We start from the raw sequence: 51,470 nt of genomic DNA, 5'->3' as shown, positions 1-51,470 counted from the left end.
AAGATTTACAAGTAGCCGACATGGTCAAGAATCATAAGTTAGCCAAGGCGATCAACGAAGTTTCCTGGTCCCAATTTCGCTCGATGCTGGAGTACAAAGCGAAGTGGTATGGTCGTATTGTTGTAGCAGTTGGCAAAACATTTGCAAGCAGTCAATTATGTTCCTGCTGTGGCTACAAAAACAAAGACGTTAAGGACTTAAAGTTGCGTGAATGGGATTGCCCTGAATGTGAAGCGCATCACGATAGAGATTTCAACGCAAGCCTAAACATACTTGCCGAAGGCAAAAGACTGCTTACCGTGTAAACGCTACACGAACTGTCGGGACGACAGGGTTAGCTTGGTAAATTTCTCTTCGGTAGAGGGGACTACCCAAGAATCTCGTGACTTCAGTCATGAGAGGTTCAAGGAGGGTAGTTAAAAGTGGGTTAGCAGCACTTTGAAGGGTCCATAGGCGTTAGCCTATGGAGACCGCTTCATAATGCCGCTTGGGGCAAGAGGAGCAAAAATCGTTCGATTCATCCGAAGCCAGATAGTAATAACAGCAGGTTTTACGAATACGAATGGGATGGTCTGAAGCACAGGTGACGACTTTAGGACTATCGAATTTGGCTAGAGGATTCTTCGTTACTCCGAATAGGTGAGCTGGAGCTTCCGAACGCAGGTAATCATAGTCGGCTTGCAGCCGTACCTTAAGCTCGGCGTCGGCTCCTTCCATGAATTTATTCTCGTACAACCAGTAAACGTAAATCGCCGTATTCTCCCATAGGACGGAAATTGAGACAGAAGCCGATTTGGACAGAGCGCGCCAGGCTTTGGACAAATTGTCGGCGAATACGTTGCGGATCACTTGATCTCGCCATTCGTTCCGGCCACCCTCCCCTGGCGCAGTGACTTGCCAATCGGTTAAGCGCACCTTCGGCAGCCAGGTTTGGCCTTGATGATGGGATTCGACATGACAATTCCCGATGGAGTAATCCAGGCTTTTGTCATATCGACTCATCGCATATAGGCTGGATGCAATAATCAAGAAGCTGTACCTCTTGGCGAAAAGCGAGGCATTCGCGACGTTGGACGCGGCTTCGAATATGCTCCCGACCTTATCCAGATAAGCCAGGCTTTTGTCTTGGTCCAGCAGAACGGTTGCAGGCATGGAATACCGTCTGTCCGCTGACGGCTCAAGCGCCAATCGGTGATCTTTTACTAACACGTCGATTTCTTCCGGTGTATATTCGATCAGCATCGCTTTTCCCTCGTTTGTTTAGATTGTCCTTCCCTTGCCGTGCGGTACGCACATCGGCGATCCGTACAGAGCGTCTTGGATGACGCTTGCCTTCATGCGGAAGACCCCTCAAATCATGCTCGATGTCACGACTTCTTCCGGCGAGCTTTCGATGTAAACTTGTTGATCTTGAATGGCTACGATATGATGCGCGTAACGGCATGCAAGATTGATATCGTGAAGCACCATGACGATCGTACGCCCCTTGCTGGCGTTAAGCGAATAAAGCAAATTGAGCACTTCGATCTGGTCCCTGTCGTCTCCAACGCTCGGCTTACGTGCTGTCGACAAATCGCGAGTTTCCAGAGCGTACAATCGGTTCATCTCCTATTTAACATCGATTTTATATAGACATCGCTACCATGTCAATGAAAATGATAATTATTATCAATTAGTGATAGATCGGGGGACTAATCGTCGTCCTCTCGGACACGGTTGCGCGAACGGCATTCTTGCCTTATTTAATCGAAACACCGAAGGTTACCTCAACGACTTAGAAAAATAGAAAAAAAAAGAAGCTACTCCTCAAGTCTTTTCAGACCTTTGGGTAGCTTCCATAATCGTCTTTTAAATTACTTCTCGCTCGTCATTGCCAGGCAACGGAGAGAACGTGGCGTGAGGTTCGGCTTGATACCAGAAAGCCGTCGAAGAGATATCGCTTTGCTGGGGCAAATATCGTCTTTCCGAGCGCCAGCCGAGATCTTGAATCGTGATCCTAAGGTCGCTCTCGAAGCGGATCGGATCCATCACGTGCCAACGGTACATTCCGAATCTTTGCTGGCTGCGATATAACCCGTCGGGCTTGATCAACTGGTGCATGCCGAGGTACGCCGTCGAATACGTGCTGTACTGCCCGATCGGCTGCTCCCAGTTCCATGCTCCGCCGAAGTAATCCTCGGTACCCGTTCCGCAGATGGTCGGGAATTCGCGGTCACCGTCCATGTAGAACTTGATTTCGCCTTCTCCCCACCAGCCGTTGTTATTCACCTGCCATGCCAGATAGCAGCCGACATAATGCCCTTGCCCTTTTACCCCGTCAAGAATCGTATGCACGTCTTTATACTGGACCGGATTGCTGCGACGCCACTGTGCATGGAAGTACGCCGCGTCATCCGGCACTTCCGTCAATGTATAGTCGATTTGATAGTAAATGACCGCTTTTTCCGATGACTTGTTCTCGACCGTCATGCGAGCGGATTTACGGAACGGCATAAGCCAATAGCTGTTCATCCCTCCGGCCGGATTGACGGCGATCGGAAGCGAATTGACATTGCATCTTTCCTGCCATCCGTTGCAGAAAAGGTCGCCCACCGGCACTTCGACCGATGGCTGCTCTACGTCGTCCCAGTGGAAACGGATAATCAAGTTGCGCCAGAACGTCGGGAAACAGGTTAACCAGATATGTTGTATAGCTCCCGGACCCTCAATATATCCCATAGTGAATGTAGCGCCCGGATCGATTTCGACCGAAGGAGACACCTTCCACCCGATGCCCAGATCGCGCGCGCAGTCCGCTCCCGTACCTTCCGTCGCCATGCCACCCTTTCCTTTTTCACCCTTGAAGTTTTCCGGGCTGATCGAACGCGTCTTCGCGTCCGATAATCTTGCCAAACTGCCTAGTCCCATATCTAATCCGTTAAAGTTGTTCATGTTTACCTCCCCTCATCTCCGAGATTGACGGTTGAGAGTCCATTGCCGTAATCTGCCGCGCATAATATAATTGAAATTGCTACAGTATGTTCCTGATTTTATTAATGGCAACGTTTACATTATTGATATTATCAAATACTATGCGGAATTTCTTTGTTGCTAATTGTTATTATTTATCCATTCTTGCTTAATGTTAGGGTGAGTGTTGAAATGAAAGGCGACCATAACAACAATTTGCTGATGCAATTCTCGCCGAATATCCGAAGGGCATGGAATCATCGAGTACCCGAAATGAAGATGAAGGCGCGCATCATTTTCGATTACGAGCTTCTTTATTTGGAAAAAGGGGAATTATCGATTCGTATCGACAATGAATTCCATACGATAGTCCCGGGGGACATCATTCTGTTCAAACCCGGCAAGGAGCATGAGTTTCTCGGTTCGGCGGGGGAAAGCTGGATGCCTCACATTCACTTCGACGTGTTGTATTATGAGGATTTCGAGGACGTTCCGATCAACCATAAAACATTGAAAGAATGCCCGAAGGAAGAGAGACGGTTAATCCGGCCGGACATTCTCGGTTCCGTTCTGGAGATCCCGGATATTATCCGGATCGGCAATCACATGGAAATCTACAACAACCTGCAGAAGCTGATCCATGCCTATGACAGAAGGGATCCCGATTTCACGATCCTGCAAAAATCAATCGTTCTGCGCATCCTGTATCAGTTGGTCAAAGGGCTGGAAGCGCAGCAAAACAACCGCCTCGCTCTTCATCAGAAGGTGCTCGATCAGACTGTGACGCACATTATGGACAACTACAGCCAGACCGTGAGTTTAGAGGATCTGTCCAGAATCGCCTGCTTAAGCGTATTTCACTTCTCCCGCTTGTTCAAAGAAAAGTACGGCTTGTCTCCCCATCAATTCCAAATTCGCCACCGGATCGAAAAAGCGAAGGAACTGATGATATACAGTCGTCTCTCCCTTACCTCGATTGCCGAGAAAATCGGGTACGGAAGCGTGTATGCATTCAGTAAGGCGTTCAAGCAAGCCGAGGGCGTTTCCCCCCGCCGGTTTGTCCGCACGTTTTCGGGGGAATGACCGAGTCGCTTGTTCTTACGACTTTTTACTTTTCTTAACCGCTATAGTAATCGTAAGAGCGAGTCCGCCCCATAACAAGATCGCCCCGAATAGAAACATCCAGATCGCCGCTGCGCTCATGCTCAGAATCCCTCCTGTGTTTTCCATTTAAATAGGTATGCAAGGGGGAACGCGATCAATAAAGTCGCGCCAACGATAATCCATCCGAATGTAAGCAGCGCATGAAACGGGTATCCTTCATATGCTTTCGTGAATTCCAACTGAAAATTTTTAAAAGTCATGAATAGCAATACGAGCGGAGTCACGCCGATAATCATGATATTCCACCAAGTACCTACACGGAAATCGGATACTAGATTGTTATCGTCCCGAATGCGAGTTATATTAGCGAACCAGCCGACAAGAATCACTTCAAACAGACCGGCAATGACGATGCCGAAGTTATTAATGAAATGGTCTACGATATCAAGCAGTACAATGCCGGCGCCGGTTGTATAAACGATACTCACGAACGCGCAAACCCCGACTACCCCATTCACGGCCGCCTTGCGGCTTAAGCGGAATTTGTCCATCAAAGATGCTATCAATACTTCAACGATTGAAATCAACGACGTATAACCGGCAATGACGAGCGCTAAGAAAAAGAGCGCTCCGAACGTACCGTTTAGCGTGGGAAAAGCGTTAATGATTTTCGGAAATACGACGAAAGCTAGACCGACTCCAGAGGCGGCCACGTCTTTCACTTCGCTGCCTGAGGATACAGCCATAAAGCCGATGGCTGCGAATACGCCGATGGCTGCAAGAAATTCGAAACCGCAGTTGCTGAAAGCCATGATAAAACCGCTGTTATTGACGTCCTGTTTCTTGTCGATATAACTGCTATAGGTGATCATAATAGCAAAGGCGATCGAAAGGCTGAAGAATATTTGCCCATATGCCGCTATCCATACGCTATACCATTCCGGATTTGTACCTCCGAGAAAGCCCGGCATAATTTTGCCGAAATCGGGTGTGAGCAGGTGATCTAATCCTACGCCCGCCCCCGGCAGCGTTACTGCACGAATGACAATCAAAATCATCATGACAAACAAGATCGGAATGAAAATTTTGCTTACTTTTTCAATGCCCTTCTTTATGCCTCGAATAAGTACATAATAGGTCCCTGCCCAAACCGCGATTAAAGGGAGCAGAATGTGCCACCGCAAGCCTCCTAAATTCCACCCCGAATCCGTTACGGCATCGCCGGGAACACCCAAATATGTACCGAACAGGAATGCTTTCGTATCTTCTCCCCAATTTAAGTTGAACGAGTAGAAAAAATAGCTTACAGCCCATGCAATAATCGAAACATAGTAGGTTGTGATGACGAAACAAATCAACACCTGCCACCAGCCGAGCCACTCGAACTTACGGGACAGTCTGCTTAACGATAAAGGGGAAGACCCTCTGCCTGTCCGTCCGATTCCGAACTCTAACAATAGGATCGGAATACCTGCCGTTAATAAAGCGAAGAAATAAGGGATTAGAAATGCCCCTCCGCCATTTTCGTATACGACATACGGAAACCTCCAAATATTGCCCAAACCAACCGCCGAACCTACTGCAGCCAAAATGAATCCTGCCCTGGTGCCCCACTGCTCACGTTGTTCCATTCATTAATGACCACCTTTTCCATATGTATAAGCATCTTATGAGATTTCTTATTATGACTGGGTATTTTAGATTTTATCAATGGTAATTAATAACATTAAGCGCTAACTCTCCATCTGCATATATATAACCGCATCCCAATCCGGCGAATCAACCACAACGTAGCGGTAATCGTCATAATTGTTCACTATCTCTTCCGTGCCGCCGTCGATTGTCAACGCTCTCAACAAAAAATATATCATTTTTTCTTGGAATAAAAAGCCATGAACTCCGTGAAATTTCCGAAGTTCATGTTTGTTTACGGTCCGCGGGCTACCCGTGTCAGCAGATTAACCTGCGATTTTGTTATGAATAAAGTATTCAGTCAACAATTTCCTAAAAACATTAGGCCACACGTAGCTTTCGAAATCCTCAGGACCAACCCACTTATAGGAGGTTCGTTCTTCTACGTACTGTTCTTCATGGGCTCTGGCTGCCAACACTCTGATATTCCAAACGAGATGCGTGAATATGTGCTGCGCATCCCCGACCGCGTGCTCAGTCGCCAGAATCCTAACTCCGTCTTCTGCCAATGCCGTCTCTAAATATTCCTTTCCCAAAGAAAGGGATTCCCATTCCATCGCATCCGGCACCTCGACATGGGGAAGCTCCCACATTCTTGCCAGCAAACCCGAATCCGGCCGTTGCCTCACCAGCACCTTGCCGGCGTTGGACCCCGTTCCTTCCACTAATGCCGCGAATCGGAATACGGGTCTTGGCTTCTTGGCCTTGGTTTTCACGGGGAGCTCGCGCTCGCGCCCATGCAATCGCCCTAAGCAACCTTCCCTTACAGGGCAATCCAGACAGGAAGGAGACTTCGGCGTGCACACCATAGCTCCGTGCTCCATCAAAGCCTGATTAAAGTCGGCGGCTTCTCCGCCAGGAATCAGTTCTTGGGCAAGTCCTTCGATGGAAATCCGAGTGGATGAACGAGCAATGTCATCCTCCAAGCAGAAGTAACGCGAAAGCACCCGCATCACGTTCCCGTCTACCGCAGGCTCGGATTGGTTATACGCAATACTGAGTATTGCGCCCGCCGTATAAGGTCCGACTCCTTTTAAGCTAGATACGTCCTTCTTATTGCTAGGGACCCGACCGCCGTAATGCTCTACGACTTCGCGTACCGCGGTTTGCAGGTTGCGAACCCTGGAGTAATACCCCAATCCCTCCCAGTGCTTAAGAACCTCTTCCTCCGGCGCTTCGGCTAACTCGCGTAGAGATGGAAACCGGTCTACGAAGCGATTGAAATACGGAATAACCGTCTCGACGCGAGTCTGCTGCAGCATAATTTCCGATACCCAGATGTGATAGGGATCACGGCTTCTTCGCCAGGGCAAGTCGCGACGCTCCCTCTGATACCATTGAAGCAATTCCTTGCTGAAATAACGTTTGTTCTCCTCGAGATCTAAGCCCGCGCTCACTTCCGATCATCCTCTTCCTCATGCGACTTCGCTCCTGTTGCGACAAATGATGTCGCCTGCTTGCGGTATCGGCTTGGCGTCAGTCCCGTATGGGCTTTGAACATCCTGGAGAAATAGTAAATTTGCATCCCTACCTTGCTGGCTACCGCGGACACATTGCATTCCGGTTGCAAGAGCAATGACTTGGCCATCTCCATGCGCCGCAAATTAACATACTGGATAGGCGAATAGCCTAAGATTCCTTTGAAAAAGACGATAAAATAATTCGGATGTAAAAAGACCTGTTTGGATAAGTTTTCCACCGTTATATTGTCCGCCAGATGTTCGTCGATATATCGAAGCACGATATCGATTTTCTGCATATCCTCGGTTGGCGTTCCATTACCGGCGATTGAAAGGTTGTCCAGAAATAAGCTGATCAGATTCAGCATTATCGCCTTGATCTTAAGCCTTGAGGTTAGGCGGTCCAGCGATAGTTGCTCGAACAGGCGCTTGAATAGAGCAGAAATCTCTTCCTGCTCATTCGTCACTTGAATATGGAAAGGAATTTGAAGCGTTCGATAGAGGTCTCGGTCCTCGTAACTGCTCCTGAAGTGGCACCATTGCAGCGTTAGCTTCTCCTCCGACTCTAAGGCGATCCGGTGCGGAATTCCCGATAACAGGATGCATAACTTCCCCTGTACGAGCTGAATTTCCTTATCATGGACAATCAACTTGCCTTGGCCTTCCTTGACGAAAAGGAACCGATTGCAATCGTAAGTATCCTCCCTGTCTTTAAGAGAAGAGGCATCCAGTATCGTTTCCGCAGCGGCTGCGACTTCGATATTCATGTGCTCGAAATGTTTCATCATGATAGTCAAATAATTCGTAGTTGTCATCATTGCGCTCCATTATCCGGATATTAAATCTCGTCCTCTAACCTAGTTCCCATTATACGTCAGGTAACCGGAAGCGTAAATTACCAGTTCATATCGTTAATCCCTAATAAATAACAGCCCAGTTGTAGATAACAACCGGACTGTAGTCGTTCTTACTGTTCGATTAACGCCGTAGCTGCCGCTAATGATCGTTCATGCGTAATCGCGATATGTAACTTTAGAGACCGATCTTCCCATCCTAACCGCTTCATTGACGCTTCGGACAGCATACACACAGGCTTCCCGCATTCATCGGGGAGCACTTCCATATCCTTGAAACCCACAATGGCTCCGATTCCGCAACCTAGCGCCTTGACCACGGCTTCTTTAACCGCAAATCTCCCGCTAATATATTCAAGCGCGCGGCGCGGCTGTAATTTCGCCCAAGCCTCGCTTTCCTTTACGGTAAGCACTCTGTTAACGAATCTATTCCTGCCCGGCCCCGAGAGCAATCTGTCCATCCGCGCAAGCTCGACGACGTCCAGTCCAATTCCGACGATCATCTCGTTCGGTTAAATCCCTGGAATTAACTGGCGCTTATGTTGCGTGCGCAAGTAATGCTTCTCGAGAATCTCCCGGGCTTTAGGATCGATTTCTTTGCCTTCCAGATAGGAGCTGTTATCCTCATACGTTACCCCTAGCTCATTCTCATCCGTCTGCCCTTGCCACAACCCTGCCGTCGGAGCCTTATCAATTACGCTCGCGGGAACGCCAAGACGTCTAGCCAGCTGGCGAACTTGACGTTTGTTCAAGCTGCTGAGCGGAGTGATATCTACTGCTCCGTCTCCCCACTTCGTGAAGAAGCCGGTCAACGCTTCCGAAGCATGGTCCGTACCGACGACCAACAAATTCAAGTCGAACGCTAACGCATACTGCACGACCATGCGCGTGCGTGCCTTCACGTTTCCTTTGCCTCCGCGGCTAATATGACGATGAATATCCAATGCCTTGAACGCGTACTCGGTTTCCAGAGCAATCTCATCCACGGCTTCGGCGATGTTCGTCTCGACTTTATGCTTCAAGCCGAATGCTTCGGCAACCTCGTAGCTATGATGAATGTCCTCCTGCTCTCCGTAAGGCTGGAAGACGCCAAGCGTCATGTACTCTTTGCCGGTTTCCTGAGATAGCTCGTCCGTCGCGCGCTTGCACAGCCCTGCGGCCACGGCGCTATCCACTCCTCCGCTAATCGCGATCAACAGTCCGGTAGTGCCCGACTGCTTCACGTAATCCTTAAGAAAGTCGACTCTGCGCTCGATCTCCTGGTCTACGTCAATCGTCGGACGTACACCCAGCTTCTCAATGACTTCTTGTTGCAGCGACATTTATCCATTCCTCCCATCAAGTAAAAAACAAAAATATCCCGTTGGCTTGGCCGTAATGGCTTAAGCCAACGGGATGAATGGGTTTACCTGCAATAACGGTCGAAGGCACCCGTAAGATCAGCGGCAATATCTCCGGCGCTGCGATTCTCGATTTGGTGTCTTTCAATGAAATGAACGAGTTCCCCGTCTTTAAACAGCGCAATGGATGGGGAAGATGGCGGATAAGGCAGGAAATATTCGCGGGCTTTCGCGGTTGCTTCCTTATCTTGTCCGGCAAACACCGTAAACAGATGGTCGGGCGTCACGTCATGTTGAAGGGCTTCTGCAACCCCTGGACGGCATTGCCCTGCCGCGCAACCGCAAACGGAGTTAATAACGACAAGTGCGGTACCTGAAGCAGTAGGAAGCTTCGCCTCTACTTCTTCGGGAGTTCTTAATTCTTGAATGCCGAGCCGAGTCAAATCGTCTCGCATCGGTTGAACCATATCCATCATATATCTTTCGAAAGACATCGACATAGGAGGCGCCTCGCTTTCCGGATCTAATAGTTGGCGGTTGATTATTCCGCTATACCTCATTATAACGCGCCGCCGCAAGCTCCGTCAAAAAAGTCAACCTCGCACGCCGCCAATTGGCCTCCGAAAGAAAAATCGGGCGATGACAACCGGAATGCGAATCGGCTATTCGCCTCGCACACGGCCGCATCGCCCTACAATTAAGGCTCATCCAACACTTCGGGAACAGGGAAGTATTCATCGTCATCCAGTTCTAACGGAATGGACGTCGAGTGAGTCGGATGCATGAACAGACCGGAAGAAGGAGCTATCCCTCTTTCGAATAAATCCTTGTTTTCCTTCGTGAGAAATCCTATGTCCTTATAGGGATGCACCCACTGCTCACCCGCCATGACGGACGGATCCGTATTTTTACTCCATTGCTCGAGCGGCGATTGCGCTGACGCATAATCGTGATCGCCGATCACGACTCCGTGGGCATTGACGAACGGCTCCCGCGGACCCCGGTTGTCGCGGAATTCCGCCCGAAATTCGATTTCGAACGGATCCAATTCCGAATCGTCGGCCCCCCCGGCAGGCTTCACGCCTGCGTAGGTCTCATTAAGCTTATCCGCGCAGATGTCGTTTAAGTGGACGGACGATTAGGGCCGTCTAATTTCTTGTCATATCCCGGGGATAACGGTGATTTTTCTTTTCTGACGCGATTGGTGTCGCTCCGTCCGGATTTAGACGGTCCTTGGCGGCTTGGCATGGAAGCATCCTCCTTGTCTGGATGTATCCCACGTAGTTTAACCGAATGAATGGCTCTTATCCGTACTTAACAAATATCACCAGCAATAACGGCCCGGTTTGCAGAAAGATACGATAAACGAGGTCCCTTGACCGACTGCGGACTCCACGTGGATCTTGCCGCTATGCCGTTCCACTATGCTAAGGCATAGCGCCAAGCCGAGCCCCGTCCCGTTCGTCTTCGTCGTGTAGAACGGCTCGAATAGCCTTTCCAGCTTCTCTTGGGGTATACCCACGCCGTTATCGACCACGCGGAGCTGAACGGTATCTTGGAGATTAAGCGTCTCTATGCGAAGAATTCCCTTGTCATTCATCGCTTCCATTCCATTGCGGGCCAGATTAAGGATGAGTTGCTTCATCTCTTTGCTGTTTACATGAAGGATATCCATACTCTCTGAGAGTCGCAAATCGATTATTTGTCCTCGCATGTTGGCATCTGCCCATATTAGAGGAAGCAGGTCGTTTAATAGATCGTTTAGATTAGACGGCTCCTTCTCGACAATCCTGTTCTGAGCCAAAGATAGGAAGTCGTTAATGATCGCGTTAGCGCGGTCTAACTCATCCAATACGATACGGAAATAAGATTGTTGGTCCTCAGGGCTTCGCTCGTTAAGAAGCTGAACGAATCCTCGGATTACGGCCATCGGATTGCGTATTTCATGCGTGATGCTCGCTGCCATCTGTCCAACGAGACTCAGCCGCTCCATCTTGTCAACCTCATCCTTGAGCCGCTGAAGTTCGGTTACGTCGTGACCGATGAACAATACGCCATCCGTCCCGTGTGACGGCATATCTTGAATAGAGCACGAAACCGTGTAAAACGTTCGCCCGTTCAGCCGAATGATTTCAATCAGCTTGTCTTCTCCGAGCAGGACTCTTTCCACGGGATCCGCTTCGAACTGCACGTCCACCTTTTTCAAAATATCGGAAAATTTTTGGCCCAGAATGTCATTGCGGCCAACCGAGCCGATAAACTTAATAGCCACGTCGTTCACATGGGTTATGAATCCCCGATTATTGCAGAAAACGACCAATAACGGAGAATTATCGATGAATTGCTGAAGCCTGCGCATTTCTTTGCGATATTTATTAGACACGTTGTGAAGTTGAATCTGCAATTCGATCCGATCGTAGCAAAGCTCTATAAAATGCGCGCACACTAAGGTTAAGCCCATTATGGATAGGCCAAATATTAGTCCTCCGAGGAGGTGCCCAGACACATCCGCGAACTTCAGGTTCGTAATGCCGGAAAGACCGACGGCAATTCGAAGGATGGCAATCAGGAGGCAGATGACCGCAACAACCTTAAGCCTCCCCTTTCGGGAGCTTGCGTCGAATATCGATATACGGGTATAAAGAACCGGTATGTATATAATAATGAACATAGCGAATAGGATATAATCCCATTGGTTAGTGAACTCGTTCAAGCGGGTGATAATATAGACGACCAAGAGAACCCCGGCAACGGGAATCCCTCCATATAGAGAACCGATAATCAACGGAATATAGCGAAAATCGAGGCAAACTCCATCCTCATTAACCATCGTATAATGCGCGTTCAACATCATCGCGATTCCGCAAGCGACGCCGAGGAAAATATGCGCTTGGCGGATCCGTTCCGGTTTAGAGTACCAAACCATAAACGAAAAAACGGGTAGAAAAGAAATTAGGACCTGAAGCAGCGTATCTTTCCACATTCTGGGAACCTCCCGCACGACGGACCGGCTTCATACACATTTTTCCACCTATATAATTAATTTGATTAAAGCACATCTCTCCATAGGTTACAATAAAAGGCATATAAATTGCACAAAATCCGATCGATTTTTGTAGAATAATACAAATAATATAAAAAATAATTCGACGACATTCATCCAAAAATTTTGCGATTGCTAAAGCGAATGTTAAACTCATCTTAAACCAAATGATCGGGAGTATTAGGATGAAATACGACGTTATCGTAATCGGCGGCGGCTCTGCGGGATTAATGGCCAGCATCGCGGCTAGCAAACATGGAGCCCGCGTTCTTCTATTGGACAAGGGGGAGAAACTGGGGCGCAAGCTAGGGATCTCCGGCGGCGGAAGATGCAACGTAACGAACAATAAAGATATCGACGAGTTGATCAAGCATATCCCCGGCAACGGAAGATTTCTGCATAGCTCTTTCGCCAACTTCAGCAATAAAGATATTATCTCGTTTTTTGAAAATCTTGGGATCCGCCTTAAGGAAGAAGATAACGGACGCATGTTTCCCGTAACGGACAAAGCCAAGACCGTAGTGGACACGCTTGTCGGACAAATTCGGAAACAAGGCGTCGAGATCAAGCTGAACTCCCCCGTAGACACGATCCTGTATGAAGACGATCGCGTCTTGGGCGTGAGGCTTAAATCCGGTGAGACATTAATTTGTCATGCGGTCATCGTAGCGTCAGGAGGTAAATCAGTGCCTCAAACGGGCTCTACGGGGGACGGGTACCATTGGGCGGAGAAAGCAGGCCATACCATTACCGAACTCTTTCCGACCGAGGTGCCGTTAACCTCGAATGAACCCTTCATCGCGAGCAAGGAACTTCAGGGGCTTTCCTTGAGAGATGTCGCTCTGTCGGTATGGAATCCGAAAGGAAAGAAGATTATCGAGCATACGGGAGATATGATCTTCACTCATTTCGGCCTATCGGGACCGATCGCTTTGCGTTGCAGTCAATTCGTCGTGAAGGCGTTGAAGCAGTTCAATGCAGGCAATATTGAAGTGGCCGTGGATTTATTTCCGGAGAAGAGCGTTGACGAAGTCTATTCCGAATCCTTGAAGCTTGCGGAGCTTGAGCCGAAAAAAGCGGTCAAGAACATTCTTAAAGCCATCATGCCGGAAAAGCTGATTCCCATTATGCTGCGGAAATCGGGCTTAACCGATACCCTAACCTTCGACAATATACCCAGGCAGGATTGGATGCGGCTGGCGAAGTTGATGAAACATTTTCCGATTCGGGTGTACGGCACGCTTTCTATTGAAGATGCTTTCGTAACCGGCGGGGGGATTAACCTTAAGGAGGTAGACCCGAGAACGATGGAATCTAAGCTCGTAAACGGATTGTATTTCTGCGGGGAAATTCTCGATATTCACGGCTATACGGGAGGCTATAATATTACCGCGGCATTCTCAACGGGTTATACCGCCGGTTTGAACGCCATTCTAAACCAACCCAGAAGTTATTAGCTTCTGGGTTTATTCTTGATAGGAGATCTATTTCGTGCCGGTAAAGGTAATCCCGCGAACGAAATACCGGTTAAAGAAAATATACAACAACATAGCGGGAATGGTGAACATCATGGATGCGGCCATTATCAGGTTCGTAAAGCTGATATACTCTCCCCTGAACGTGCTTAACCCTAGCGGCAAGGTGAACATTTCATTGGCCGACATGATGATTAGCGGCCTTAAGAAGTCATTCCAAGCGCCAAGGAAGATGAATATCGCTTGCGCCGCAAGCGCGGGTTTGGCAAGAGGCATAACCAGCTTGAAGAAGATGCCCCATCTTCCCATGCCGTCCATGAAAGCCGCTTCTTCCATCTCGGTAGGGAAGCCAAGAAAGAATTGCCTCATCATGAAGATGTACGTTGCGTTTACCATACCGGGTATGATTAGGCCTTCGTAAGTATTGAGCAAAGAAAACCATTTTAATAGTAAATAACTTGGAATCAGCGTAACTTGGAACGGAATCATGAGCACCGCAAGAATAAGGAAAAACCAAAACTTGCTTCCGAAAAAAGTAATCCGGGCTAAAGCGTACCCCGCCATGGAATTCAACAATAAATTCAGAAGCGTAACGGACGCGGCAATGAGAACGCTGTTCATTAACCACCTTGGAAACAACGGCTCTTGCGCGAAAACGGTCTTGTAGTTATCCAATGTAAAGCTTTTCGGTATGATGCTGAAGCCGCCCTGGACGATTTCAGCAAGAGGCTTGAACGAGGTGGAAATTGCCCAAAGAAACGGGACGAGAGTGATCAACGCATAGATGGACAATATGGCGTAAATGAAGCCTTTCGACCCTTTTTTCCCAAAATGATTCATTCTTCCTTCCTCCTTTCCTTCAGTTTTTCTCATCGCCGAACAGCTTGCGTTGAACGAGAGTAAAGAGCATGATCACAATGGCCAATAACAGCGCCAGGGCCGATGCATAGCCCATGTCTAGATTCTTGAACGCGTATTTATAGATAAGGAGCACGATGGTCAAGGTAGAGTTGTTAGGACCGCCGTCTCCTCGGGAAACGATATAGGCTTGGTCGAATACCTGGAAGGAGCCAATTACGCCTAATACGACGACGAAGAAAGTAACCGGCTTTAAGAGCGGTACGGTAATCTTCCAAAACTTCGTCCAAGCGTTGGCCCCGTCAATTTCCGCGGATTCATAAATGTTGTGGGATATATCCTGCATGGATGCCAGGTAAATGACCATGAATCCGGGAGCGGTGGAGTAGATGTTCATCAGCATGACGCCGAAGAGCGCCACGGCGGGTTCGGCTAACCAGTTATGCGTGGGAAAATGAAGCATTCCTAACAGTTCGTTCAGGAGACCGTTATTGTTGAGAATCCAAACGAAAATAAGCGTCAATACGGCGGACGAAGTGATCGTCGGCAGAAAATACACCGTTCGAAAAAAATTCCGTCCCCTCAACTTCGCGTTTAACGCCGCCGCGAGAATCAAAGCGAGCATCGTTTGGCAGGGCACAACAATGAGGACGTATTTAGCGGTGTTTTTTAAAGAGATCCATACCTTATCGTCGTCGATCATCCGATTGAAATTCTTCAAGCCTACAAAATCGTAATTTACGCCCCCCAATAAAGTGACTTTATTGAAAGACAAAAATAAAGCATATAGAATCGGTAAAATAACGAACGTTCCAATGATGACGATGGTAGGAAACATAAACGAATAGCCTGCGATATTCTCTTTGGCTCTGCGGTTTCCCAGTATTCCCTTCATGGCGAGACCTCCTATTCGATTGCAATCGGGCTGCGAAGACGACCTTTATTCCCATTCCGGCTTATCGGTATAACCGTCCTCTTCGCATCCCCATTCGTGATTATAACCCCGCGGGTAAGGCGACTTTCCCCGTCCTCGCCCGCGGGCACTTCTTATTATTTAGCTGCTTTGATTTCCTTGTTCGATGTTTCCTGAGCCGTTGCCATAGCGGCATCCAGCTTCTGATCGCCAAGGTATGCGCTTACAAATTGATTATTGAAGTTCGTACTAATAATAGGCAACGTCGGGCCCGCTTGCCAAGGAGTCGCATAGGAGGCTCCCGCAACGAGCGCTCCGCGAAGCGGATCCTTGTCGTATCCCAATTCCGCGGATACGGATTTGCGAGAAGGCAAGGCAAACCCTTTGCTGGTCCACGTCTTCATTCCTTCTTTGCCGGTCAAGTAGGAAATCAACTTCCAAGAAGCTTCCTTCTTCTCCGAAGCTTTGTTCATGACATAAGCAACCGTGAACGCCATCGTGCCTTTTTGACCATTTACCGTCGGGAGCTCTGCCGTTGCGTATTCCAATTCAGGGAAGTTTGCATTTAAGTAAGGAATAGCCCAATTCCCTTCAAAGACCATGGCTGCTTTGCCTTGACCGAACATTTCGCCTCCCCAGCCCGCTCCCGCATCGGATGGCTGCCCGGAGGTTTTGTCGACAACACGTTGGTCGATGACCAATTGCAAGCCTTGGATGGCTTCAGGGGTCGCGAATGCGGCATTGTAGTTCTCGTCGGTCAGTTTTCCGCCGAAAGCTTTAATCATGTACATTTGACGGGCAAGCTCGGGAGCTGCTCCGAATCCGTAAACCGTTTTGTCTTTGGTAAGTTTTTTGGCTGCATCCAGGAACTCTTCCCAAGTAGCCGGTGGAGCCGCAATACCGGCGTCGGCAAACATCTTTTTGTTATAGAACATCGCCAATGTGGAGAAGTCCTTCGGGAAACCGTACGACTTGCCGTCCGGAGATTTGAAAGCATTCACGAGAGGTTCTTCGAAATCGGCGATATCGAAATCATCGGTTACGTAAGAATCCAAAGGCTCGAGAACGCCGCTTTCTATCATCTTAGGCGCTTCGAACGCATCCATATAGAAGACGTCCGGGCCTTCGCCGCCGACAAGGCGAGTTTTAATGACATCCATGTATTGATCCGCGATAACCTCGTATTTCACTTTGACATCCGGGTTCTTCGCTTGGAACTCATCCAACGTTTGCTGCAATAACGCTTGCTCTTCCGGACTGGCTCCCCAACCGGAGAGCGTGATCTCTACGGGATCTTTCGGAGCTTCGGCTGACGGGGACGGGGACGCGCTCTCGGTCGCAGGCGCCGAACTGGACGCAGCAGGCGATTCGCTAGCCTTTTTACCCTTGTTACCGTTGTTTCCTCCGCAAGCGGTTAAAATGAGAGCAAATGCAAGTACCAATACGAGCGATAATGACAATCTCTTCTTCATTTTTCTTTTCCTCCCTTAATAAAGATAAATCTTATATTTAACAAAACAATGCGACGTCCATTGTTCTATTAACGCTGTAGCAGAACCGATTCTTTCACGACGACGCGGTAACCGGTCGTATTGCGCGATAAATTTACCCGATAGGCCTTTTCGCTTACGCGCAAGACATGTAAGTCTAAATGACCTTGGCCTATCGCAAGCCGTTCGACTTGGATGCTGTCCATTCCTTGCGGTAAAACCGGGTCGAGCGTAATTGTCTTAGCGATCGCGTCGGGAACGATTCCTAACATGACTTGGAGAAACACGATAGGCGTTCCTGCGGCCCAAGCTTGAGGAGAACATGCGACGGGATACGGTACGGGCGAACCTCTAGAGATGTCATAGCCGCAGAACAACTCCGGCAATCGGGAGTATTCGAAGCCCTTGGCCGCCTTCAGCATTCCGGACATGATGATGCTAGCTTCTTCTTTAAAGCCGAGCGCGCCTAAGCCCATGAGGCAAATTGAATTATCATGCGGCCATACGCTTCCATCATGGTAGCTCATCGGGTTGAATCCTGCGGATTCGCTGCTCATCGTGCGAATGCCGTATCCGCTGAACATATCCGAGCTAACCAATCTCTTGGCGACTTCCGCTGCTTTCGCTTCCTCGACGATTCCGGACATGAGCGCATGGCCGGGATTGGAGGTAACCGAACGAACCTGATTTTTTCGGCTGTCCAAGGCTATTGCGAAATATTTATGATCATCCATCCAAAAGGACTGGTTGAACTTCTTCTTTAACTCTTGCGCATCCTGATGGATCCGATCGGCAAGCTCATCCTTGCCAAGCAGGCGAAGAATCGGTGCCAGTTTTGTTTTCGCCTGATAAACGTACCCCTGCACTTCGACAAGCGCGATCGGAGCGTGCCCATAGTCGCCGTTCTCATGGATAATGGAGTCCCCCGAATCCTTCCAGCCTTGGTTGGCGATTCCTTTGGAAGATTCCTGGTGATACTCCACGAAACCGTCTTTATCGCGGTCGCCATACTCGTTAATCCACATTAACGCCTTCTCGGCTTGAGGGAACAGTTCTTTCACGAGTTCCAGATCTTCCGTCCAGTGGTAGTACTCGGCCAATAGAACCAAGAATAAAGGCGTGGAGTCGATCGTTCCGTAGTATGGATTAAACGGAATTTGATTGGTGTTGGCCAACTCCCCGGAACGCAGCTCGTGCATGATTTTCCCCGGCTGTTCGTCTCTCCACAAATCTACTTTCGTCCCTTGAAAGGCCGCCATTGTCTTCAGAGTCCCTTTTGCGATTTGAGGATTGGAAGGGAGCATCTGAAGCGCGGCGATCAGGCTGTCTCTGCCGAAGGGAACGGCGAACAGCGGAAGTCCGGCAACGGGAAACGAACCATAACCGATATCGGTCAGCAATACCCTTAAATCCTGCAGCCCGCGATCATATAGTTCGTCGTACAAAACCAAATCCGTCCTTATCCAAGTAGACTTCCGAAACCAGGTGCGATAGGAGTCGGTTAATAGCTTAACGGCCTGCTCTTTCTGGTGCTTTAACGGCAACGCTCCGTTCAGGGAAGGAGTAATCGTAAACGTTATTTCCCGGTTTTCGGCCGGAAGCAAGCTTAGTCGGAAAAAAACTTCGCCGCTCTCGTCGACTAGCTCATGCTCCAAGTCCCAATCGATTCGGGTTTCGCGCTGGATTCCGTCCGTTCCTCCATACCGGAAAATCATTAGATTATCGCGTATTTCCACCGGAAGAATAATCCCGTTCGTCGCATCGTTATAACCTCTGACGATAAACATATCCTTAAAGTCGGCGGCAAAAGCGGCTGAAAACTCGAAATTCAGCGGCTTTGGCGAAAAGTTGGAGAGCTTAACGGTCTCGTAAACGATATCGCCGAATATGAAGCGCACTCTTTGAATCTCTACCGATTCTCTCCAAAGCAGCAATTCCCCGTCTCGCTCCATGTGTTTGTTCGTCAAAAGAATGTTGGCCACATAGTTTTCCTCTGCGGAAGAAGTCAATAAGAGCGGCTTCTCTCCATTGATGAACAGCTCCATGCGGTTGAGAAATCGCGTATCCTTCATGTACAAACCTAACCCTGCGGAGTTTTCAGCCGGGATGTCCCCGCTTTTGTCCGTTGTCAGAAAAATATCGTTCTCCTTAATGACTCGATAATCTATTTTTCTCACCTCATACCTTGTCGCTAATACCTTGTTGAGCCGTTACCGGAAACGTTTCGGATACTTCAAAAAAAGAAATGCAGAATTGAATTGGATGTTATCCTCATCATTTTTCTGCATAAGTGCGATCCGAAACGTTTCCGTAAGCGCTTTAATTCGATTATAGGATCTGTTATTTATAAAGTCAACGCTTTCATAACAACAATATTTGCTGTATAATCTACCATTATGCTTCCGTAACGTTTCGGGGAGGGTCACAATGACGCCGACTATCAAAGATATCGCCAAGGCTGCCGAAGTATCGGTCACGACCGTTTCAAGAGCCTTAAATGGCTATACCGATGTCAATGAAGAAACAAAGAAGAAAATACTTCGAATCGCAGACGAGCTTAAATACAGTCCCAACATTGCCGCCCGAAGTCTAATCGTTAAAAAAACGAAGACGCTTGGGCTTTTGTTGTCCGGGATTACCCGTTCAAGCATTAAAGACAATATCGCATTCGAAATATTATGCGGAATGAACGACCGCTCCGGCGAGTTGGATTATGACCTTGTCTTATTTAACACGACTAGCCAGAAACAGAGGATGAAATCCTATAAATCCCTCTGTTTGGAGCGAGGCGTTGACGGCGTCATCATCATGGGGATACGTCTGGATGATCCTTACCTTCAGGAAATCGTTCAATCTTCCATCCCATGCGTGTTAATCGATATTCCATTGGCCGAGAAAAACGTCGGGTCCGTTAGCACCGATAACGTGAGCGGCGCTTATCAGGCTACGGAGCATCTTATCCGCGGTGGACACAAACATATAGGGTTTATCAACGGACATGCCCAGGCTTATGTCAGCATCAAGAGATTAGAGGGCTATCGCTTAGCATTGCTTGATCATGACATCGAATACCGTGAAGAATTTATTGCCGACGGCTCTTTTTCCGAGAATGGCGGTTATGAATCGGCCATCATGCTGGCAACGAAACACCCTGAGATTACGGCACTATTCTGCGCTAGCGATCTCATGGCGATCGGAGCCATTCAAGGTCTCAAAAATATAGGTAAAACCGTTCCCGAAAACGTTTCAATCGTCGGCTTTGATAACATCGCGATTTCTGGCTACTGTTCGCCAACGCTTACCACCATACATCAGAATAAATACGATATGGGGTATCGCGCGGCGCAAATGCTTGTCGATATGTTAGAAGGCCGTCAAGTACATCCCCATCTCACGCTGCCGGCGGAGTTGGTGGAACGACAATCCGTGCGTATTTTATCGTGACTCCTCCCCCATGGATGATCAGGTCGCGTCGAAGTGATCGTAAGAGCCGTCATCGGCGGCGGACATGCCTCGATCGGAGTTATGATTCTTACCGGGTTCGGATTCCGATAACTGGTAAGAATCCTCCCAGTCCTCATTCACGGTATGCGCGGGGATGGGGATGTCCCCCATTCCATAGGCGAACGAAGTTACGTCAACGACCTCCGCAGGCGCATGCTCCAGTAATTGCCCCGCATAACATTGCACGATCTCCAGCGCCGAGGTCAAATCCTCATCTTGCACGTGAATGTGCATACGCCCTCCTTCATGCAGCTGCGGCTCATACCCCAAATCATTAAGCGTCTCTCCGGCTAATCTGGCCTGAGACTCATCCGGGAATTGAAACATTAGAGCGGCATGATTCATAGATTTTCGTCCTCTCCAATCGCTAGGTGATTTATAGGTTCTGCATAGGATTCCCAGCTTCCGTGTTCCGATACATCCGCATATGGAATTCGCGCAAGCAAAAAAGCCTCCTCCGGTTACCGGCCGGGAGGAGGCTCTTGGGGAAAAGGGAGGCACCCTTAACCTATGTTTATTTTATTCCATAAAACTAGTTTCGGATAGCATACAGGGAGTGGTTAATTCCCGCGGTTTGGTTATAGGTTTGCTGATAGATGCGGAATAGTTGCTCGTATTGCACGCTAACCGCTTCATTCGGGCGATAAATCCTCGCATGCTTCACGAAAATTTCCCCGCAAGCATCCAAGCTGGGAAACCAACCGCTGCCGACCGCAGCTAACATGGCCGCTCCAAGACCCGGTCCCTGCTCGTTCTCCAAGGCTACGACGTCGGCACGGAAAATGTCCGCCTGCATTTGCAGCCATAACGGATTTTTCGCCCCGCCTCCGATCGATACGATCGTGTTGATCGTCTTGCCCGCGGCGCGGAAAATAGCGATGGACTCGTTCAAGGAGAACGTGATCCCTTCCATGACCGCGCGCGCAAAGTGAGCGCGGGTATGGCTGCCGTCAATTCCGATAAAGCTGCCGCGGATTTTCGAGTCTGGGTGAGGAGTCCGCTCACCGACGATATACGGGGTGAAGAGCAGTCCGTTGGAGCCTGCGGGGATGTCGCCGACCCCCTCAAGCATGGCATCGAAGGACTCGCCCTTTGCGAACGTATTACGGAACCAGCTCAAGGAATAACCCGCAGCTAACGTGACTCCCATCGCGTAGAAGGAGTTTGTTTTGCCGTGATTGAAAAAATGCACTTTGCCTTCGTAATCCGCGGACGCATCGGCCTCGTAGGTTAGTACGACGCCAGACGTCCCGATGCTGCATAAGGTGAGACCCGGAGATAGAATACCTGCGCCGATCGCGCCGCAAGCATTGTCCGCGCCACCGGCGAAAACCTTAGCAGATAACGATATGCCCGTCGATTCCGAAACATCGGGCGTTACGTTTCCTGCATAAGCGCCAGCCTCCACTAGCGGAGGACAGAACGATGCGGGAATTTCGAAGGCGGATAACACTTCGGAACTCCAGCTTGCCGCGGCTACATCCAGCATCAACGTTCCCGCCGCGTCGGAGAGGTCCATATGCTTTGCTCCCGTCAAACGCAAACGCAAGTAGTCTTTGGGTAACAAGAAGTGGCTAGCTTTGGCGAAAGTCTCCGGTTCATTTTGCTTAACCCATAGGATCTTAGGCAAAGTGAAGCCTTCAAGAGCTGGATTGCGGGTTACGGTCAAAAGCTTGTCGCCAAGCGTCCGCTCGATCTCCCTGCACTGTTTGGTCGTTCTTGTGTCGTTCCAAAGAATGGCTCTTCGGACGGGTTTATCGTTCTCGTCGAGAAGGACTAACCCATGCATTTGTCCCGAGAAGCTGATGCCTTCGATATCCGCGGAAGGAATGCCGGAATTAACGATGAGCTCCTTAAGGGCCTCCGTCGTCCCCGTTACCCAATCCTCGGGATCCTGCTCGCTCCAACCGGCTTTCTCATGGTACAGAGGATATTCGCGGGTGGCTTCCCCCTTCAGGTTGCCATCCTGTCCGATCAGCAGCGTCTTAACTGCGCTCGTGCCTAAATCGACTCCGATTACGTATTTCATACGCCGAAGATCACATCGTTCAACGTGGCTTTGATTTGCTCTAGGCGAGCGGATTCGTTACGGATCGGCTTAGCTTGAAGAACATAAGCCTCCAGCGATTTCAATGTCGCCTTGCCGGACACGATCTCCGCGCCGATTCCTTCGCTGAAGCTGCGGTAGCGGTTGTCGACGATATCGTCAAGTACGCGCCCTTCGATTAGCTTGGCCGCCGCTTTCAGTCCACGAGCGTAAGTGTCCATACCCGCGATGTGGGCGAAGAACAAATCCTCATCCTCGAACGACGAACGGCGTACTTTGGCATCGAAGTTAACGCCGCCGCGGCCGATTCCGCCTTCGTTCTTGAGGATCTCGAACATGGCGAGCGTCGTCGACACGAGATCCGTAGGGAATTCGTCGGTATCCCAACCGAGCAGCAAATCGCCTTGGTTCGCGTCGATGGAGCCCAACATGCCGTTAATGCGCGCGGTACGAAGCTCATGTTCGAACGTGTGGCCAGCCAGCGTTGCGTGGTTAGCTTCGATATTAAACTTAAAGTGATCCTTCAAGCCGTAATTCTGCAAGAACGCAGTGGCGGTCGCGACGTCGAAGTCGTATTGATGCTTGGAAGGCTCTTTCGGTTTCGGCTCGATCAGGAATTGAGCGTCGAAGCCGATTTCCTTGGCGTAATCTACGGCCATGTGAAGGAAACGTCCCAGGTTGTCCAGCTCCAGCTTCAAATCCGTGTTCAACAGCGACTCGTAACCTTCGCGGCCGCCCCAGAATACATAGTTCTCGGCGCCTAGCTCTTTGCCGACTTCCAGGCCTTTCTTCAATGTTGCCGCAGCATAAGCGAACACTTCCGCGTTGCTCGTCGTGCTTGCGCCATGAACGTAACGCGGGTTGGTGAACAAATTGACCGTGTTCCAGAGCAGCTTCTTGCCCGTGGACTTCTGGTAATCCTTAAGCATGGCAACGATGACATCGAGATTCTTGTTCGTCTCCGCAAGCGTTGCGCCTTCCGGCGCGATGTCCGCATCATGGAACGCATAGAAAGGTACGTTTAATTTCTCGAGCAATTCGAAGTTAGCCTCTACGCGAGCTTTCGCTTTATCGAGCGGGGATAAAGAATCCCAGCTGCGGACTGCCGTGCCGGCACCAAATGGATCAGCGCCGCTTGCGTTGAATGTATGCCAATAAGCTACCGCGAAACGGAGGTGCTCCTCCATCGTCTTGCCGAATACGATTTCCTGCGGATTGTAATGTTTGAATGCGAATGGATTTTTCGAAGCGCGTCCTTCGTACTGAATCTTAGGAACATTTGTAAATTTGCTCATTAAAATGTTGCCTCCTTGTAAGCGATATCAATATTTTTAACTGAGATCAGCATATCATGCAATGACTTAGTTTGTCTATCCAATAAACTAAGTTTAAAAATCCTTAATGTGGTATGATAAGATTAACTTTACAATAAGGAGTCGCTTTACCGATATGACGACACCCACGGGCGATCAGGCATTAATAAAAAGAATCAATACCGCTATAGTGCTTGAATTTATATTGCGGGGAGCGCCGCTCTCCCGGGCGCAAATCTCCGAGCAATCCGGGCTAAACAAAGCAACCGTATCTAGTCTTGTCCAGGACTTGATTGACGGATCTCTTGTCAAAGAAACCGGCACCGGACAATCCAGCGGCGGCCGCAAGCCTGTCATGCTTGAGTTTATCGCAACGTCCGGCTATGCCATAGGCATCGATCTTGGCGTAAATTACATTCGCGGAGCTTTAACGGATTTGCGGGGAGGTATCGTTGCGGAACGAACCTCCTCCCTTCGCCATCCGGAGCCGGAAGCTGCCGTTGAACAACTGTGCAATTGCATCGAAGCGCTTATGGCTGAAGCACCGGCAAGCTCTTATGGCATTGTCGGGATAGGCGTCGGAGTTCCTGGCCTTGTAGACGATAACGGAACCATTTTGTTCGCCCCCAATTTGAAATGGCGGGACGTCCCTCTCCTGCGCCTTTTGACGGAGCGGTTCGCTTTGCCCGTCACCATCGACAATGAAGCGAACATGGGAGCTCTCGGGGAGCAAAAGTACGGGGCAGGCCGCAGTATCAGCAACCTCGTCTATGCCAGCGTGGGCATCGGGATCGGAACAGGGCTTATTCTAAATAAAACCTTGTATAAGGGCACTTCCGGCTATTCCGGCGAGATGGGCCATCTCTCCATCGAAGCTCATGGAAAGAGCTGCACGTGCGGCAATCGCGGCTGTTGGGAGATGTACGCCTCCGAGCAGGCGTTACTGGAACAAGCTTCGTCTCTTGGATTCGAAGACTTGGAGAGTCTTCTTGCAGCCGCGGCCGAAGGACGTCAGGACGTGCTGGCGCTATTCTCCGGTATCGGCGAATATTTAGGCGTCGGAATCGCCAACATCGTTAACGTATTTAACCCGGATGCCGTCATCATCGGCAACAGAATGAGCCAGGCTCGCCCATGGATTGAAGGGATTGTTCGCCAAACCGTAACCCAGCGCGCGCTCGGATTTCACCTCCGCAAGGTGCAGATCTTATTCGCCGAGCTCGGTGAACGTTCCTCCATGATGGGTGCAGCCGAGATGGCGATAGCTGGTTTCTTCTCCCGGGTAAAGGCTACTTAGCAAGATTGGGCGTTGGAAGCGCGGTTCCAAGGACCAACTTCGAAATGGCCCACTGGGTTTGTCCAGTTGCTGAGGTTGCTGAGGTTGCTGAGGTTGCTGAGTTGCTGAGGTTGCTGAGGTGCTGAGGTGCTGAGGTGCTGAGGTGCTGAGTTGCAGAGTTGCTGAGGTTGCTGGGGTTGCTGGGGTTGCTGAGGTTGCTGGGGTTGCTGAGGTTGCTGAGGTTGCTGGGGTTGCTGAGGTTGCTGAGGTTGCGTTGAGCGGACACCAAATCCGTTATGTGTTAGCAAACCTCGGTTTTCGGTCACTCCTCGGACACACGATCCGCTATTGCGCCCAAAACCTGCGATTCCACCCGACTAGCCCTTAAATAGCGAATCGTGTGTCCGCAAGTTCGCTAGAATCGAGTGATTTAAAGAAAATAGCGTATCGTATGTCCGCGAACAACATAAAAAAAATCCCACGAGTCGCAACTCCCGGGATTATCTCGTTTGCTGGATTTGCTGGATTTGCTGGGTTTGCTGGGTTTGCTGGGTTTGCTGGGTTTGCTGGGTTTATCTAGTTGCTGAGGTTGCTGAGGTTGCTGAGGTTGCTGCGTTTGCGTTGAGCGGACACCAAATCCGTTATGTGTTAGCAAACCTCGGTTTTCGGTCACTCCTCGGACACACGATCCGCTATTGCGCCCAAAACCTGCGATTCCACCCGACTAACCCTTAAATAGCGAATCGTGTGTCCGTAAGTTCGCTAGAATCGAGTGATTTAAAGAAAATAGCGTATAGTATGTCCGCGAACAACATAAAAAAATCCCACGAGTCGCAACTCCCGGGATTATCTCGTTTGCTGAGGTTGCTGGGTTTGTGTTGAGTGGACACCAAATCCGTTATGTGTTAGCAAACCTCGGTTTTCGGTCACTCCTCGGACACACGATCCGCTATTGCACCCAAAACCTGCGATTCCACCCGACTAACCCTTAAATAGCGAATCGTGTGTCCGCAAGTTTGCTAGAATCGAGTGATTTATAGAAAATAGCGTATCGTATGTCCGCCGCGAAAGACTCAAATCGTCGATACCCTCCAAATCTCTTTATCTCGTTATTATTTTATGGTATAAATTCATATATCGTTATATACGAATTCATTGATGCTATGTAAACAATCGCAATCCGGAAGCGAGGTAAGAAGATGAGCGACAAGTTGGCGGAAATGGCGGAATTACTGAAATTGTTGGGGGATAAAACTCGGTTGGCGATACTTGGTTTGCTGCAGGAAAGGGACTTATGCGTAGGAGATATCGTCGAGCTTCTCGGCACGAGCCAGCCGAATGCCAGCCAACATCTGCGAAGGCTGAAGAGCGCCGGTTTGGTAAGGGAAAACAAACGCGGACAATGGGTATTCTATTCTTTGAATTTGGACGACTTTCCGGACTTGCGCGTCTTTTTGTCCCAACTGCCGGGCCGAAAGGAACGCCTTCGCTCGCTGTCCGGATTGCCGGGGAGAACGAGCTAGATTACCTAATCTCTATACTAAGCATGAGCGCCGATGATGATAACGTCACCAGCGCTCTATTTCTGTTATCATAAGAGAATCGGTTTACTTCGGTTCATAAATTCATCTATCCAAAGGCAGGATCAAGGCAATGAGCTTTCAACTGACTAAACGGGTTATCAAGCTGTTATGCGGCCCATTTGCGTATGAAAGAGGAGAAACTTACTACCGAGCAGGCAAAGTGACGATTACGGATTTCGATCACGAGTCCTCCAGTTACCGCGCCACGGTAAAGGGAACCGTAAGCTATCACATCAAGGCCGATATCGATAGCAACGGTAACGTCGATGCCCGATGCGTTTGCCCCGCGTTCGATTCGTCGCCTAAATACTGCAAGCACATCGCGGCGGCTCTGCTGAGTATTCATGATGTCCAGAATACGGGTAAATCGCCGGTCCGCGCTTATCCCTCCCTGCTGCAGGAAGACGGTACGGCCGGTCAGTTGACTCCTCGCTTTTCCTCGACCAGGGCTTCTTCGGGCATTCCACCAACGAGCGATGCCGCGCTAAGCACCGATATGCTTGGATTGTTCGCAAGAAAACCCTCCCGTCCCAGCGGAAAAAGGTACCTGTTCGACAATAGGGAGCCTCTTGACGTGGAATTTACGTTCAGCCCTTTCCCTTACGGCTATCGAAAGTATATGTTCGGCATCGAGCTCAAGGTCGGGTCTAAACGATTGTACATCGTGCAGAAAATAAGGGAGTTTCTCGAACGAATAGACCGCGGGGAAAGCCACGTTTTCTCTAAGCACTTTACTTACGACCCGCAACTTCACAGCTTTAACAAAGAAAACGATGCGCTCATCCGGAAGCTAATCGAAATCTACCGCAACGAAAAGCTGTATCGCGAAACTTCAAGCATCTACTCCGCGCACGCCAGCCATATGAGCGGAGATCGGATGATTCTCATCCCGCCTTCCTCATGGGACGTCATTCTTCCCATGCTTGCCGAGGCTCCGAACGTCAAGCTCGATTATGATGGACATACGTACGACGGGATCCAGGTATCCGACGAAGCGCTCCCGCTTGACTTCGAGTTCGATCGAGGCCCTACGGAGAATGACGGCTATCGGTTGGATGTCCATGGGTTGGATCGGATTACCGTCATGGAGCCGTACGGAATCGTCCTCTCCGCGGGAAAACTGCTGAAGCTGCAAGCCGATCAGTGCAAACGACTTTCGGAGCTCAAGCAAATGCTAGAAGCTTCTCACAGGAATCAGGTCCGAATTTCCCCGGCGCAAATGGAGCCTTTCATGGAGCAAGTCATTCCCGGCCTCATGAAGCTGGGCAGCGTCCGAATTGCCCAAGTCGTTTCCGAACGCATCGTTCACGCCCCTCTCAAGGCCAAGCTGTATTTAGACAGGGTGCGGGACCGTTTGCTAGCGGGGTTGGAGTTCCAGTACGGCGACATAATCATCAATCCGTTGGAAGGGACCGAACAGAAGCGAGGTTCCGACCGTATTCTCATGCGGGACGGTGACCAAGAAGCGCGGATATTGGAGTTAATGGAGCAAAGCAACTTCGCGAAGACCGAGAGCGGGTACTTCATGGACGACGAGGATGGACAATTCGAATTTCTTCATCACATCATTCCGCATCTTGAGAAGCTTCTTCAGGTCTACGCCACCACCGCGGTAAAAGCAAGGTTATACGTCGGACACGCTCCCCCTAGGGTAAAGGTGGATGTAGATGAACGTACCGATTGGCTGGAAATCAAGTTCGAACTAGATGGCATTCCGGAGTCGGAAATACGGCATGTGCTGAAGTCGCTTGATGAGAAACGCAAATATTACAAGCTGCCTAACGGAGCCTTGCTGCCGCTGGAAAACACCGATTACGAGGAAATCAATCGGCTTATGAACGAGATCGGCGTTCCTAAAGACGCGGTGACGGGAAGCGAATTCCGCGTTCCCATCGTTCGCGGGCTTCACTTCATGGATGCCGACAAACAAGGCAATGCCGTCAAGTTCGGCAAATCTTTTCGCAAACTGCTCGACAATATGCGAAATCCCGATAACCTGGAATTCTCGGTGCCGGACAGTCTCGTAACCGTCCTGCGGGATTACCAGAAATTCGGTTATCAATGGTTGAAGACGCTTGCCCACTACCGTTTCGGCGGCATTCTCGCGGACGATATGGGATTAGGAAAAACGTTGCAAAGCATCGCTTATCTCGTTTCCGTGCTGCCGGAAATGAGAGACCAGCAGCTGCCGGCGATCATCGTCTGTCCGGCTTCCCTCATGTACAACTGGCACAACGAGCTGAAGAAATTCGCTCCCGAAGTCCGGGCGACCATCGCCGACGGCAGTAAAACCGAGCGCGATCGCATCTTAATGCAGCTGTCGGAGGTGGACGTCTTGATCACCTCCTACCCGTTGCTGCGCAGGGATATCGACTCGTATGCCCAGCCGTCGTTCCATACGCTCATCTTGGATGAGGCGCAAGCCTTCAAGAACCACGCTACCCAGACGGCTCAAGCGGTAAAGGGACTTCAAGCACGATACCGGTTCGCCCTCACCGGAACGCCGATCGAGAACGCCATCGAGGAGCTATGGTCGATCTACGATGCCGTTTTCCCCGAGCTGTTCCAGGACAGACGGACCTTTAACGAATTAACGAGGGAAACGGTAGCCAAGCGTATCCGTCCATTCCTGTTGCGCAGGCTGAAGACCGACGTATTGAAGGAGCTGCCCGAGAAGATCGAGTCCCTTCAAGCTTCGGAGCTGTTGCCGGAGCAGAAGAAGCTATACATGGCTTATCTTGCTCAGCTTCAGAAGGAAACGCTAAAGCACTTGAACGAAGAAGGATTCAATAAGAACCGCATTAAAATTCTCGCCGGCCTTACAAGGCTTCGCCAGCTATGCTGCCACCCCGCCCTGTTCGTGGAAGGTTATGACGGCAGCTCGGCCAAATTCGAGCAGCTGATGGAGATCGTGGAGGAATGCCGAAGCTCCGGCAAACGAATGCTCGTCTTCTCGCAATTTACGGAGATGCTTGGCATTATAGGTCGCGAGCTAGGCTACCAAGGAATCCCTTTCTTTTACTTGGACGGCAATACTCCGGCTTCCGAACGCGTGGGGCTGTGCGACAGGTTTAACGAAGGCGAGCGGGACCTGTTCCTGATCTCATTAAAAGCCGGAGGCACGGGACTGAATCTCACCGGAGCGGACACGGTAATCCTATATGACCTTTGGTGGAACCCGGCCGTCGAGCAGCAAGCGGCCGACCGCGCCCATCGCATGGGGCAGAAGAACGTCGTGCAGGTGCTTCGCCTCATCACCCAAGGCACGGTGGAAGACAAGATGTACGCGCTCCAGCAGAGGAAAAAGAATCTGATCGACGAGGTCATTCAGCCCGGACAGGAAGCTTTGTCCACTTTGACGGAACAGGAAGTCCGGGAGATTCTCATGCTCGGATAACATACGCAACCCTCAAACCTTAGCCTTGAATGATAACTAGGCTAAGGTTTTTTGTTTATAGCAACAAATTTCAACTATTTTATTGCGAAGCGTAAACCTTTTTAATAGTATACATACAGGCCCTGCATATGCACGGCTTGTTTACGGACAATAACGAGAGAGAAACACCCGGTATAAGAGCCGCATGGGAATGAGGTTGTAAAATATGTCCGAACAAACGAACGAAAGACGATATTCTCAACTCGCCTGGGCGATGGGCAAGACGGGTATCCTCGGATACGGCGGAGGTCCTTCCGTTATTCCGCTCATCCGGTTTGAAGCCGTTACCCATTACCGTTGGATGGACGACGAAGAGTTCGGAGAAGTGTTGGCCATAGCCAACGCCCTGCCAGGACCGATCGCGACCAAGATGGCCGCCTATCTGGGTTATCGTCAGAAAGGTATTCTCGGTTCCATCGTTGCCGTTCTAATGCATATCCTCCCGTCTGTCATCGCGATGGTCTGCTTGCTGTCCTTCGTGGAATACTTAAGCAACTCCGAAGTCGTGCAAGGAATGATCGCAGCCGTTATGCCTGTCATATCCGTGATGCTAGGCGTCATGGCCTACGAATTCGCGAAGAGAGCTTATAAGGGACTTGGAAGGATAATGGTCGTCGTATTTTGCGCCATCTCCTTCGCTCTTCTCCAGCTCGTCTCTATCCATCCGGCGATCGTCATCGTCCTATTCCTAGCCTATGGAGCCTTTCATTTCCGCTTGGCCGAACGATTGAATTCGAAAGCCAAGAAGACGGAGAAAGCCGAAGGTGAATCCTCATGAAAGACTTAATCGATTTATTTATCGGCTTTTTCCTATCGAACGCGCTCGGGTACGGCGGCGGACCCGCATCCATTCCGCTCATGTACCAGGAGATCGTCAACCATTACCATTGGACCTCGGACCACCAATTTTCCAACATTCTCGCGCTCGGCAATACGCTGCCTGGACCGATCGCCACGAAAATCGCGGCGTTCGTCGGCTATGATGTGGCTGGCATTCCTGGAGCTTTAATCGCCCTGATCGCAACCGTTATTCCTTCGGCCGTCGCCCTAATCGTGCTGCTTAAGATTATTCAGCGCTACCGGCAATCCTCCGTGGTCAAAGGTATGACCCTGCTCGTACAACCGGTTATCGCAATTCTGATGTTATTGCTGACGTGGAAAATGGGCAAGACCTCCGTCGATTCTCTAGGCTTTTGGCAAGCGTTAATCATCGCGGCAGTCGCTCTATGGGCCATGGAAAAGCGTAAGATTCATCCCGCCTTCGTCATCCTGTGCGCGTTCATTTACGGAGGACTCGTCGTTCCTTATATTCATGTATAAAAAAAGCCGAGAACCCGGGAATCCCCCGTCGTTTCTCGGCTTTTGATTATCCTTTTTCCATATGCTTCTTCAACAAATCCCTGCCCCGCTTAAGCCGAGACTTCACCGTGTTCATCTTGACTTGATTCATGTCCACGATTTCTTCCATCGACATATCCAGCACATAACGTTGATAGACCATGAGCCGATATGCCTTTGGCAGCTTCTCGATAGCCGAAAGCAGGATTTCGGAGGCTTCCTTCAGGATCAACACGTCCTCCGGCCTTTGGGCTTCCGCGGCTTGATCTTCCCAGCCCTCGTGCTTCATCATCGGGTGGGCTAGCGTCAGCTTTGTTTTCCTTTTGCGCAGGATATCGATGCAGATGTTCTTCGTCGTCGTGAAAATCAACGAGGATACCGAGCCTGCGGGATCCAGCCTTTCGAAGTTAACGTAAAGCTTAAGGAACGTTTCCTGAACGGCCTCTTCGCTATCCATTTTACTCCGCAGGATTTTCCATGCGAAGCTGAATATTTTATCTTTGTAGTGCTCGAATAATTGCTCATAGGAGATCGCAGGGATTCCCCTGCCGACGGTATGCTGCATATCCATAGGTTTGCACCTCTTTTCCGTGAACCAATATCCCCTATTATATCAAAAGAGAGCTCGTCCGTTCGGAATTTACAGAAAATTCGCAAAAAATACACGTTTACCTGGAGCCGGGTATGAATTTCTTGATCCAGCTGCCGAAGCCGGCCGGGTTGCGGGTCTGCACTAGAACGATTCCTTCGCCGCGGAATCTGCATACCAACGCTTCGCCGCTCGTGATACTCGAGAACCATCCCTTGGATGCCTTCTCGATGGAATAGTGGACGTAATCCGGCCATGCGACCAAATGCCCGTTATCGATAATTCTCTCTTCTCCGGGCTCGAGGTTGATGGCATGAATCGCACCATAGGAAGAAAGGAACACAGTTCCCGTCCCGCTGATCTCGATGATAAAGAAGCCTTCCCCGGATAGCAGTCCGCGGCTCAGATTCTGCATCTTCGTGTTGACTTGGATGCCGCTTGTCGCCGCCAGGAATCCGTCCTTCTGAACAAATAGGCGGTAGGAGCCGTCAAGCTCCACCGATTGGATATCACCCATAGATGCCGGCGCCAACAATACTTCGCCACCGCCCCGATTAGCGGATAGCTCTTGAAAGAAGAACGTTTCGCCGCTCAACATTCTCCCGAGTCCCGCCATGATCCCGCCATCCATCGTGCCTTTGACATCGACGTTCGGGGACATGGAAACCATGGCGCCCGATTCAGCTTTAACGGTCTCGCCCGCGCTCATCTGAATTTTCAGTAAGGCAAAAGCCCCTTGATATAGAACTTCATGTTTCATCGTTAGTCCTCCGAGTCATTAGCATCGCTTATCGTTTATCCCATTAACTTCTTTAGAACCTTTTCCGATCCGTGTTTCTATCCCTTAAGTAGCTGTCCGGGTCTATCATACCGCTCATTCTGCTAGAAGCATCCTTGTAAATACGGGCGATCTCTTGCACTTTATCGAACTCTTCGTTTCCGGGACCCAAATTTTCATAGAACATTTTCTGCAAAAGCGAATTAAAAAGTTGAAGCCGCCGATCGACCGCTTGCAGCTCCTGAGTCAATATCTCTTGGAACGTGTGGCTTCTGATCCAATCGTCCACTTCATCCGTTGTGTCCGTGTCTTCATAATCGTCGAACCTTCCCCCGGCTACGCGATCCGGATCTCGGGTTCCGGAAACATCGACGGATGTTCTCAGGTTCGATAGCAGTATCCTTTGCTTGGCGAGCATGACCTGAAACGGCTTATTCGCCAGCAGATCCGCGATGACGAACCTCGACATCTCCGGGTTTCCTAGCAAACTCGCATCGAACGGGTGGAGAATCCATTGCTCTTGTTTGAAGAACAGATTAAATTCGAACCATTCTCCTCCATAATTGAAGCGGATGTTAATCGTCGAGGAGTCCAAGATTTCAAAGGTAAAATCCAAGCTAGCTTCCCCTCCCGATTGGCATTGTTTCCTATAGGTATAGTACCAAATCGGGAGTGATTTGAACATTAGCGGAATCCTCTACTCTTCGGTAAGCTCCATGATGGACTCCGCCTTTTCGCTGCTCGCTACGATAATCAGTACAAGGATGCCCAGTCCAATGACCCAACTCATGACCATGCCCGATCTCCCTCTCTATGAGAACCGAATTTATCGATATTCATAGTCTATCCGGTTCATAGTGGAATTATGACGATTGCCCTCGTTGGCGGGGGGCTGGGGTAGCGGAGGTGGCAGACAATCTAGTTGCGTTTTCTGCACCTAGATATACTCAAAACGGATTCAAATTCATTCTTATTGCAGAATGTACATTAAGAAAAAGTAGATATCCCTTAAAACTCGATATGGAAAGAATCTAGATGCAGGTTTTGCAACTAGATGGATTCAGCCCTCCATTTTTGAGAATCTAGATGTATTTTTTGCAATTAGAAAAGACCGCCCCCCGTTTGAAAACGGTTAGCGGTCTCCATTACCCCTGGGCGAATCGCTCAAGGCTGCTGCTCTTCCTGGTAAAGCACCGTCGGCAAGTAATCTAATCGTCTTTAACCCGCTTCAATCATTCCTGCCCGAGAGTTGCTTTTATCCGCATTGTCGTTCCGTTCACCTTGGGAATGCCGGTAGAGTTCTTCGTATACCCCTTGCAAGCTAAGCAGCTCTTCATGCGTGCCTTGTTCCTCGATTACCCCGTGTCGCATAACGATGATGCGATCGGCCTGCATGATCGTCGACAGGCGGTGCGCAATGATTAGCGTCGTTCGGCCTTTGGAGACGGCAGAGAGCGCCTGTTGGATCAACTGTTCCGTATGGGAATCGAGATTCGCCGTCGCCTCGTCCAGAATAAGGATTCTCGGCTGGAAAACGATGATACGGGCGAACGAGAGCAATTGGCGTTCTCCAGCCGAAAGCCCGCTTCCGCGTTCCGACAGCTTCGTCTCATATCCGTCCTTCATCCGCCTGATAAGCGGGTCGGCACCAACGAACTCGCACGCCCGAACGACGGTTTCCTTCGCGATCGTCTCGTCGAACATGCGCACGTTGTCCACTATGCTGCCTGCGTATAGATAGGGTTCCTGTTGAACGAGCCCGACGATTCGGTGCAGTTCCGACTGCGGAAGCTCCCGGATATCCATGCCATCGATCCGAATGTCGCCTTCCTGTACATCATAGAAGCGGCACAGCAGGCTGATCAGCGAACTTTTTCCCGCTCCCGTCGTGCCGACGATCCCAAGCATTTCGCCCGGACGCACATGCAAATCAAGCTCGCGGATGACGGGAGTCCCGGCTGCGTAAGCGAATGAAACCCGGTCGAAGTCGATCCGTCCTTTCACGTCTTCCTTTCGAAGGTGCAGCGGTTCTTGCTTATCGGCCACTTCGGGGGGAACGTCGAAAATTCCCCAAATCCGGCTGACGGCCACCGTAGCGGATTGGAGCGTGTTCCATTGCTGCGTAATCGTATTGATCGGTTGGAAAAACTGGCGGATGTACGTTATGAATGCATACAAAACGCCGAACTCCATCGATTCGCCGAGAACGGCCTTCCCCCCAACCCACGTCACGAGCGCAATCGAAAGATTGCTCAGAATATCGAACGATCTGTTGAACAATACGTTCGTACGGATTTCGCGGAGATTTGCTTGAAAATACGACTCGTTCCTCTTTCTGAACTGCTTCTCCTGCTCTTTCTCCTGGTGAAACGCTTGGATAAGGTTCATGCCCGATAAGTTCTCGGCCACGAACGCCACCAGACGGGAAAGCCGAGTTCTCGCCATCTGATACGTCTTGCGCATGAAGGACCGGAACGAGATGGCGATGATCGCGATAACCGGCAACAAAATCAAGCAATAGGAAGCGAGCGTTGCATCGAGCTGGAACATCATCACCAAGATTAGCACCAATGTAAGACCATCGCGCATCAAGCTAAGAAGGACTTGGCTGAAAAATTGGTTAAGCGCTTCGGTATCGCTAGACACATGCGTGATAAGGCTTCCGCCAGGCGTCTTGTCGAAATAAGCCATCGATTGCTTCGTGATATGCTCGAACAACTGCTTGCGTATGCGTGCCACGATACTCTGCCCTGCATACTGCAGCAAGTTGTTCTGCAGATATGTGAACAACAGCCCCGAGAGGGACAGACCCAAGTAAACCGCGCAAATAACGAGCAAGCTGCCGTAATCGTTCTTCCCGACCATCAGATTGTCGTCGATCGCTACTTTGACCAAGTACGGTTGGAACAATTCCGCCGCAATGGCGATGATAGTACAGATGAACACGAGGAAAAAGGTAAGCCGGTGCGGCTTCGAGTAAGAAGCAAGCGTTCGAAAAGCAGAACGATATTGCGGCTTTGGCGCCTTGCCGAGGTCCGCCTTCTGGTCCATTTGCCAGTTGTTAATGGCCTGAGGCATGCTGGCTTCCCTCCTCTTGAATGGCATGGATCGTCGCATACAAGCCCGGTTGGGACAATAGCTGCTCGTGCGTACCCTTCTGAACGATGGCTCCCCCGTCCAACACTATGATTTGGTCTGCGTGCTTCAGAGCGCTGATCCTGTGCGCGATTAGGATCGTCGTCTTACCTGCGCGCTCCTCGCGAATCGTACGGACAATATCGGTCTCCGTCACCGCATCGACGGCGCTGACGCTGTCGTCCAGAATCATGACGGGCGCATCCTTGATCAATCCCCTCGCTAGGCTGGTACGCTGTCTCTGTCCCCCGGATAAGGTCACGCCGCGTTCCCCGAGCTTTGTCTCGAACTGGTCCGGAAACTCGAGGATATTGCCGTAAATCTGGGCTTGTTTGGCCGCTGTTTCGACTTCGCCGAGCTCGGCGCTTCTTCGGGAGAACGCGATGTTCTCGCGAATCGTCGTGCTGAAGAGAAATCCGTCTTGCGGCACATAAGCGATTTGCGATCTCAAGCTTTCCAGCGTCAGCTCCCGAATGTCGCGATCGTCCGCGAAAATCGTTCCCGCAGGCGGATCGTATACGCGAAGCAACAGCTTTACAAGCGTGGTTTTGCCGCTGCCGGTTCGTCCCACGATGCCAAGAGTCATTCCCGGACGAATATCCAGGTCAATATTCCTTAGAGCTTCCTTCTTCTCGTCCGGATAAGAAAACGTGAGTCCGCGAATGCGAATGCCCGCTGTCGATAAGTCGACGTGGGTTGCCCCTTCGATCTCGCGAATGTCCGGCGTCTTCGTTAACAGTTCGTTTAACCTCTCGAGGGATGCCCTCGATCGCTGCATCGTGTTGATGACGTTACCGATCTGCTGGAGCGGATTCATGAGCATTCGCACGTAAAGCGTCAAAGCCACGAAGTTCCCTAGCGTAATCTCTCCCTCGATGGTCAGGTATCCGCCGAACGAAAGGGCCACGATGAGCGAGAGCGAACCGAGGAACGGGACGAGCGCTTGGAACAGGGACGACATCCGGACAAGCTTCAGTTGGTTGTCGCGTATTCGGTCTACCGTCTCTCCGAATCGGCCGATCATAATCGGTTCGACGGCGAATTTCTTCGTCACTCGAATACCTCCGAACTGTTCCTCGGCCGATTCGGTCATCGTACCCAGCGCTTCCTGCACTCGTAACGATCGCTTGCGGATGGCGGGACCGAACTTCGTTACGATCCACGGAATGAGAATAAGCGGACCGACGGAAGCGACGATTAGGTAGGTTGGAATGCCGCTGACGACCATCGCGACAATGCTGGACACGAATAGCATCGTGGCCATCGCCGTCTGGTTAACGCCCATCGAGATGGATTCCCTCACGCCCGTTACGTCGTTCATGAAGTAACTGAGCAGCTTGCCGACGCCGTTGCGGGAATAGAAATGCTCGCTAAGTCCGGTAAAATGAACGAACATCCTGCGCCGGGTCATAACCTCGAACAGTCGCCCCACATACATGACCAAATATTGACCGAACCCGCCGATAACGGCATGCCCAGCTCCGATAATGAGGAGCAGCAAGCTGTACCGAACGATATCCGATCCGGTCATTTGCCCGCCCTGTAAGCGATCCGTGAATTCCCCTAGCACGTGCGGGAAAAAAACGTAGACAATGCTGGCGACCATATGAAGCGTCACCGAAGACAAGTAGATATACCAGGTGGAACGGATAAATTCCACCAGCAACCGCTTTGGCTTCAACGCTGCGATCCCTCCTTTTTTACTCGCATTATTCCTTCATACCGTATAACTGCCCTACCCCAAACATACCCCTCCAGCCTTAAGATGTGAACCCCTTCGGTTGATTTTCGGCCAAAAAAAAATAGGAGACATGCTTCCTGAAAGGAAGTAATGTCTCCGGTTGACCGGTGATAATAAGTTGTTAGGTGTTGTCGTATTAGTCCAATAAACTGGTGATGGCAGGCTCTTGAATAGCCGCGGGCGAGGAGGCCGAGCTTGCGCCGGACTGCAAGCCCAAGCGTTGGCCCATCTGCTTGTTGATCTCCTGCATGCGGGTCGTTTGTTCCGTTGCGGCATTAATGATCGAGCGATTCGATTCCTCGCAGCGCGTAATTGCCGAAGTCAGGTCGTTCATCGCTTGGTTGATCTGTTCCATCGACATGGCGGACTTCGTCATGGCTTGGGTCGTCTTTTCGGTAGTCTCGTTCAGAAGGCGCGCATTCTCCGCGAACTGCTTGCCGAGCATCTCGTTCGTGGTGTTAACTGCCTCGATGACCTTCATTTGATCGTCCAGCGCCGTAGCGATCATTGCGGATACGGTGATCAAATGTTGCGTCTTATCGATCGTCGCGTCAACCGAGTCGATTAACTTGTCGTTGTTGTCGTTGATGATATCGGAGCCGGCAATCGCCTGCTGGTACAGCATGATCATCTCGGTTAGGGATTGAATCCGGGTAACGACCTTGCGCAGGCCGCGTTCCAGCTGCGCTTTCCGAGTCTCATTTTCCGGCTTGGCGATTTCTTGTTCGAACAGCACCCGCAGCTGATTGCCAAGCTCGATCCGTTGCTGAACGTTGTACATTTCTTGAAGGCACATTTGCTTCAGGTTACGCATGTGCACGATGTTTTCTTCCAATGTATCCTTGCCGTTACGCAAAGAGGAAATAATCGCCTGAACGTTCGTTCTGACCGACTGGTACTTCATAATGTAGTTCTTCATCGGCGTCTTGCGCAGAATCTTCTGCATAAGCGACAAGTCCTTGCTGCGATTCAAGTCGTCTACTTCGGTGCGCAGCTTCATGATATTGCCCGCGATCTCCGAGCGTTTGCCGCCCAAGAGATCATTCAGCGGACGTTCCAGAAGGGTAAGATTATGCCCTGCCTTCTCCATCGTCTTCTGACCCATTCTGCCGATTTCATCCATTAGGGAATCCAATTGCGTTGCATCGGTAGACGAGATGCGTTGAATCGTAGCTTGCGCTTCCTGTTGAACCTTAGCCGTGTCCGAATCCTTGAGCAGAATGGCTTGAGTACTCATTCGTAAATCCTCCCCGTTTGATTAATTGCGCGCGCCGTAGCGTTGGTGGATAAGCTCGGCCTTGTTCTTTAATTCCATTAAATCCTTCTGCTCGATAAAGCTCGTGTAAGTGGTAATCTGATTTTCGATGTCCTTGAGGCTATTCAATAAAATCCTGCGGTTCTGCACTTTGGCTTCTCCGCTTAGATGGATAAACGGATTGATCGTTCCGTTCAAGTCCTTAAGCACGAGCCTTTGAATCTTATGATTAATATCCCCGTTGTTAAACTCGACGAGCTGCGGAATGATCCGGTTGAGCCTGACGAGCAAAGACAGAGTGCGTTGAACGATCTCGTTGTCGAGATTGTTCTTCTCCCCCTCCAGCAGCACCATATCCTCGATCGTTCCGATATATTCGATTATCGAATCCCATTCCGGACCTAAGTTCGACGACGATCTATCGCTTAATGTTCTGTCTGCCGATGAATCGTTCGCACGATTACCCGGAGCAGCTTGCGGCTCGCTTAAACGTTGACCGGACTGACCGTTCTGGCCGCTCTGAATGTTCTGTCCGCCATTCGCTTGCCTCTCCGCGGCTAGCTTGGCCGCTTTAAGCTCCGCTTGGTGTATAGTCGAGCCCAACCATGTCCCGAGAACGGGGAAGATTAACGCGATGAAATCCGGAAGGATATCTAATCCCTCAGCAACTAGACCGGCAACATAACCGATGATTACGGAGGCAAGCCCCCATTTAGATCGAAGCAAGATAAGCGAACCTCCTATAGACTGCATCTATTTTTCAGTTTATGGTTTTCGCCCGCTCTCGTCAATTTATTCTCCATTGTCGGAGCACTCGCACTCGAAAGTAGAAGGAAAGCTAAACGATGCTGCAACCATAAAATATATAGCTAAAGCACTAATACGTTGCTCAAATCGAACTCTAACCATAAAATATATAGCTACAGCTCCATCCCGCTCCTCAAAACCAGTTCCAACCATACAATCCATTGCTGCACCGGAAAGTGCCCCTAGCCTTTCATCACTGCGGCCTGCCTTTATCCCTTCATGACGATGGGCAGTTCGAGATAGCTAGCCTTAACTCCCCATTGCGGGACAGGACGCTCGAACGGTTGACCCATGATTGTCTTGACGGCTAGATAGGGCATATTCACTCCGCATAGGCAGGTAATGAACAACCCTCCGGACATTCTCGGATTAATCTCCAGCAGCTTCGGTACGCCCTTGTTATATTTCACCTGGATATTGAACACGTACGGTATCCGGCATTTTTCCGCCACGTTCCTCGCAATCTCGGTCAACTCAGGTACGTCGTCCAGAACATAGATTCGTCCCGTCGACTTCCTTCTCGGAACGGCCACGATGAGCCTTCCTTCCGCATCGGACAAACAGTCGATACTGAATTCATCCTCCTCGAGCAGCTCCATGACCATAAGCTTAGAGAAGCTCTCGACGGCCGACAGCGTGCTATAAACTTGCTCGAATGACACGGACAAGCTGACCCAGTCATACAGGTTAGCCAGATCGTCCAACTCGTTATCGATAATCCGGAAGCCCATTCCGCCCTCGGAGTTCGTAGGCTTGAAGCAAACCCGATGACCGCTTTGAACGAGAGTCTCATAAGCTTCCTTGAATTGCTTCGCCGTCTCGACGACGTAATACTCCGGAATCGGAACTACGCCCGTCCCCTGAAGCGTTTCATAGAATTGATCCTTCTCCAGCATGCTTTCCAACAGCTCGATGTCCCGGCAAACCATAACCTTCGTGCCTATCGCGTCGAAACGATGGGCTTCCTTGGCGATCTCGAGCATCTTCAGACGGGGGATGAAAATATCGATCTCATGACGACGGCAGAAATCAACCGCATAATCGACGTATTCCGTTCCGTGCAAAACCGGCTCCTGCTCCGAGTAATCGCAGGCCTGCAAGGAGAGATGGTTCGTATCGGGATGGGTCCCGAAAAATTTGAACTCGTTCCCGTCCGGGTTGTCGCGGATCATGTTCATATAATGATACGAAACGGAAAACCAGCGGTTAAAATAAATATTCGTCGTCATAAAACGTTTCTTACCTCCATCCGATTCATCAGCACGTCCAATATATCCTCCGAAGCCCGTATTCCGGAGCGTTCGGTAAACCGAATGCGGTCATGGGAGCCGTATTTCCGATACAGCTCGCCATGATTGGGTGCCATTGCCTCATCCGCAACGAGAAGCATGCTCTCGTCCAGCAAGCTATCTCCTGCTGCGAATACGCTTTGTTCGCCGGACAGCTCCTTCACGTACCGGACTGCCGCGCCTTTCGTTACGTGGTCTGGCACGAGGTATATTTTCCGCCCCTGAAGAGAGCAGTTCCATCCATGGCCTTGCAGAAGCGATTCTAGCTCCGGCATCAAATCGGGCGGAAGCAGATCCCGTTTCACGATAACGGAATAGAACAGATCATCGCAGTAGGCGTCTTTAATGATACAATCCTTGGCGACCAGTCGATCGAACTTCGATTTGATCTCCGTGCTTGGAGCGCAATTCGTACGTACCGTCCGGCGAACTTGATCTTCCCATACCCTATCCGGCCGGCCGTCGATAAGCACCTTGCCTCCGTTGCTGACAATGGCGTATTTTGACTGTATTCCCTCTCTTAAACCGAATATTCTCTCATACTGCTCGTAAATTCGGGTAGTCGCGGGAACGAATAGAATTTGTTCGCTAAGGTACTGAAGATTGCTATATGCTGCTCGAGTCATGAACGAGCGGTATTCCCCATCGTTACTCTCCACGGGAACCAGGTCATCCGCGTCGACTAGCCCCATCGAATTGCGCGAGTAGATGAGCGTCTGATCCAGATCGCAGGCAAAGATCATCTCTTACTCCTCCTTTAGCGGCTTGATGATCCCGCAACAAGAATAGGTTAAATCCGGGTAGACGGCGATGGGTACGCCTCTGTCGCGAGCGAGCATAAGAATAGACGCGAGATTCGGGTTCTGCGGGTCGTCCACGAGAATTTTCCACGGCACCCTGCGCAGCAGTACTCTAGTCGTTTCACCGACGCCGGGCTTGATGAGATTAATATCGGAAATGCCGAAATCCCGTTGAATTCTCCGAATATCCTGCTCGCCCTTCCAGGTTACGGCATCTTCATGCTGCTCCAGCAGAAGGTTCGCCGTTACCCTTGCTTCATTCCTTACGGAATCGAAATAGGGTTCGATCGCCTCCAAGTAAGCGTTAGAGTAATCATCCTTCTCCCATTCCCGATAGAACTTGGCGCCGTGATAGTCATCAGGTCCGATCAGATCGTCCCGGAGTACGGTACGGCTGATTAATCCCGACACCGTGGCATTCAGGCATGCGCTCGGAATGAGAAAATCATCGCGCGTGCCGTAAGTCGCGGAGCAATGCCCAGGATCTGCAAGCACGGCCAGATCGTCGCTCAGCTTGATCCCATGCTTCCGTTCAAAGCTATCGCAAGCTTGGATGAGCACCTTGCGGATCGCGCCTTTACCGGTCCAACCGTCGATGAATTGGATATTCGCTTGCGGATGGGTACGAAGAATGTATTTGAGGGCGTTCTCGTCGATCCCTTTGCCCCTTATAATCGAGATCCCGTAGTGAGGGAGATCGACTCGATAGGTCGCTTGGATATACCTCTTGATCAGGACGCCAACCGGCGTGCCCGCTCTGGCGAGCGATACAAGCACCAGCGACGAGAGCCCCCTCTTGCTTACGATTTGCTCGGACACGACCGCTATCGCCTCCGCGACTCTCCTTGCCGTCGCATTAAGCGTCTCTTGGAATAGCTGGATATACGCATCCGATGGCCGGTACTCTACCGGCAGCATCTCGGAATAGTGGGTTCCGGACTGAATCGCTTCCTCCCGGTCCTCGGTTCCCCGCTCCAGCTCCAGATGGCTAAGATCCTTTAACAGAAACACGACATCCTCACGCTTATAGCTGCCCATAGAGGACGGTGAAGCTAGATTTCCGTCGAAAATAGAGGTGTTCATCCGTGCTCCTCCGAACCTTGTGCTTGACTGAAAAAGACGAGATTCACGATAGGTATTCCAATGCGGGAGAGCGCCTGCTCGAAGGACGCCCCTTGCTCAGGTCCATACTTCCGCTCGATGAAGACGAACGCTTCGTCATATTGCCCCGGGGACAGGTTGTACATGAAGTTGGCTACCGTCGGATCGTCCACAGAATCGAACCGGTAGGAGGAGGTTACCGCATATTGCTCTCGCTGCATGGGATGAATAGGGCTTCTCGTCGTGGACTGATAATAAATCTCGTCGCCCATGAGATCGGCGATCCGCATAGGGATATACATGAACTCGCCCGTTCCGAGACACAGAATTCGTTTGCCGGTTCTGCGCGAGACCAAATAGTCGGCGGCCCGCTTGACCTCCCGATTCAGCGATTCCCCTTGCAACGCGCTCATTCCGAACCTGCCCGTGTGCTTAAGGTAATCGATATCGAGATGCTCGAAAAACCGGGATACATCATAAGTCCGGAAGGTTACGTTATCCGTCGTCACGGACGGTGAATGCTGAAGACTCTCCTCTAACGGAGCTCCGTTGACGGTAATGAATCCTTCCAACAACGACAAGCATCGTATACGAATGTCTCGCTCCGTCTCCAACTGCGCGAAACGATCCCTATCCGCCGTCGAACGCCAATCCAGAAGGCTCGCCACGACGAAATCGCGATGTCCGAAGCTATGATGAAGTTCTTTAATGATATTCAGAGACGTATTCCCCGTCGTTATCTCATCGTCGACTAACACGATGGTCGACGCCTTGCCGAAGAGATCAGGGTCCAAGGCATAACAGCGATGAGATACCGCGTGCGAATGTTCTTCCTCGAAGTTGATGAGCGAGGTCATATCGTCTATCTGTTCGCGAGTCGTATGCAAGAAGTCCGCGTTTCCCTCGAAGGCATCGAACATGCTGTGTCCGAGAGCGGTGGCCGTCTCCGCGAATCCGATGAACAGGGTCGGTTCTTCCACCCTGATTTTGGTCTCCATTAAGCGCCGATAAAGCGCGTCGGCTTGTTCGGTATCCTCGAACGCATCCCGCAACAGCTGCATGGATACGGTCGTCGGTCGTTCAAGTATAGCAGCCTCGTATAAACAGCCAAGCATCGCGCCCGAAGCCAAGGACAGCGAAGGATGAACCGGGATATGCTTGCCCAGCAGCTTGCTCACGAAGAGAAAGCCCCGTTTCTTGTTGATTCTGGCTGCCATCCGGAAAAGGTGGTCAAGCTCAAGGCCATAAGGATTCGAAATGACGCTCACTTCTACCTCTAAACCGTCTATGATGCTATACAAGCGCTCCCGACCGTTGCGTGTCGGCAAGCAAGCAGGTGAAGTTATGTTTTTCATGTAGCACCCCGAACACCTTTGATCTATTGATAATGCGGTTGGACCAGTTCAAATGCGGCTTGATTTCGTTCATCTTGTTCTCGTACTGGCTCTTCATGACCCCGCGGTCGCCTTGGCTGTTCGATATAATGCTCAAGGCATCGATGTATTCCTCATGGGTTACGACATACAACGACTGCACGGGCTGAAGGTGGGTCGGATGGATGACCGTCTTGCCGATGATTCCGTTCTCCTTGTCGTAAGCAACCTCACGAATCAGGCCATCCACATATCGATCGATGTAAGACATGCGCAATCTGAGACCGTCTTGCCCCATCATCTCCTCGAAGGGCGTTTCCCTCAGCTGCGGCTTCAGTACCCGATCGCTCTTGAAATACTCCCATACCGGACCGGAGATGACGAAGTTATTGCTTTCCCTGCCGAAAATATTAATAATATCGGTGACGCAGTCCCGGATTACGCCGATATCGTAGATCGTCATATCGGGGTTCCGTCTAAGACCGAATATGCTGGAGAAATCGGTCGCGCCGATGCGCACGTTCAGCACGTATTGCTTGTACTTCATCAGTAACGACTGGATATCGAGCAGCGCGGAAAGCCGACTCTCGCGGTAGATTACATCGGTCGTCTCCAGAATCGGCATCCCGTACAGAATCGGCGCATCCGAGTCTTTGTCCAAGTTATAACGCTCCAGAATCCGAAAGTAGGCTTCACCCGAAGCGGCCGTGAACTTAGGGAACGCAAATCCCGTCACTAAGGGAAGCAGGTCATCTAACAGGATGAGTAATCTCTCGAACTGCTCGGAGGACCGAACCCGGATGAAGATAAGGGGCAACGATCGGGGGTTCAGCGTTCCCCTGTCCATATAAGCTTGCAGCTTACCCAACGTTTCGCGGAGATTCCGCTCCGCCAGGTGAACCTCATTGTCCCCGATGGCATCCTCAAGATCGATCACGAGGGAAACGAGCCCTTTGATTTTATTGCTCGCGATGTCTTCGGCTATCGTCGGTCTTATCGCGGGCATATAGAGAGCCGCTCCGACCGCGTAAGCCAGTAAATCCTTATCGTCCCGATTGCTGAACTCCGTAGGGAGGTAATGAAAAATATCACTTTCCTGTTCCGGGGTCAGATAGTCAAAGTATCGCACTGACATCATCTCCTTTATTTAAAATATCCCTCATTCGTCCATGAGGGATATTCCTGCGAGTATACAAGGTTGTGGGTTAAGCGGAATGAGAGGTTGTTCCTTGCTCTCTCTTCTTCCGGATGGAGCTTATAATCATCGTCCCTACGAAAATCGCTATCAGGAAGGAGAAGAATACGACGTGCGATACGTGGAAGCCGAACGCGCCCGAGATCATCTTCGCTGCGATAACGATGATGAGAATAAATGCCGCTTTCTCCAGCTCCGGGAACTTCTCGATGAGTTTAAGGAATACTTGGGCAACGCCCCGCATCATCAAGACTCCTAGAATACCTCCGAGGAACAATACCCATACTTCTTCGCTGACGCCGAACGCCGCCAGCACGCTATCGATGCTGAATGCGATATCCATCAACTCGACCGCAAGAACCGTACGCCAGAAGCCTAGGCCTTTGTTTTCGACTTCTCCGCCTTCTTCTTCCTTCGCCTTGCGTCGGATGTAAGGAATAAGAGGAATGCCGCCTACGCGTGCGAACGCGAATTCCAGATGGAATAAATTACTGAGCGCGATCCAGAGAAGATAAAGTCCTCCGACCACTTTGATCCAAGTAATCTTGACCAGGAAGGTTCCTACTCCGATTGCCAAGAACCGGAATACGTAAGCGCCTATAAGCCCGTAGAATAATGCCTTTTTTTGTTGATCTTTCGGAAGATGCCGAACCATGACGGCCAATACCAAAGCATTATCCGCCGACAAGAGTCCTTCGAGAATGACCAGCGTACCGATAATTCCCCATGTTGTCGGTTCGGACAACACCGCTCCGATGTGAGCCCAATCGAAAAAGCTCGCGAAGCTGTCTATGAAGTTACTGAAAAAATCTACCATGATGTTAATAGTCCCCCTGCCGAATATAGCTCGATAATTGCGAATCTCATCTTATTTTCTGCCTTTCGACCAACGTAAACCCCATTGATAAGCCTTGTCCAGCTCCTGCTGATCGCCGAAGAACTGTACTAGTCTCTCGATGCTGAATGTCTGGTTATTCACGTTCTTGATCATCGCGATGGCACACAGGCCTTTACTGTTGTTATACTCGTCCATGCGAACCTCGATGTCCGGACCTCCGGATTGCTTGATCGTCACGACACCGTCCGCCTGGGACCAATTCGCAACGCCTTCGTAGATAAAGGCGAAGACGACGATCCTCTCGATATCGGCCACTCTCGCTCCGTTTATCCTTAGGTTCTCCCCTCCGGCTAACGCGCCGGTCCGGTCATCTCCGTCCAAGGCCACGAATGGCGGGCGGTTTAAATCCCCGAAGGCATTGCCCAAGGCTTGTACGCCGCCTTTCGTGCCATCCTTCAGCTCGTAAAGACAACCAAGATCCAGGTCGACTCCGGATGCTGCTTTGAACAGTCCCCCGCCGCTCTTCTTGCGATTCCAATTCAGGTTCACCAGAATTTCCCCGAGCGAGCCCGAATTCTTCTGAAGGTTAATGACTTCGCCCTTCTTGCGAAGCTCGATCTTATCCAACCGTATCGTGGAAGGAGGCGAGACCGGAGGCTGCGCGGGAGGGGCTTGTACCACGGGAGGCTTCGGCGCGGCTTGCGTTGGCTGAGCCGGCTTAGCCTCCTCCCGAACATCGACGCCGAAGCTTCCGCATAAGGCCGACAATCCGCCGGAATAGCCGGAACCAATCGCATTGAACTTCCACTCGGCGCCATATCTATATAATTCTCCCACGACGATCGCAGTCTCGACAGGAAAGTTATTTCCAAGTTCATATCGAAACAGTTCATTGCCCGATGCCTCGTCGATGACCCGAATATAAGCATCGTTCACTAGAGAGAAGTTCTGTCTGCGCGCATCCCCCTCGTAGATCGTAAGCGTGAAGGGAACCCGTTCGACTTCCTTAGGAATTAGGCTGAGCTGAACGTTCACTTGCTCTTTGTCCGCTTGGCTTCCGTATGCCTTACGGGCTTGTCCCGCGAGTTGAACCGCTCCATTGGCGCCGGAGGGATTCGAATAGAAAATCAAGTCTTGATCCGAGCTTACTTTGCCGTTCGCTTGCAAGACGAAGACCGAAAGATCCAGATCAACGCCCGTAGTCGCCGTCCAGCCCATCGCTACAACGATGCGGCTCAGGGAAGGATTGTTCTTGGTTATATCTGTTTTCTGGCCTTTAATGATAGACAAGGACATCGCGACGATCCTCCGTTTAGGTTACTTGGCGTCTAAACCATAATGGCGAGCCAACGCGGACAATCCGCTTGAGAAGCCGGAGCCCACGGCTTGAAATTTCCAATCCGTTCCATGACGGTAGAGCTCGCACACGATAACCGCCGTTTCAACCGAGAAATCTTCCCCCAGGTCGAAGCGAAGAATAACGTTGCCCGTCCTCTCGTCTACCACCCGCACGAACGCATTCGAAACTTGTCCGAAATTCTGGTTACGCTGCTGTGCGTCGTGAATCGTCACTGTGATTCCGATGCGGTGAATCCCCGACGGCATTTTGGAAAAATCGATCTTCATTTGTTCGTCGTCTCCGTCGCCTTGACCATCGCGGTTATCGCCCGTATGAACGACTGCTCCGGAATGCACCGAGAGATTGTTATAAAAAACGAAATCTTCAATTCCGCTCGCTTTGCCATTCTCGTTCAGCAAGAACGCCGATGCATCCAAATCGAAAGCCTCGCCGCCCGTATATTTATTCGTATCCCATCCAAGTCCAATAATCGCGAGTCTTAACTCGGGATTGGTTTTCGTTAGGTCGATTCTTTGCCCTTTGGACAAGCTAATCGTCACGGGATCGCCTCCTAACTATACTTGTACTCCGAAATCTCGGCATAAGCCGGCTAGCCCATCTCTATAACCGCTTCCGACGGCGCTGAATTTCCATTCGCCGTTATGACGATATAACTCCGCGACGACGACTGCCGTTTCCACGGAGAAGTCCTCTCCCAAGTCGAACCGAATCAACTCTTCGTTCGTTCCGTCCTTCACGACGCGGGCGAATGCGTTCGCTACTTGCCCGAAGTTCTGACTACGAGCCGCGGCATCATGAATCGTAATGCAGAAGGCGATCTTCTGAATTTCAGCTGGAACCTGGCTCAGATCGATGGCGAGAGATTCGTCGTCTCCTGCGCCTTCTCCGGTTTGATTATCTCCGGACAGCTGAATGGCTCCGTTGGCGATCGACTTGTTGTTGTAGAAAATAAAATCGCGATCGCTGTTCACCTTGCCGGAGGCGTTCAAACAGAAGGCTGACGCATCTAGATCGAAGGAGCTTCCTCCGTCATATTTGTTCGTGTCCCATCCTAATCCTACTTTTACTTTGACGAGACCTGGATTGGATTTCGTTAAATCGACTTTCTGGCCTTTGGACAAATTAACAGCCATAGAGAGTACCTCCTTTAATTGAAAAAGGACCGCCATCCGAATGAAAAGCGGTCCCAAGTAATCAGGGAATTACCAATGGTTACATCAGGCCGTAATCTTTGCACAAACCGGCAAGACCTTCCTTGTAGCCGCTGCCGACTGCATTGAATTTCCATTCTCCGCTATGACGGTAAAGCTCGCCGACGACTACTGCCGTTTCCACGGAGAAATCTTCTCCTAAATCGTAACGAATAAGCTCGGCGCCCGTATCCTCGTTCACGATCCGTACGAAAGCGTTCGTCACCTGACCGAAGTTCTGAGCTCTCTCCGCTGCTTCATGGATCGTGATGCAGAATGCGATCTTCTCGACTTCGGCAGGAACGGCAGAAAGGTTTACTTTAACTTGCTCGTCGTCTCCGTCGCCCTCTCCGGTCGTGTTATCGCCCGTGTGAACGACTGAACCGCTTGGGTTCTGGGGGTTATTGTAGAAGACGAAGTCTTTCTCGGAAGGGGCTTTGCCGGCTGCGTTCAGGCAGAAGATAGATGCGTCTAAATCGAAGGCTTTACCTCCGTCATACTTGTTCGTATCCCAGCCCAATCCGACCACAACCTTAGAAAGTCCTGGGTTTGTTTTCGTCAAATCGATTTTTTGTCCTTTGGATAAGCTGATTGACATGTAAGTGTCCTCTTCTCGTTAGTTTATTTGGGTTTTTCATAATTTATTATTGGTATGTGCGGGCCAAAAGATCAACGTGCGCCGCATTCGTTCCTTCGCCGATCGCATTGAACTTCCACTCGCCGCCGTGACGGTAGATCTCGCCGACGACAAGCGCCGTTTTGCCCGAGTAGTTGTCCGTCAAGTTAAAACGAATCAATTCCTGTTGGTTCTGTTGGTTAAGCACTCGGATGTAGGCGGAAGATATCATGCCGAAATCTTGCTTGCGATTGACGCAATCGTAGATGTTAACGACCATCAATACCTTGTGGATATTCGCGGGAACGCGGCTTAGGTCAACGTGAATTTGCTCATCGTCTCCGTCGCCTTCTCCCGTGCGGTTATCGCCCGAATGAACGACCGAGCCGTCCGGGCTCTTGAGATTGTGGAAGCATACGAGATTCTTGCCGGTCAGCTTGCCGTTCTCATCCAGCATGAGCGCCGAAGCATCGCAGTCGATATCCACTTTCTTGGAGCCGAAGAAGCTCTTCTTCTCGACCGGATTCCATCCTAGTCCTACGACAATCTTGCTAAGTCCGGCATTGCCCTTCGTTAAATCGATTTTCTGTCCTTTTACTAGAGAAATCGTCATTGCAATGGGCTCTCCCTTCAATTATACAAATCTCTTAACTTTTACGACCAAACGACAAAAAGGTTTCAATTATTGGACAACAAGTAAATTATAATCGAAATGAGCCCATCTTTCGATAACTATTAACATAAACTCCACTATTATCCCAAATTATCCCTTGCCTTATTCTTGCCGCCGATCAACGGGAATTCTCCGATGCGAAGCTTGGCGCTGCCATAAGGAACGAGCTCCGAGGGCAGGGAAGCTTCGGACATTACCTCTAACCAAATAGCCGACGATGCTGCCGCGTTCTTGCGAAGGCATTACAAAATCAAGCCGAGAAAGCCCTTGCCTTCAGGCATGGGATGAATCGGCTTAGGACAAGGGCTGTCTTTAGACAGCTTAATTGTCCTACACATCTCAACTGTTATTGTTTGAGTAAGCGGACATCAAAGTCATTGTGCAATAAGCCTTCTTATGCGAACGTTTGTTTGGTATAATATCCGTGAAGGAGGTGATCAGTTGCAAACCATAACCGTTCAGATTCGCATATTTCCTGACAATCCCACATTGTTACGCGAACATGGTAACGCATATATCGAAGCGACGAACCGACTCACCATGCAAGCAGAAAGAGCAGGAACATTCCCCCATCTAACATCTAAAGACATTGAAGCGAAGCTGCCTTCAGCGGTACGGAATCAAATCATTCGCGATGCAAGAAGCATACATAAGAAGACGAATAAACAAGGGAAACGTCCGATATTAAAACGTAGAGCCTACTACGTGAACAATCAAAATTATTCGTTTAACGGCAACGTAGTCGCATTTCCAGTCATGATGGATGGGAAAGTACAGCGACTCAGGGTCGCATCCCGTTTGACCGAACGAGAGAATACCATTCTATCAAGCGGAAAACTTGGACTAATGAAGGTCGTGGAGAAATCGGGCAAATGGTACGTTCAAATTTCTGTTGAAAAACAATTCGGACAAACGACTGGTGATGCAACAATGGGTATTGATCTTGGATTGAAAGTGCCGGCAGTCGTTGTCACATCCACAGGCAAAACAAAATTTGTCGGCAACGGCAGACAAAATAAGTACATCCGCCGCAAGTACAGTTCGTGTCGAAGGAA

48 protein-coding genes are annotated in these 51,470 nt (G+C 50.4%); 10 read left to right on the top strand and 38 right to left on the bottom strand.

The genetic code is table 11. The annotated features are described in order from the left end of the window. The coding region (locus E2980_RS20600) for an RNA-guided endonuclease TnpB family protein (RefSeq protein ID WP_135154110.1) at positions 1 to 305 on the top strand (305 nt) is incomplete at its 5' end. Between the two features lie 151 nt (positions 306 to 456). Here E2980_RS20600 and E2980_RS20595 read toward each other — a convergent pair. The 3 genes from E2980_RS20595 to E2980_RS20585 form a co-directional block, all read right to left on the bottom strand. Beyond that, positions 457 to 1,242, bottom strand: a complete 786-nt coding sequence (locus tag E2980_RS20595; protein ID WP_135154109.1) for an IucA/IucC family C-terminal-domain containing protein — start codon at positions 1,240 to 1,242, stop codon at positions 457 to 459. A 108-nt stretch (positions 1,243 to 1,350) separates the two neighbouring features. Then, the gene (locus E2980_RS20590) at positions 1,351 to 1,596 is read right to left on the bottom strand and encodes an ABC transporter ATP-binding protein (RefSeq protein ID WP_135154108.1); all 246 of its coding nucleotides are present in this window, start codon (positions 1,594 to 1,596) and stop codon (positions 1,351 to 1,353) included. A gap of 252 nt (positions 1,597 to 1,848) precedes the next feature. Then, positions 1,849 to 2,931: a glycoside hydrolase family 172 protein gene (locus tag E2980_RS20585; RefSeq protein ID WP_135154107.1), complete on the bottom strand. Its 1,083-nt coding sequence runs from the start codon at positions 2,929 to 2,931 to the stop codon at positions 1,849 to 1,851. 210 nt (positions 2,932 to 3,141) lie between these two features. On the opposite strand from E2980_RS20585, the gene E2980_RS20580 reads away from it, so the two are divergent. Next, positions 3,142 to 4,032, top strand: a complete 891-nt coding sequence (locus E2980_RS20580) for a helix-turn-helix domain-containing protein (protein ID WP_135154106.1) — start codon at positions 3,142 to 3,144, stop codon at positions 4,030 to 4,032. A 15-nt stretch (positions 4,033 to 4,047) separates the two neighbouring features. Here E2980_RS20580 and E2980_RS20575 read toward each other — a convergent pair whose 3' ends face one another. From E2980_RS20575 to E2980_RS20535, 10 genes are all read right to left on the bottom strand, one after another. Further along, entirely contained in the window at positions 4,048 to 4,152 is a 105-nt protein-coding gene (locus tag E2980_RS20575; RefSeq protein WP_135154105.1) for a MetS family NSS transporter small subunit, read from the bottom strand. A gap of 2 nt (positions 4,153 to 4,154) precedes the next feature. Beyond that, positions 4,155 to 5,684: a sodium-dependent transporter gene (locus E2980_RS20570; RefSeq protein WP_135154104.1), complete on the bottom strand. Its 1,530-nt coding sequence runs from the start codon at positions 5,682 to 5,684 to the stop codon at positions 4,155 to 4,157. A gap of 327 nt (positions 5,685 to 6,011) precedes the next feature. Next, positions 6,012 to 7,142, bottom strand: a complete 1,131-nt coding sequence (gene mutY, locus E2980_RS20565; RefSeq protein WP_135154103.1) for an A/G-specific adenine glycosylase — start codon at positions 7,140 to 7,142, stop codon at positions 6,012 to 6,014. Next, positions 7,139 to 8,020 (bottom strand): AraC family transcriptional regulator, encoded by an 882-nt coding sequence (locus E2980_RS20560; protein ID WP_167747204.1) that lies wholly within the window; start codon positions 8,018 to 8,020, stop codon positions 7,139 to 7,141. The genes mutY and E2980_RS20560 overlap by 4 nt, the downstream gene beginning before the upstream one ends. A 152-nt stretch (positions 8,021 to 8,172) precedes the next feature. Continuing rightward, complete coding sequence (gene acpS / locus E2980_RS20555; protein ID WP_135154101.1) at positions 8,173 to 8,562, bottom strand: holo-ACP synthase; 390 nt, start codon at positions 8,560 to 8,562, stop codon at positions 8,173 to 8,175. A gap of 9 nt (positions 8,563 to 8,571) precedes the next feature. Then, positions 8,572 to 9,381, bottom strand: coding sequence for an ammonia-dependent NAD(+) synthetase (gene nadE / locus E2980_RS20550; protein ID WP_135154100.1), 810 nt, complete (start codon positions 9,379 to 9,381; stop codon positions 8,572 to 8,574). Positions 9,382 to 9,464: 83 nt separating this feature from the next. Next, positions 9,465 to 9,899 (bottom strand): BrxA/BrxB family bacilliredoxin, encoded by a 435-nt coding sequence (locus E2980_RS20545; protein ID WP_135154099.1) that lies wholly within the window; start codon positions 9,897 to 9,899, stop codon positions 9,465 to 9,467. 197 nt (positions 9,900 to 10,096) lie between these two features. After that, complete coding sequence (locus E2980_RS20540) at positions 10,097 to 10,480, bottom strand: DUF3905 domain-containing protein (protein ID WP_240703123.1); 384 nt, start codon at positions 10,478 to 10,480, stop codon at positions 10,097 to 10,099. 41 nt (positions 10,481 to 10,521) lie between these two features. Next, on the bottom strand, positions 10,522 to 10,647 hold the full coding sequence (locus E2980_RS24970; protein ID WP_276322367.1) for a hypothetical protein: 126 nt from the start codon (positions 10,645 to 10,647) through the stop codon (positions 10,522 to 10,524). A gap of 76 nt (positions 10,648 to 10,723) precedes the next feature. After that, on the bottom strand, positions 10,724 to 12,382 hold the full coding sequence (locus E2980_RS20535) for an ATP-binding protein (protein ID WP_135154097.1): 1,659 nt from the start codon (positions 12,380 to 12,382) through the stop codon (positions 10,724 to 10,726). Positions 12,383 to 12,627: 245 nt separating this feature from the next. On the opposite strand from E2980_RS20535, the gene E2980_RS20530 reads away from it, so the two are divergent. Further along, entirely contained in the window at positions 12,628 to 13,899 is a 1,272-nt protein-coding gene (locus E2980_RS20530; RefSeq protein ID WP_135154096.1) for a BaiN/RdsA family NAD(P)/FAD-dependent oxidoreductase, read from the top strand. Between the two features lie 27 nt (positions 13,900 to 13,926). On the opposite strand, the gene E2980_RS20525 is transcribed toward E2980_RS20530, so the two are convergent. From E2980_RS20525 to E2980_RS20510, 4 genes are all read right to left on the bottom strand, one after another. Next, positions 13,927 to 14,757: a carbohydrate ABC transporter permease gene (locus E2980_RS20525; protein ID WP_135154095.1), complete on the bottom strand. Its 831-nt coding sequence runs from the start codon at positions 14,755 to 14,757 to the stop codon at positions 13,927 to 13,929. A 19-nt stretch (positions 14,758 to 14,776) separates the two neighbouring features. Then, complete coding sequence (locus E2980_RS20520; protein WP_135154094.1) at positions 14,777 to 15,670, bottom strand: carbohydrate ABC transporter permease; 894 nt, start codon at positions 15,668 to 15,670, stop codon at positions 14,777 to 14,779. A 155-nt stretch (positions 15,671 to 15,825) separates the two neighbouring features. Then, positions 15,826 to 17,160 (bottom strand): ABC transporter substrate-binding protein, encoded by a 1,335-nt coding sequence (locus E2980_RS20515; protein ID WP_135154093.1) that lies wholly within the window; start codon positions 17,158 to 17,160, stop codon positions 15,826 to 15,828. A 68-nt stretch (positions 17,161 to 17,228) separates the two neighbouring features. Continuing rightward, positions 17,229 to 19,346 carry an amylo-alpha-1,6-glucosidase gene (locus E2980_RS20510; protein WP_135154111.1) on the bottom strand — a complete coding sequence of 706 codons (2,118 nt, stop codon included), beginning with the start codon at positions 19,344 to 19,346 and terminating at the stop codon, positions 17,229 to 17,231. 259 nt (positions 19,347 to 19,605) lie between these two features. Between E2980_RS20510 and E2980_RS20505 the strand changes: the two genes are divergently transcribed. Continuing rightward, positions 19,606 to 20,622: a LacI family DNA-binding transcriptional regulator gene (locus tag E2980_RS20505; protein ID WP_135154092.1), complete on the top strand. Its 1,017-nt coding sequence runs from the start codon at positions 19,606 to 19,608 to the stop codon at positions 20,620 to 20,622. Between the two features lie 18 nt (positions 20,623 to 20,640). Here the strand turns inward: E2980_RS20505 and E2980_RS20500 are convergent, their stop codons facing one another. From E2980_RS20500 to xylA, 3 genes are all read right to left on the bottom strand, one after another. Beyond that, positions 20,641 to 21,027 carry a hypothetical protein gene (locus tag E2980_RS20500; RefSeq protein ID WP_135154091.1) on the bottom strand — a complete coding sequence of 129 codons (387 nt, stop codon included), beginning with the start codon at positions 21,025 to 21,027 and terminating at the stop codon, positions 20,641 to 20,643. 187 nt (positions 21,028 to 21,214) lie between these two features. Then, a complete protein-coding gene (xylB, locus tag E2980_RS20495) occupies positions 21,215 to 22,711 on the bottom strand; it encodes a xylulokinase (RefSeq protein WP_135154090.1) in 1,497 nt (498 codons plus the stop codon). Beyond that, positions 22,708 to 24,024, bottom strand: coding sequence for a xylose isomerase (gene xylA, locus E2980_RS20490; RefSeq protein WP_135154089.1), 1,317 nt, complete (start codon positions 24,022 to 24,024; stop codon positions 22,708 to 22,710). The genes xylB and xylA overlap by 4 nt, the downstream gene beginning before the upstream one ends. Positions 24,025 to 24,178: 154 nt before the next feature. Between xylA and E2980_RS20485 the strand changes: the two genes are divergently transcribed. From E2980_RS20485 to E2980_RS20460, 5 genes are all read left to right on the top strand, one after another. Continuing rightward, positions 24,179 to 25,339, top strand: a complete 1,161-nt coding sequence (locus E2980_RS20485) for an ROK family transcriptional regulator (protein WP_135154088.1) — start codon at positions 24,179 to 24,181, stop codon at positions 25,337 to 25,339. A 1,178-nt stretch (positions 25,340 to 26,517) separates the two neighbouring features. After that, positions 26,518 to 26,841, top strand: a complete 324-nt coding sequence (locus tag E2980_RS20475) for an ArsR/SmtB family transcription factor (RefSeq protein WP_135154087.1) — start codon at positions 26,518 to 26,520, stop codon at positions 26,839 to 26,841. A gap of 130 nt (positions 26,842 to 26,971) precedes the next feature. Continuing rightward, positions 26,972 to 30,298 (top strand): DEAD/DEAH box helicase, encoded by a 3,327-nt coding sequence (locus tag E2980_RS20470; RefSeq protein ID WP_135154086.1) that lies wholly within the window; start codon positions 26,972 to 26,974, stop codon positions 30,296 to 30,298. A 205-nt stretch (positions 30,299 to 30,503) separates the two neighbouring features. After that, the gene (locus E2980_RS20465) at positions 30,504 to 31,115 is read left to right on the top strand and encodes a chromate efflux transporter ChrB (RefSeq protein WP_135154085.1); all 612 of its coding nucleotides are present in this window, start codon (positions 30,504 to 30,506) and stop codon (positions 31,113 to 31,115) included. Beyond that, complete coding sequence (locus E2980_RS20460) at positions 31,112 to 31,657, top strand: chromate efflux transporter ChrA (RefSeq protein WP_135154084.1); 546 nt, start codon at positions 31,112 to 31,114, stop codon at positions 31,655 to 31,657. The genes E2980_RS20465 and E2980_RS20460 overlap by 4 nt, the downstream gene beginning before the upstream one ends. A 46-nt stretch (positions 31,658 to 31,703) precedes the next feature. Here E2980_RS20460 and E2980_RS20455 read toward each other — a convergent pair whose 3' ends face one another. The 18 genes from E2980_RS20455 to E2980_RS20370 all read right to left on the bottom strand — a co-directional run bounded on the left by E2980_RS20455 (position 31,704) and on the right by E2980_RS20370 (position 50,355). Next, a complete protein-coding gene (locus E2980_RS20455) occupies positions 31,704 to 32,246 on the bottom strand; it encodes an RNA polymerase sigma factor (RefSeq protein ID WP_135154083.1) in 543 nt (180 codons plus the stop codon). A 97-nt stretch (positions 32,247 to 32,343) separates the two neighbouring features. Further along, the gene (locus E2980_RS20450) at positions 32,344 to 33,024 is read right to left on the bottom strand and encodes a TIGR00266 family protein (RefSeq protein WP_135154082.1); all 681 of its coding nucleotides are present in this window, start codon (positions 33,022 to 33,024) and stop codon (positions 32,344 to 32,346) included. 52 nt (positions 33,025 to 33,076) lie between these two features. Continuing rightward, positions 33,077 to 33,658: a hypothetical protein gene (locus E2980_RS20445; RefSeq protein WP_135154081.1), complete on the bottom strand. Its 582-nt coding sequence runs from the start codon at positions 33,656 to 33,658 to the stop codon at positions 33,077 to 33,079. Between the two features lie 602 nt (positions 33,659 to 34,260). Further along, the gene (locus E2980_RS20440) at positions 34,261 to 36,120 is read right to left on the bottom strand and encodes an ABC transporter ATP-binding protein (RefSeq protein WP_135154080.1); all 1,860 of its coding nucleotides are present in this window, start codon (positions 36,118 to 36,120) and stop codon (positions 34,261 to 34,263) included. Then, on the bottom strand, positions 36,104 to 37,858 hold the full coding sequence (locus E2980_RS20435; RefSeq protein WP_135154079.1) for an ABC transporter ATP-binding protein: 1,755 nt from the start codon (positions 37,856 to 37,858) through the stop codon (positions 36,104 to 36,106). Before E2980_RS20435 ends, E2980_RS20440 begins: the two co-directional genes overlap by 17 nt. 196 nt (positions 37,859 to 38,054) lie before the next feature. After that, on the bottom strand, positions 38,055 to 39,155 hold the full coding sequence (locus E2980_RS20430; RefSeq protein ID WP_135154078.1) for a toxic anion resistance protein: 1,101 nt from the start codon (positions 39,153 to 39,155) through the stop codon (positions 38,055 to 38,057). A gap of 21 nt (positions 39,156 to 39,176) precedes the next feature. Continuing rightward, complete coding sequence (locus tag E2980_RS20425; RefSeq protein ID WP_135154077.1) at positions 39,177 to 39,899, bottom strand: hypothetical protein; 723 nt, start codon at positions 39,897 to 39,899, stop codon at positions 39,177 to 39,179. 290 nt (positions 39,900 to 40,189) lie between these two features. Further along, positions 40,190 to 41,209 carry an ATP-grasp domain-containing protein gene (locus E2980_RS20420; RefSeq protein ID WP_135154076.1) on the bottom strand — a complete coding sequence of 340 codons (1,020 nt, stop codon included), beginning with the start codon at positions 41,207 to 41,209 and terminating at the stop codon, positions 40,190 to 40,192. Next, entirely contained in the window at positions 41,206 to 42,012 is an 807-nt protein-coding gene (locus E2980_RS20415) for an HAD family hydrolase (protein WP_135154075.1), read from the bottom strand. Before E2980_RS20415 ends, E2980_RS20420 begins: the two co-directional genes overlap by 4 nt. 3 nt (positions 42,013 to 42,015) lie before the next feature. Continuing rightward, on the bottom strand, positions 42,016 to 43,152 hold the full coding sequence (locus E2980_RS20410) for a cysteine protease StiP family protein (protein WP_135154074.1): 1,137 nt from the start codon (positions 43,150 to 43,152) through the stop codon (positions 42,016 to 42,018). Next, on the bottom strand, positions 43,149 to 44,525 hold the full coding sequence (locus E2980_RS20405; RefSeq protein ID WP_135154073.1) for a phosphoribosyltransferase family protein: 1,377 nt from the start codon (positions 44,523 to 44,525) through the stop codon (positions 43,149 to 43,151). The genes E2980_RS20410 and E2980_RS20405 overlap by 4 nt, the downstream gene beginning before the upstream one ends. After that, on the bottom strand, positions 44,464 to 45,672 hold the full coding sequence (locus tag E2980_RS20400) for an HpcH/HpaI aldolase/citrate lyase family protein (RefSeq protein WP_240703122.1): 1,209 nt from the start codon (positions 45,670 to 45,672) through the stop codon (positions 44,464 to 44,466). Before E2980_RS20400 ends, E2980_RS20405 begins: the two co-directional genes overlap by 62 nt. Before the next feature lie 76 nt (positions 45,673 to 45,748). Beyond that, the gene (locus E2980_RS20395) at positions 45,749 to 46,558 is read right to left on the bottom strand and encodes a TerC family protein (protein ID WP_205700007.1); all 810 of its coding nucleotides are present in this window, start codon (positions 46,556 to 46,558) and stop codon (positions 45,749 to 45,751) included. Between the two features lie 48 nt (positions 46,559 to 46,606). Continuing rightward, positions 46,607 to 47,872 (bottom strand): TerD family protein, encoded by a 1,266-nt coding sequence (locus E2980_RS20390; RefSeq protein WP_135154070.1) that lies wholly within the window; start codon positions 47,870 to 47,872, stop codon positions 46,607 to 46,609. Between the two features lie 21 nt (positions 47,873 to 47,893). Next, a complete protein-coding gene (locus E2980_RS20385) occupies positions 47,894 to 48,475 on the bottom strand; it encodes a TerD family protein (RefSeq protein ID WP_135154069.1) in 582 nt (193 codons plus the stop codon). 15 nt (positions 48,476 to 48,490) lie between these two features. After that, entirely contained in the window at positions 48,491 to 49,069 is a 579-nt protein-coding gene (locus E2980_RS20380; protein WP_135154068.1) for a TerD family protein, read from the bottom strand. A gap of 79 nt (positions 49,070 to 49,148) precedes the next feature. Then, positions 49,149 to 49,724: a TerD family protein gene (locus E2980_RS20375; RefSeq protein WP_135154067.1), complete on the bottom strand. Its 576-nt coding sequence runs from the start codon at positions 49,722 to 49,724 to the stop codon at positions 49,149 to 49,151. A gap of 46 nt (positions 49,725 to 49,770) precedes the next feature. After that, positions 49,771 to 50,355 carry a TerD family protein gene (locus tag E2980_RS20370; protein WP_135154066.1) on the bottom strand — a complete coding sequence of 195 codons (585 nt, stop codon included), beginning with the start codon at positions 50,353 to 50,355 and terminating at the stop codon, positions 49,771 to 49,773. Positions 50,356 to 50,856: 501 nt separating this feature from the next. Between E2980_RS20370 and E2980_RS20365 the strand changes: the two genes are divergently transcribed. Further along, on the top strand, positions 50,857 to 51,470 hold a 614-nt coding region (locus E2980_RS20365; RefSeq protein WP_476695916.1), incomplete at its 3' end, for a nuclease/transposase family protein.

Origin of the sequence: Cohnella luojiensis (assembly GCF_004564235.1) — a bacterium.
GTDB classification, from domain to species: domain Bacteria; phylum Bacillota; class Bacilli; order Paenibacillales; family Paenibacillaceae; genus Cohnella; species Cohnella luojiensis.
The sequence above is the reverse complement of the archived record's forward strand: the minus strand, read 5'-3'. Positions and strand labels throughout refer to the sequence as shown.

Bases quoted from the DNA above. Each gene is read 5' to 3' on its own strand.
- E2980_RS20595 (WP_135154109.1), bottom strand. From the start codon at position 1,242: ATGCTGATCGAATATACACCGGAAGAAATCGACGTGTTAGTAAAAGAT.
- E2980_RS20585 (WP_135154107.1), bottom strand. From the start codon at position 2,931: ATGAACAACTTTAACGGATTAGATATGGGACTAGGCAGTTTGGCAAGA.
- E2980_RS20580 (WP_135154106.1), top strand. From the start codon at position 3,142: ATGAAAGGCGACCATAACAACAATTTGCTGATGCAATTCTCGCCGAAT.
- E2980_RS20575 (WP_135154105.1), bottom strand. From the start codon at position 4,152: ATGAGCGCAGCGGCGATCTGGATGTTTCTATTCGGGGCGATCTTGTTA.
- E2980_RS20570 (WP_135154104.1), bottom strand. From the start codon at position 5,684: ATGGAACAACGTGAGCAGTGGGGCACCAGGGCAGGATTCATTTTGGCT.
- E2980_RS20560 (WP_167747204.1), bottom strand. From the start codon at position 8,020: ATGACAACTACGAATTATTTGACTATCATGATGAAACATTTCGAGCAC.
- acpS (WP_135154101.1), bottom strand. From the start codon at position 8,562: ATGATCGTCGGAATTGGACTGGACGTCGTCGAGCTTGCGCGGATGGAC.
- nadE (WP_135154100.1), bottom strand. From the start codon at position 9,381: ATGTCGCTGCAACAAGAAGTCATTGAGAAGCTGGGTGTACGTCCGACG.
- E2980_RS20545 (WP_135154099.1), bottom strand. From the start codon at position 9,899: ATGTCGATGTCTTTCGAAAGATATATGATGGATATGGTTCAACCGATG.
- E2980_RS24970 (WP_276322367.1), bottom strand. From the start codon at position 10,647: ATGCCAAGCCGCCAAGGACCGTCTAAATCCGGACGGAGCGACACCAAT.
- E2980_RS20535 (WP_135154097.1), bottom strand. From the start codon at position 12,382: ATGTGGAAAGATACGCTGCTTCAGGTCCTAATTTCTTTTCTACCCGTT.
- E2980_RS20530 (WP_135154096.1), top strand. From the start codon at position 12,628: ATGAAATACGACGTTATCGTAATCGGCGGCGGCTCTGCGGGATTAATG.
- E2980_RS20525 (WP_135154095.1), bottom strand. From the start codon at position 14,757: ATGAATCATTTTGGGAAAAAAGGGTCGAAAGGCTTCATTTACGCCATA.
- E2980_RS20520 (WP_135154094.1), bottom strand. From the start codon at position 15,670: ATGAAGGGAATACTGGGAAACCGCAGAGCCAAAGAGAATATCGCAGGC.
- E2980_RS20515 (WP_135154093.1), bottom strand. From the start codon at position 17,160: ATGAAGAAGAGATTGTCATTATCGCTCGTATTGGTACTTGCATTTGCT.
- E2980_RS20505 (WP_135154092.1), top strand. From the start codon at position 19,606: ATGACGCCGACTATCAAAGATATCGCCAAGGCTGCCGAAGTATCGGTC.
- E2980_RS20500 (WP_135154091.1), bottom strand. From the start codon at position 21,027: ATGAATCATGCCGCTCTAATGTTTCAATTCCCGGATGAGTCTCAGGCC.
- xylB (WP_135154090.1), bottom strand. From the start codon at position 22,711: ATGAAATACGTAATCGGAGTCGATTTAGGCACGAGCGCAGTTAAGACG.
- xylA (WP_135154089.1), bottom strand. From the start codon at position 24,024: ATGAGCAAATTTACAAATGTTCCTAAGATTCAGTACGAAGGACGCGCT.
- E2980_RS20485 (WP_135154088.1), top strand. From the start codon at position 24,179: ATGACGACACCCACGGGCGATCAGGCATTAATAAAAAGAATCAATACC.
- E2980_RS20475 (WP_135154087.1), top strand. From the start codon at position 26,518: ATGAGCGACAAGTTGGCGGAAATGGCGGAATTACTGAAATTGTTGGGG.
- E2980_RS20470 (WP_135154086.1), top strand. From the start codon at position 26,972: ATGAGCTTTCAACTGACTAAACGGGTTATCAAGCTGTTATGCGGCCCA.
- E2980_RS20465 (WP_135154085.1), top strand. From the start codon at position 30,504: ATGTCCGAACAAACGAACGAAAGACGATATTCTCAACTCGCCTGGGCG.
- E2980_RS20460 (WP_135154084.1), top strand. From the start codon at position 31,112: ATGAAAGACTTAATCGATTTATTTATCGGCTTTTTCCTATCGAACGCG.
- E2980_RS20455 (WP_135154083.1), bottom strand. From the start codon at position 32,246: ATGGATATGCAGCATACCGTCGGCAGGGGAATCCCTGCGATCTCCTAT.
- E2980_RS20450 (WP_135154082.1), bottom strand. From the start codon at position 33,024: ATGAAACATGAAGTTCTATATCAAGGGGCTTTTGCCTTACTGAAAATT.
- E2980_RS20440 (WP_135154080.1), bottom strand. From the start codon at position 36,120: ATGCCTCAGGCCATTAACAACTGGCAAATGGACCAGAAGGCGGACCTC.
- E2980_RS20430 (WP_135154078.1), bottom strand. From the start codon at position 39,155: ATGAGTACTCAAGCCATTCTGCTCAAGGATTCGGACACGGCTAAGGTT.
- E2980_RS20420 (WP_135154076.1), bottom strand. From the start codon at position 41,209: ATGACGACGAATATTTATTTTAACCGCTGGTTTTCCGTTTCGTATCAT.
- E2980_RS20415 (WP_135154075.1), bottom strand. From the start codon at position 42,012: ATGATCTTTGCCTGCGATCTGGATCAGACGCTCATCTACTCGCGCAAT.
- E2980_RS20410 (WP_135154074.1), bottom strand. From the start codon at position 43,152: ATGAACACCTCTATTTTCGACGGAAATCTAGCTTCACCGTCCTCTATG.
- E2980_RS20405 (WP_135154073.1), bottom strand. From the start codon at position 44,525: ATGAAAAACATAACTTCACCTGCTTGCTTGCCGACACGCAACGGTCGG.
- E2980_RS20390 (WP_135154070.1), bottom strand. From the start codon at position 47,872: ATGTCCTTGTCTATCATTAAAGGCCAGAAAACAGATATAACCAAGAAC.
- E2980_RS20380 (WP_135154068.1), bottom strand. From the start codon at position 49,069: ATGGCTGTTAATTTGTCCAAAGGCCAGAAAGTCGATTTAACGAAATCC.
- E2980_RS20375 (WP_135154067.1), bottom strand. From the start codon at position 49,724: ATGTCAATCAGCTTATCCAAAGGACAAAAAATCGATTTGACGAAAACA.
- E2980_RS20370 (WP_135154066.1), bottom strand. From the start codon at position 50,355: ATGACGATTTCTCTAGTAAAAGGACAGAAAATCGATTTAACGAAGGGC.